This window comes from Novosphingobium sp. BW1 (assembly GCF_008107685.1).
Lineage (GTDB): Bacteria > Pseudomonadota > Alphaproteobacteria > Sphingomonadales > Sphingomonadaceae > Novosphingobium.
Genome location: NZ_VIRF01000074.1, coordinates 1 through 56,410, shown reverse-complemented (window position 1 = coordinate 56,410; position 56,410 = coordinate 1). Strand labels below are relative to the sequence as shown.

The window sequence follows — 56,410 nt, the reverse complement described above, 5'->3', positions numbered from 1 at the left end:
GCGGGCGAGATGCGCCTGGAAATCGCGGCGGACTATCTCGTGATGGCGGCCTGGCTCGCCTATCTCAAGTCCTCGCTGCTGCTGCCCAAGGAGGAGCAACCCGATCCCAGCCCCGAGGAGCTGGCGATGCGCCTGCAACTGCGCCTCCAGCGCCTGGGCGCCATGCGCGAGGCAGCGGCCCGGCTGATGGGGCGGGACCGGCTGGGGCGCGATGTTTTCCGGCGCGGTGCGCCCGAGGGACTGCGGGTGGAGAAGCGTAACGCCTGGCAGTGTTCCTGGCTCGACCTCGTGCGCGCCTATGGCGATGTGAAGCTGCGTGCCCAGCCCGCCGTCCACCACGTGCGCGAGCGTAGGGTGATGAGCCTCGACAGTGCGATTGCGCGGGTCTCGGCGATGGTGGGCGTCGCCCTGGACTGGATGGAATTGCGCGAATTCGTGCCTCCTTCCAAGGAGGACTGGGCCGATCCGCAGTTGCGCAAGTCCGCGCTCGCCTCCAGTTTCGTCGCGGCGCTGGAGCTTGCGAAGGCGGGCAAGGTCGAATTGGTGCAAGAGAGCGTCTTTGGGCCCCTCCAGGTGCGAGCGCTGCCGACATGAGCGAGCCGGATATTCCTGCGCCCGGCGAGATGGAGCGCGCGGTCGAGGCGACGCTCTTCGCGGCCGAGGCGCCGATGACGGCCGAGCAGATCTCGCGGCACCTGGGCGATGGCGAGGTGCGTCCGGCGCTCCAGGCGCTTCAGGCGCACTACCAAGGGCGCGGCATCCGGCTTGTTGAGCGGGGACGCCACTGGCACTTCGAAACCGCACCCGATCTGGCCCACCTCCTGCGCCGTGAGAAGGAGGAGGTGCGCCGCCTCTCGCGCGCGGCAACCGAGGTCCTGGCCATGGTTGCCTACCACGAGCCCGTCAGCCGCGCCGAGATCGAGGCTATCCGCGGCGTGCAGACCGCTAAGGGGACGCTCGACGTGCTGATCGAGGCGGGCTGGGTGCGCACGGCAGGGCGCCGGGAGGTGCCCGGACGGCCCGTGATCTATGCCACGACGGACGCGTTTCTCGCCCATTTCGGGCTGTCTTCGCGCAAGGAATTGCCTGGATTTGACGAATTGCGGGCCGCGGGGCTGCTCGAAGCGGTCGATGATGCTATGGTAGAGGACGCATTGCGACCCGGAATTTCAGCGGAAACCCAAGAAGGTGACCTTCCTGCGACCGAACCGGGTCTAAACGATGACAGGCTTTCAACTTAGTTGGAAAACGCCTAGATGACCCGTGAAGGGCCGGAATCGGTCGCACGTATTTTTGGAGTTGGGATAATGGGTAGCTTCTCGATCTGGCACTGGCTGATTGTCCTTGTGATCGTGCTCGTGCTGTTCGGTCGCGGCAAGGTCTCCGAAATCATGGGTGACTTCGGCAAAGGCATCAAGAGCTTCAAGCAGGGCATGAACGAGGACGAGGAGGAGGCCAAGCCCACCAAGTCGGATGCCAAGCCCGCGCAGATCACCTCGGCCGACCCCGCGCCCAGCGCGAGCGAAACCACCAAGAGCGACCAGGCCTGAGCCTGACGGCCGGATACGGCTATGCTGGATATCGGAGCCACGGAACTCCTGATGGTCGTCATCGTGGCGGTCGTCGTCATCGGGCCCAAGGACATGCCCCTGGCGATGCGCACGGCTGGCCGCTGGATCGGCAAGTTGCGCAAGGTCACGGGGCATTTTCGCGCCGGGATCGACGCGATGGTGCGCGAAGCCGAACTCGAGGAGATGGAGCAGAAGTGGCGCGAACAGAACGAGGCGATCATGAAGGCGGCCCCCAAGCTGCCGACCGCCGAGGACATGGAAGCGCCGCGCAAGGCCAAGACCGACGCCGAAAAGGCGAACAACGTCGAGGGTGACGCCCCGGCAGAGCCCGAGGCGCTGCCCGCGCCTGAACCGGCGTCCACGCCCTCCGGCGTAGGTCCTGTGCCGCCTGCAGCGACGCCGGAACCCGCGTCCGAGCCCCAACCCGTGCCGGCCTCCGACCCGGCCCGCCCCGCGTCCTGATCGAGCATTCGCGCCATGGCCTTCAAGATTTCCGACATCGACGATTCGCAGGCTCCCCTGCTCGATCACCTCGTCGAACTGCGCTCGCGCCTCGTGCGCGCGTTTCTGGCCTTTGGCGTTGCCTTCGGCATCTGCTTCTATTTTGCCGACGACATCTTCGGCTTCCTGGTTCGCCCGCTGACCGCCGCCTTCCCCGCGGGTGAAGGCAAGCTGATCTACACCAAGCTCTACGAAGCCTTCTTCGTGGAAGTGAAGATCGCGGTCTTCGCCGCCTTCTTCTTCAGCTTCCCGGTGATCGCCAACCAGATCTGGGCCTTTATCGCACCCGGCCTCTACGCCAAGGAAAAGAAGGCCTTCCTGCCGTTCCTGATTGCAACCCCGATCCTCTTCACCATGGGCGCGGCGCTGGCCTACTACGTGGTCATGCCGACCGCCTTCCACTTCTTCCTGGGCTTCCAGGGGAGCGCCGGCGGCCTCCAGCTCGAGGCGCTGCCGGGGACGGGCGATTACCTTTCGCTGGTCATGCAGTTCATCCTCGCCTTCGGCGTCAGCTTCCTGCTGCCGGTGTTGCTGATGCTGCTCAACCGCGCCGGGATCGTCACCCGCACGCAGGCCGTGGCCGCACGCCGCTACGTGATCGTCGGGATCTTCGTGGTGGCCGCGATCGCGACCCCGCCCGACGTGATCTCGCAGGTCCTCCTTGCGGTGCCGCTGCTGCTGCTGTTTGAGGGCACGCTGCTGCTTATGTGGTTCACCGAACGGCGCGATGCGAAAGTCGCGGAAGGTGACCCGGCCGAGGCTCCGGCGGAGTAAGAGAATGATTCAAGGGGCCTTCGCCCCCTGACCCCGAAATCGGCGACCGCACCCTTCTCGGCTACGACAGCCTGAGAGCCTTGAGGTCGATAGTTCGGGGAGACTGAGGGCGATGGCCCTCGGATTTCCCTTTACCGTTCTTCATCGTCTTCCTCGGGCCGCAGCGCTTCCTCGCTCTTGGCGCTTGCTTCTGCGGCCCACGCCTGCTGGCCGCCGATCCAGGTCTCCTTGACCGTGAGCGTGCGCAGGGCCTCGGGGCTGACCGTCATCGGGTCCTTGTCCACGAACAGGAAGTCCGCGCGGTAGCCCTTGGCGATGCGCCCTAGGCGATCCTCGGCAAACATCGCGTAGGCCGCGCCCGTGGTGTAGGCCGCGAGGGCCGCTTCGCGTGAGATCGTCTCCTGCGGTTGCCAGCCGCCGAAGGGCTGACCGTCCGCGCTCTGCCGGGTCACGGCAACGGCCATGCCGGTAAAGGGGCGTGCGGGTTCGACCGGCGTGTCCGAGCCAAAGGCGAGCGTGGCTCCGGCGTTCGTAAGCGATTTCCAGGCGTAGGCGCCGGACAGGCGCCCCGGGCCCAGCCGCGCTTCGGCCATGGTGCGGTCGCTCGCCTCGTGCTGGGGCTGCATCGAAGCGATGGCACCGTGCTCGGCAAAGCGCGCGATGTCGGCGGGGTCAAGGATCTGCGCGTGTTCGATGCGCCAGCGCCGGTCTCCGGTGTAGGTGTGCGACAGCTCGTCGAGCGCGTCGAGCACGACCGAATTGGCCTTGTCGCCGATGGCGTGGACCGCGACCTGGAAGTGGTCGAGTGCGGCGCGGCTCATCATGTTGGAAAGCTGGGTCTGCGACAGGAGCGGCAGGCCGCGCGTTTCGGGAGCGTCCGTGTAAGGTTCCTTGAGCCAGGCCCCGCGTGAGCCGAGCGCGCCGTCGAGGAAGAGCTTTACGCCGCTGAGGCGCAGGCGGTCATCGTAGACCCAGGCCGAGGGGCCGGGCCCGCCGATGAGCTCCATGTTGGCAATCGAATCAGCGTAGGAGACGATGCGCACGCGCAGCCGTCCGGTATCGCCGGCACGGCGGAACGCCTGCCAGTCCTCGATGCTGGTGCCCATGTCGGCAACCGCGGTGACCCCGTTCCTGAGGAAGTCAAGCTGGGCTTCGGCGAGCGCGGCGTCGCGGTCCTCGGGGCGCGGGGCGGGGAGCTTGGCTTCGACCAGTTTGGCCGCCGCATCGACAAGGACGCCCTCGGGCGCGCCCCCAGCGGTTCGCGCGATGCGCCCGCCCTTGGGGTCCTTGGTATTGGCAGTGATCCCGGCCGCTTCAAGCGCGGCGGTGTTGGCCCAGCCACCGTGCGCATCGACGCGGCTCAGCCAGGCGGGCTTGCCGCCGGTAACGCTATCGAGTTCGGCTGCGGTGGGCAGGCGGTCCAATCCCCACTCGACCTCGTTCCAGCCCGTGCCCAGAATCCAGGGCGCCTCGGGATGGGCCGCGGTCCAGGCCGCGATGCGCGCGAGCGCCTCATCGAGCGAGTGGGCCTGCGACAGGTCAAGCGTCAGCTTGGAAAAGCCCAGCATCATGACGTGCGTGTGCGCGTCGATCATGCCGGGGACCACCACCTGCCCCTCGCCATCGAGCCGGTAGTCGGCGTACTTCGGGCGCTTTTCGCCCTCGTGATAGACCTCGGCAACGTGGCCGTCAGGGGCGATCAGGAAGCCGTCGAAGTGCTCGACCCCCCCCTTGCCGTCGGGCGAGAGTCCCTCGATGTTGTCGATGAGCGTGCCGGGGACGGGCTTTTCGACCTCCTCGGCCTTCTTTTTCTTGCGGGCTTCGGCGGGCACGGCAATCAGCGCCGTTCCCAGCATCGCGGTCAGAACCGCACGGCGAACGAATGTCACGGACGGCTTTTCCTCGGCAGCCGCTTGACGATGGCGCTCGTGTCGAGACGTCCGCCGCCCATGGCCTGGATCTCGGCGAAGAACTGGTCGACGAGGCCCGCAACGGGGAGCGAGACACCCAGTCCCCGGCCTTCCTCGAGGCTGAGCCCCAGGTCCTTGCGCATCCAGTCGATGGCGAAGCCGAAGTCGAATTCGTCGGCGTCCATCGAGGACCAGCGGTTGTCCATCTGCCAGGACTGCGCCGCACCCCCCGAAATCGCTTCGTAGACCTTGTCCATGTCAAGGTGGGAGGCCTGCGCGAAGCGAACCGCCTCGGCGAGGGCCGCGATGTTGCCTGCGATGCAGATCTGGCAGGCCATCTTCGCGGTCTGCCCCGCACCGGCCTTGCCGACGTGGACGATGCGGCTGGAGTAGGCCTCCATGACGGGGCGGGCGGCCTCGATGGCCGCGTCGCGCCCGCCGCACATGAGTGTGAGCGTGCCTTGCTCGGCGCCGATCTGCGAGCCGGTCATCGGCGCGTCGACGCACTGGATCTGGAGGTCACGGGCCTCGACCGAGATCTGGCGGGCGATGCGCGCCGAGACGGTGGTGTGGTCGATGAAGGTCGAGCCCTTGCGCATCGTGCGAAAGGCCCCGTTGGGACCAAGCACCACGTCGGCAAGATCATCATCGTTGCCCACGCACGTGATGACGACATCGGCGTCAAGCGCGGCGTGCGCGGGATTGGCCGCCACGCGCGAGGCGAGGCCCGGGTTCTCTTCTTGCCAGCGCTTCAGCCGGTCGGGGGAGCGGTTGTAGATCGTCAGTTCGTGGCCCGCCTCGGCAATGTGCCGCGCGATTTCGCCGCCCATCACGCCAAGGCCGATGAAGGAGACCTTGCGCGGCTCCACCTGAGGCCGCTCCGGCGCGGTTTCCTCGCCGGTCTGCGGCTCTTCGGCGTGTGCATCACTTATCTGTTCGGTCATGGCCTTGTCCTTAACGTGTTTTGGCCAAATGCAAACCGTCGTGCGACGGCGCTGCGCCCAGTCGAGAGGATAGGCGGCCCTTTGCCGCCTTTCAATTCCCCGGTAATTCCTTTAGGCGCCCCCGGATGGAACAGCCTGTATCGAAGCCTGCCGAAACGGCCGCAGACGCGGTCCTGACCCTCGATGATGTCCGCGCGGCATCGGGGCGTATTTCTGGCAATATTGTCCGTACGCCGACGATGCGCAGCCAGACGCTCAGCGAAATTACCGGCGCCGATATTTGGCTCAAGTTCGAAAATCACCAGTTTACGGCATCTTACAAGGAACGCGGGGCGCTCAACGCGCTCATGCAGCTGAGCGAGGAGCGCAAGAGCCGCGGCGTGATCGCAGCCTCGGCGGGCAACCACGCGCAGGGGCTGAGCTACCATGGCACGCGCCTGGGCATCCCGGTCACCATCGTCATGCCGCGCACGACTCCGCTCGTGAAGGTCATGCAGACCGAGAGCGTGGGTGGCAAGGTCGTCCTTGAGGGCGAGAGCTTCGACGATGCCTATGCCCACGCGCGCAAGCTGGAGGCCGAGCACGGCTACACCTTCGTCCACCCCTTCGATGATCCGCACGTCGCGGCCGGGCAGGGCACGGTGGCGCTCGAAATGCTCGAGGACGTGCCCGATCTCGATACACTGGTCGTGCCGATCGGCGGGGGTGGCCTAAGTTCAGGGATGGGGACGGCTGCGCGTGCGCTCAAGCCCGAGATGAAGATCTACGGCGTCGAGGCGCAGCTCTACCCCTCGATGTACAACGCCCTCAAAGGGATGAACCTGCCGATCGGCGGAGACACGCTGGCCGAGGGCATCGCGGTATTCTCGCCCGGCGCGTTCACCTCGCGCACCCTGAAAGGCCTGCTCGACGACATCCTGCTGGTCAGCGAGCCCAAGATCGAGGGCGCGCTGGCGCTGCTTCTCCAGATCGAGAAGACGCTGGTCGAGGGCGCGGGCGCCTGCGGTCTGGCCGCGCTGATGGACAACCGCGACCTGTTCAAGGGCCGCAAGGTTGGCATCGTGCTGTCGGGCGGCAACATCGACACGCGCCTGCTCGCCAACGTGCTGCTGCGCGACCTCGCCCGTTCGGGCCGCCTCGCACGCCTGCGCATAGGCCTGCAGGATCGCGCGGGCGCGCTGTTCAAGGTGGCCAAGGTGTTTCACGAGCAGAATGTGAACATAATCGAGGTCTTCCACCAGCGCATCTTCACGCACCTGCCCGCCAAGGGGCTGGTGACCGAGATCGAGTGCGAAGCGCGCGATTCGGCGCAGCTCGACGCGCTGATCGCCGCACTTCACCGCGAGGGCTACGAAGTGCGCCGGGTCGAGACCGACTGAACCTCGGGTCCGGGACCGCGATCTGGTGACCGTGCGGCTCCGCACAGCGACCTGGGTGTGAATACTTGGGGTGAAACCCGGCCTGATCCGGGACAAGGCTCCGGGATGGCGTAAATTTCACGCGATCCCGGAAGCGCTTGCGCCACTTTTGTGGTTAAAACGCTTTCAACGGCGGATATGCTCCTGCATATTTGCCGGAACAAGGAGCCTTCGTGGTGCCTTGATCGACCACGCAGGTAAGAAACAAGAGGACGCAGCGCCCCCGTGACGGCACCGGTTCGATTTCCGCGCTTCTTCGTGACCAGCCCCGCGCCGTGCCCCTATCTGCCGGGCCGGAGCGAGCGCAAGGTGTTCACAGAGCTCAAGGGGCCACATGCGGATTCCCTGAACGATGCGCTCAGCCGTATTGGCTTTCGCCGCAGCCAGACCGTCGCCTACCGCCCCTCCTGCATCGACTGCAGCGCCTGCATTTCGGTGCGCGTGGTCGCCAGCGAGTTTGCCGCCTCCTCTTCGCAGAAGCGCGCGCTCAGGGCGAATGACGATCTGGTCGTCACCGTCTGCCGCCCCTGGTCCACCAGCGAGCAGTTTGAGCTGCTTCAGGCCTATCTTGCCGAACGCCATCCCGAAGGCGGGATGACCGCGATGGACGAGATCGACTACGCCGACATGGTTGAGCATACGCCCGTCACCAGCTACGTCGTTGAATACCGCGAACCGTCCGAGGACGGGGTGACGCCGGGCCGCCTTATCGGGGCCTGCCTGACCGACCGGCAGTGCGACGGGCTCTCGATGATCTACAGCTTTTATGACCCGGCCAGCGCGCGCAAGGGCCTCGGTAACTACATTATTCTCGACCACATCCGACGCTCGACCGAGATGGGGCTGGGCTTCGTGTACCTGGGCTACTGGGTCGAGGGTTCGGCGCGCATGCAGTACAAGGTCCGCTACCGCCCGCTGGAAAAGCTGGGCCGCGCCGGGTGGGAGCGCATGGCCCCCGAAGAGCAGGACCGCCTCATCTCCGAGGCCGTCGCCAGACACCGCGAAGATGCCAGCCCGGGTACGACCACGGGCAAGGACGGGATGACCGCGATCGCGCGCGATTGATCCTGAGCCGCGCCGGAAGGGCAGGGTCGGGGCGCACGGGGAATGATCCGGGGATCATCACCCTCGCGTTCTGCGCGGCACATTCCCCGATTCGCATGAATTCAGATGCGCTGGTTCACGCCCGTGCGTGCCGCGCCTGTGTTCGCCACCCCGTGTTCGGGTTTCGGCACTCTGGCCGCGTTCGAGCGCCTTGTGGTGATCTTTGGCAGCGGACAGGGTGCTTTGCCCTCCTTACAAAATTAAAAATGGACGCTATCAAGGCCCTCGTCTGCGCATCCTTCGTGTGAACGTCCCACCGCGCATGCCCGTCTGGAGAAGAGCTATTTCCCCTGAATTCCTGTCCTGGCTCGAAGTGATCGTGCTTGGCATCGTCCAAGGACTGACCGAGTTCCTGCCCATTTCCTCCAGCGCGCATTTGCGCATCGTCGGGGCGCTTCTGCCCTCAGGCGAGGATCCGGGCGCGGCTTTTTCCGCGATCACCCAGATCGGCACCGAAGCGGCCGTGCTGCTCTATTTTCGTAAGGATATCTGGCGCATCGCGTTCGCCTGGCTGCGTTCGCCCACCGGCAAGCGTGCAGCAGAAGCGCAAGATGTCCGCATGGCCTGGCTGGTGATTCTGGGAACCCTGCCGATCGCCATCCTGGGCCTCGCTTTCAAGGACGCGATTGAGGGGACCTTGCGCAATCTCTACATCACGGCCTCGATGCTCATCGTGTTCGGCATCGTCCTTGGCGTCGCCGATCGCATCGGCCGCCGGGGCCGGGACCTTGATGACCTTGGCTTGCGCAGCGGTATTTTGCTCGGCTTTGCTCAGGCGATGGCGCTTATTCCGGGAGTCTCGCGTTCGGGGGGGACGATCAGTGTCGGCCTGTTTCTGGGCTTCACGCGAGAGGCGGCCGCGCGCTATTCGTTTCTCTTGGCCATCCCCGCCGTGCTGGCGTCCGGCTTCTACGAGCTGATCCGGCATTGGGGTGACTTCGGGCCGTTCGACTTTGCCCAGACCGCGGCGGCCACGCTGGTCGCCTTCGTCATCGGCTACTTCGTGATCGTGGGCTTCCTGCGGCTCATTTCGACCCGCAGTTTCATGCCCTTCGTATGGTATCGGATCGTTGCGGGCGGTGCGATCCTTATCGCAGTGAGCCTGGGCCTCCTGCCCGCGGTCTGACGGCAGGTCGTGGTCTGGGCGCGCATGTCCCTTGAGGAGCGGGCCTGACCGCAAGGCCCGCCCGTGTTGACAAGCTCGCGTGCATTACCTCTTGGGGCGCCATGACGATGAACGCCCGACTTTCCTATTCCGAGGTGCGCTGATGCCCCATGGCTGGATTATTCTCGACAAGCCGGTGGAGCTGGGCTCCACGCAGGCCGTCGCCGCGGTCAAGCGCAACCTGCGCGAAGCGGGCTTCAACGTAAAACTCAAGGGCGGGGTCAAGGTGGGCCATGGCGGCACGCTCGATCCACTGGCCTCCGGGGTTCTTCCCATCGCTTTGGGCGAGGCGACCAAGCTGACGGGCCGGATGCTCGATGCCGACAAGACCTATCTCTTCACGCTGCGTTTTGGCGAAGAGTCAGACACGCTCGATGCCGAGGGCAAGGTGATTGCGACGAGCGACGTCTTCCCCAGTGCGGAGGAGCTGGCGGCGGTCCTCCCGCAGTTCACAGGCCCCATCACCCAGGTCCCGCCCGCCTATTCCGCGCTCAAAATCGAGGGCAAGCGGGCTTATGATCTGGCGCGTGCGGGCGAGGAGGTCACTCTCAAGTCCCGCGAGGTCACGATCCATGCCCTTGAGATCCATGGCTTCGATGCCCGGGACGGGGTGACGTTGCAGGCCAATGTCTCCAAGGGAACCTACATCCGCAGTCTGGCGCGCGACATCGCGCACGCGCTGGGAAGCTGCGGCACGGTGACGATGCTGCGCCGGATCAAGGCCGGGCCCTTCGACCTCTCGGGGGCGATTTCGCTGGACAAATTGAACCAAGTCGGTAAGGGCGCGCCTCTTGAACAGATACTCTTGCCGCTGGAGGCGGGGCTGGACGACATCCCGGCCATCGACCTCGACCCGGAGCAGGCAAGGGCGGTCCGACAGGGCCGCGTTCTGACCGGGATGCCCCAGGATGACGGGCTTTACTGGGCACGGCAGGATTCGCTTCCGGTCGCGCTGGTGGAGCTTTCACACGGCGATGTCCGCGTGGTCCGGGGGTTCAACCTCACAGATGTCGCGGAGTGAATGACATGACGGTTACTGCCGAAAAGAAGACGGAAATCATCACCGACAACGCCCGCGTTTCGGGCGACACCGGTTCTCCGGAAGTTCAGGTCGCGATCCTCACCGAGCGTATCCGCAACCTGACCGAGCACTTCAAGGCGCACCACAAGGACAACCACTCGCGTCGCGGTCTTCTCGCCATGGTCAACAAGCGTCGTTCGCTGCTGGCCTACCTCAAGAAGAAGGACGTGCAGCGTTACAACAACCTGATCCAGAAGCTGGGTCTGCGTAAGTAACAGCCAAATGTTTCGGCCCGCCTCTGGCGGGCCGTTTCATATTTCCGGCATGCGTACGGGACCTATCCACCTGCGTTCCTCGTTGTGCTAGGGAAGACCCCGCCGGGGCCGCATGGCCGGCCCGGGCACCGAAATAGACAGGTATCCTCGCAATCCGGCGAGGGGCCTTCGGGGCATGACAGGCCCCGTACCGGACCGGGACGGCATCCCCGGCAGTAAATCCCGCAGGCAATAGGGCCGGCGGGCTGAGGAATATTCTATGTTCGACGTCAAGACCGTATCGATGGAGTGGGGCGGCAAGACCCTCACTCTCGAAACCGGCCGCATCGCCCGCCAGGCGGACGGTGCCGTTCTCGCCACCTATGGCGAAACCGTGGTGCTCTGCGCGGTAACCGCCGCCAAGTCGGTGAAGGAAGGCCAGGACTTCTTCCCGCTGACCGTGCACTACCAGGAGAAGTTCTCGTCGGCGGGCCGTATCCCCGGCGGCTTCTTCAAGCGTGAGCGCGGCGCGACCGAAAAGGAAACGCTTACCAGCCGCTTGATCGACCGTCCGGTGCGCCCGCTGTTCCCCGAAGGTTTCTACAACGAAATCAACGTCATCTGCCAGGTCCTGAGCTATGACGGCGAAACCGAGGCCGACATCGTTGCGATGATCGCGGCTTCGGCTGCCCTCACCATCTCGGGCGTGCCCTTCATGGGCCCGATCGGCGCGTGCCGCGTCGGCTTCGAGGATGGCGAGTACACGCTCAACCCCAAGCAGACCGCCGCCCTTGAAAACGGCCGTCTCGACCTCGTCGTCGCCGCCACCGGCAACGCGGTGATGATGGTCGAATCGGAAGCCAAGGAGCTGACCGAGGATGAGATGCTGGGCGCTGTCATGTTCGCGCATGACGAGTGCAAGAAGGTCGTCGACCTGGTCATCGACCTTGCCGAGCAGGCCGCCAAGGAGCCTTGGGAAATCGACCTGTCGGACAACACGGCCGACATCAAGGCGAAGCTGAAGAAGGCTGTCGGCAAGGACGTTGCCGCGGCCTACAAGCTGACCGACAAGTCGGCCCGTTCCAAGGCCCTCAACGAGGCGCGCGCCAAGGCCAAGGAAGCTTTCGGCGAGGAATCGGCGCAGACCCAGATGGTCGCCATCAAGACCATGAAGAAGCTCGAAGCGGAAATCGTTCGCGGCGCCATCCTCAAGGACGGCACCCGTATCGACGGGCGCAAGCTCGACCAGGTCCGCCCGATCGAATCGATGGTCGGCTTCCTGCCGCGCACTCACGGTTCGGCGCTGTTCACCCGCGGTGAAACGCAGGCGATCTGCACCACCACGCTGGGCACCAAGGACGCCGAGCAGATGATCGACGGCCTCGAAGGCCTGTCGTACTCCTCGTTCATGCTGCACTACAACTTCCCGCCCTACTCGGTCGGTGAAGTGGGCCGCTTCGGTGCGCCTGGCCGCCGCGAAATCGGCCACGGCAAGCTGGCTTGGCGCGCGCTGCACCCGGTGCTGCCCGCCAAGGAAGACTTCCCCTACACCATCCGCATCCTCTCGGACATCACCGAGTCGAACGGCTCGTCCTCGATGGCGACGATCTGCGGCGGCTGCCTCTCGATGATGGACGCGGGCGTTCCGCTGGCACGTCCGGTTTCGGGCATCGCCATGGGCCTGATCCTCGAAGGCGATGACTTCGCGGTTCTCTCGGACATCCTGGGCGACGAGGATCACCTCGGCGACATGGACTTCAAGGTCGCAGGCACCGAGAACGGCATCACCACGATGCAGATGGACATCAAGATCGCCGGCATCACCAAGGAAATCATGGGCAAGGCGCTTGAGCAGGCCAAGGCCGGCCGCGCGCACATCCTGGGTGAAATGACCAAGGCTCTGGGTTCGGCCCGCACCGAGCTTTCGGCCCACGCGCCGCGCATCGAGACGATCCAGATCGACAAGTCGAAGATCCGTGACGTCATCGGCACCGGCGGCAAGGTCATCCGCGAGATCGTCGCCGAGACCGGCGCCAAGGTCGATATCGACGATGAAGGCGTGATCAAGATCTCCTCCTCGGACATCAACCAGATCGAGGCCGCCAAGGCCTGGATCCAGGGGATTGTCGAGGAAGCCGAAGTCGGCAAGATCTACAACGGCAAGGTCGTCAACATCGTCGACTTCGGTGCTTTCGTGAACTTCATGGGTGGCAAGGACGGCCTCGTCCACGTCTCCGAAATGAAGAACGAGCGCGTCGAAAAGCCGACCGACGTCGTCAAGGAAGGCCAGGAGGTCAAGGTCAAGGTTCTCGAGATCGACAACCGTGGCAAGGTCCGCCTCTCGATGCGCGTCGTCGACCAGGAAACCGGTGAGGAACTGGAAGACACCCGTCCGCCCAAGGCGCCGCGCGGCGACCGTGACGGCGGTGGCCGTGGCGGTGATCGCCGTGGTCCGCGCCGCGGTGGCCGTGATGGGGGTCGCGACCGCGGTCCGCGCGGTGGCAACGAAGGTGGCGATCCGGGCCACATGCCTGCGTTCCTCAAGGAAGACTGATCGTCAGGGGCGATCAGCGGCCTCAAGGAAGACTGATCGCCACTTCGGACCTGTCCGAATGAACTTGGAAAGGCCCCGCGAAAGCGGGGCCTTTTCTTTTGTCCTATGGACTTGTGGGGGGCGTTCCCGGCAGAGTATTCGCAGGAGCGGGAACACTGCGCTGGCAGGTAGGGGCACGACGACGATGCGGGGATCGAGTGGGCGCAGGGCTCTGGCAATGGCCACCGCGATGGCCTTGGCCCTGGGGGTGGCGAGCGGGGCGGGCGCGAGCGGGGACTTCGGCTGTGCGCCAAGCTGGCGTCTGGGCCTCTCCGATTACGAATGTGCTGGCGTTCCCTTCCTGTCGGCTCGCAACGACACCCGCACCAACCTCTCCTGGCTGATGATGGAAGCGGGGGGCGGTATCCCGAAGGAGGCCGGCTATCCCGCGAGTTCCTGGGAAACGGCGCCGCTCGGCCATGTATTTCTTACCTGGGACGCCATGCGCGCCGGTTTCTGGCCCGGCGCGCAGGCCGAGGAACAGACCTGGCCGCTGCCAGCCTATAGCGGCACCTTGTGCCAGACGCTTGCCAGCGGGGGCGAGGCCTTCGCGGCAGCTCTGGCAAACACGCCATCCGTTTCCGAGGCCGAACGCGGGGCGCTTGTCGGCGCACGCAGAAATCTGAAGGCGGCGTGCGACGGGACGCAGGAGCCGTTCTCCTGGCCTGTCTCTGTTACCAGCCCGGCAGGGCGCGATTATCTCGCCTACCTCAAGGGCGCGCGGGCCTTCTACGCCGAGGACTTCGCCGCCGCGCGCGCCACGTTCAGGGGGCTGGAAGACAGCGGGCAGGGCTGGGTGGCCGAGACCGCGCTCTACATGCAGGCGCGCACCGCGCTCGCCGCCGCGCAGGTGCCCGCCATTGATGAATGGGGCTGGTACGACAACACGAAGACCGATGCCGCACTGGCCGCGCAGGGACAGGCTGCACTTGAGAAGTATCTGCGCACCTATCCCGAAGGGCGCTATGCGTCCTCCGCGCGAGGGCTGACGCGCCGCGCCTTCTGGCTTCGCGGCCAGCGGCCTCAACTGTCCCGAGCCTATGCCGCACTGCTGGAGCGGGAGAGCACCTCCGACCCCGCAGCCGCCCACCTGATCGAGGAAATCGACACCAAGCTCTTCTTCGAGGCGGCCGGGGACGGTGAAATCGACAGCGCGCTGAGCCTCGCGACCTGGGACCTGCTGCGTCTACGCGCAAGCGAGCCGGTGATGTCCGAGCGGCGTATCGCACGGCTGGACGCGGCGGAACTCGACGCGCAGGCGCCGCACTTTGCCGGGCACCGCGCGCTCTACACGTACCTCCAGGCCGCGCAGGCCTTCCATGTTCGCCGTGACTATGCCGCCGTCCTGAAGCTCCTGCCCGACGAGGCGCGCAAGACGCACTACACGCCGCTGGCCTTCAGCGCGCAGATGCTGCGCGGCCTTGCCCTGGAGGCCTTGGGCGATTCCAACGCGGTGGGTTTCTGGGAGCAACTGGCGAAAGGCGCGGACCCGCGTTTTCAGCGCCCGGCCATCGAACTTGCGCTGGCCCACCACTGGGAGCGCAGCGGCGAACTGGCGAAGGTCTTTGCCGACCGGAGTCCCGTACAGGTGCCCGAGATTCGCGCCATTGTCCTGGAGCATGTCGCCGGTGCCGCGACACTGCGCGCACAGGCGAAGGGCGCCACGAGTGCGCTGGAACGCGAGGTCGCGGTCATGACGCTCCTCTACAAGGACCTGACGCGCGGGCACTTTGCTGATTTTGGGCGCGACCGGGCGCTGGTGCCGCAGAGCGCAGGGCGCGAGGGCTGGATCGGGGGATGGCTGCGCGATGCGGCACGTGCGGTGCCGCTCGGCAACTTCACGAAGGGCCGCTGGCAACAGGATTTCGCCTGCCCCGCGTTGGCCGAAACGGCCCAGGACCTGGCGCGCGATGCGTCCGATCCGGGCGCACTCCTGTGCCTGGCCGACTTCTACCGGCTCAACAATTTCGATAGCTACATGGCTGGGGAGCGTTGGCGCGGGCGCGAGGAACTTGGCGGTACGCCCTCGCACTTTGCGGGCGAATTGACGGACCGCGCGGCGATCTATGCGCAGGTGCTGGCGGGGGCGCGCGCGAATGCCGACCAGCGCGCCTATGCGCTCTACCGCTCGGTCATGTGTTACGCGCCCTCGGGCAACAATTCGTGCAGCGCGACCGATGTTCAGGAGAGCCAGCGCAAGATCTGGTTCCAGCGCCTCAAGCGTGACTACCCCAAGAGCCGATGGACGACCAGGCTCAGGTACTACTGGTAAGCCGCCGCGCGCTGCTGGGCGCAGGTGTTGCGGCGCTCGCGCTCCTGCTCGCGGCCTGTGGCGGGCGCGGAGTGCGCGCGCCGGGCCGTGTCCGCGCGCGCGATCACGAGGCGTTTTTCCTGTGGGCGGGTGTCGCGCCGCCGTCCTGGCTGGGAGAAGCCTCCCTTGTCTATCTGCTTGGAGGCGAAGTGCGCGTGGCACAGGCCAGCGTTTATGTCCCCTTGCGCGCCGTACCGCGAACCTTGAAGCCGCGCGTGTGGATGAGCTTGCGCGTTGAGCGGCTCGACTGGGAGGAAGGGCTCTACACAGCGGTGCTGGGCCAGCTCGTCCGCTGGGCCGCAGCGGGCAATGCGGTGGAGGGCCTCCAGATCGATTTCGATGCTGCGACGCACGGGCTCGCCGGATACGCGCAGTTTCTCGTAGGCCTGCGCGCGCGTCTGCCCGCGCGCTTCAAGCTGGGCATCACCGGGATGATGGACTGGAGTGCAGGAGGTTCAGCGGATGCGCTCGCAAGCCTTGCCGACTGTGTGGATGAAATCGTGGTCCAGACCTACCAGGGCCGCGCGACGATCCCCGGCTACGAACGCTACCTGGCCTCGCTCGAGCGCCTGGGCCTGCCCTACCGCGTCGGGCTGGTCGAGGGCGGCGAGTGGCGTGCCCCGCCCGGCTTGGAAGCCGGGGCGGGGTTTCGCGGCTACGTGGTGTTCCTGGTCGGAAGCGGGGACGCCGGCGAAGGCGCGCCTCAGGCGTAAGGCGGCTTGTGACGCGCGCCAGGGCTCAGCGTGAAGATCTCGCAGCCGTCCTCGGTAATGCCGATCGAGTGCTCGAACTGCGCCGAGAGCGACTTGTCGCGGGTGACTGCGGTCCAGCCGTCGTTGAGAAGCTTCACCGCCGGCTTGCCCAGGTTGATCATCGGCTCGATGGTGAAGAGCATGCCCGGGCGGATTTCTGCGCCGGTGCCCGCGCGCGCGGCGTGGACGACTTCGGGGGCATCGTGGAACAGGCGGCCCAGGCCATGGCCGCAGAATTCGCGCACAACGCCGTAGCGGTGCGATTCCGCGTACTGCTGAATTGCCGCGCCGATGTCGCCGATGTGGTTGCCGGGCTTTGCCTGTTCGATGCCGATCATCAGGCACTCGTAGGTCACCTCGACCAGGCGGCGGGCCTTGAGCGAGGGCTCGCCCGAAAAGTACATGCGGCTGCTATCGCCGTGCCAGCCGCCGAGCAGCGGGGTCACGTCGATGTTGAGGATGTCCCCGTCCTTGAGTGTCTTGTCCGACGGGATGCCGTGGCATACCACGTGGTTGATCGAGATGCAGCATGAATGCTGGTAGCCGCGGTAGCCCAGCGTGGCGGGAACCGCGCCCGCATCGAGGGTCATCTCGCGCACCTTGTCGTCGATCGCGGCGGTGGTCACGCCCGGCTGCACCATGTCGGCGATCTCGTCGAGGATCTCGGCGGCGAGCCGCCCGGCCTTGCGCATGCCTTCGAACGCCTCTGCGCCATGCAGCTTGATGGTGCCGTCGCGCAGGACGGCCTGGTCGTCAGGTTCCACAGTCTGGTATTCGGTCATGCCCCTCCCATAGCGGGAGGGCGCACGAAATGCGAGAAGATCTCAGTCCGGTATCGAAAAACTGGCGCGGTACTGCGGTTTGAGCGCGCGCATCACGGCGCCGTCGACGGGCAGGGTGATCTCGTAGCTGCCCTCTGCATAGGGGCCTGCCTCGTAAGGCGCGATCTGGAAGCCGATGCGGTCGAAGGTGGCGCCGTTTGAGGAGCCCAGCAGCACCGTCTGGCGTACCGGATCGATGCACTCGCTGAAGGTACCCCCGGGATCGAGCGGGCTACCGCGCCGGGCGATGCGCTTGTCGTCGAGCACCTTGCAGAACCGCTTGCGCAGGGCACCCGAAAGCGCCTCGAGGCTGGTGAAGAGGTCGGTCGCGCGCTGGAGCGTTCCGGTCTTGCGGTTCCAGACACGGGCGTCGAAGCCACTCATGCCGTGGGCGCCGCCGCTGAAGGTGTAAAATTCCGAAGACAGCGAAAGCCAGTCGGGAAGGTCGGTCACGACCTGCCAGTTCGCCCCGAAGCTGTGGGCGCGGAAGGGGTAGCCGGTCTTTTCCGCCTCCTCGCGGTCGCGCTTGGATGAGCTTGCCAGCTCGGCCCGTGCGGCGCTGCGGTGCTCCTCGAACCAGGACTTGAGTTCGGGAATAGCGGCGGCCTTGGCTGGGTAGGAGAACTGGAACTCGTACAAGTCGGTGTCTTCCTCGAGGTTGAGGTCGGCCACATCGACGGCGGGACCGTCCACCTCGGGTGCGGGTGCGCTGGCCTCGTCCTGCGGGGGGAGCGCGGTGTCCGAGGCTGTAGGCGGGCTTGCCGTTCCGCTGGCGTCCGGCGCCGCAGTGCCGCTGCACCCGCCAGCCATCAGTGCCAGTGTTCCGGCGCATCCCAGTGCCAGCTTCGCGCGCATCGTCCCTAATCCCTGTCCGGTGTTCGTGGTGCCCCGTAAGGCCTTGAAGAGGGAGCATGAAGCACGCAGCGGCCTGAATCCAGCCTGAGCGCACGCCCGCTGGGGATAGAGGGCGCCTGCGACGGGGCTGCGATGGCGCATCGCCCCACGCCCGCGGGCGCAATGGGCAATTGCCCTTTGCGCGAAGGCGGGTCTAGATATGCGCCATGAGCGACAAGAACGCATTGATTCAGCCTGATCGCGGCCAGAGCGCGGTTTCCATCCACCTCGTCGACAAGGATGGGTTCGACGCCGTCCGCAAGGGGTTGAATGCAGCCCAGCGCACCGCGCTCGAGGCGCAGCGCTTCGAGGGCGATGCGGGTGCCCAGGCAATCCTTCCTGATGGCGAGGGCTGGATGGCCGTTGCCGGTGTCGCCGATACCGACAGGCTTTCCTGCTGGTGCATGGCCAAGCTGGCCGAGACGCTGCCTGCAGGCACCTATCGCCGCATCGGCGGCGAGCCGGGCGCGGCGATGTTCGGCTGGGTCACGGGCCAGTACCGTTTCGACCGTTACGTCTCCGAACCCAAGGAGGAGGGGCCACGCGTGCTCCTCACAAGCGAGGTCAAGGCGATCGAGCCGACCCTCGCCGAAGCCGAGGCGGTCATGCTGGTGCGCGACCTTGTCAACACGCCCGCCGAGGACATGGGCCCCGCCCAGCTCGAGGCCGAGGCGGAGAACCTGCACAAGGCCTACCGGGCCGAGATCCGTGTGACCCGGGGCGACATGCTCGAACATGATTTCCCGATGGTCCACGCCGTAGGGCGTGCCGCTGCGCGCAGCCATGCGCCGCGCATGATCGAGCTGGAATGGGGCAACCCCAAGCACCCGCGCATCGCCATCGTGGGCAAGGGTGTGTGTTTCGATTCGGGCGGTCTCGACGTGAAGCCCAGCGCAGGGATGCTGCTGATGAAGAAGGACATGGGCGGCGCGGCGCACGCCCTCGCGCTGGCGCGCCTCATCATGCAGGCGCAGCTGCCGGTGCGCCTGCACCTGCTGGTCCCGGCGGTCGAGAACGCGATTGCGGGCAACAGCTTCCGACCGGGCGACATCCTGAAGTCGCGCGCGGGGATCTCGGTCGAGATCGGCAATACCGACGCGGAAGGGCGCCTCGTCTTGGGCGATGCGCTGGCGCGCGCAGGCGAGAACGAGCCCGAGCTGGTGATCGATTTTGCGACGCTTACAGGCGCTGCGCGCGTGGCGCTGGGGCCGGACCTGCCCGCGCTTTTCGCGCGCGAGGATGACACCGCCAATGCCCTGCTCGAAGCCGGAATCGCCACCGACGATGCCTGCTGGCGCCTGCCGCTCCACGAAGGGTACCGCGAGTACATGAAGTCGGACATCGCCGACATCAACAATGCAGGTTCGGGCGGGGGCTTTGCAGGCTCCACCACGGCCGCACTGTTCCTCGACCGGTTCGTGCCCAAGGGCGTGGACTGGGTCCACTTCGACACTTTCGCCTGGCGCCCTTCGGTCAAGCCCGGCCGCAGCAAGGGTGGCGCGGCGCTGGGCCTGCGCGCAGCCTGGCAGATGCTCCGCAATCGCTATGAGAAGGCCGATTAACGGCATGTAAATATCTGTTTATCAGATGTTTCCAGGCGTAGTTACCGCATCGTTAGTTATGTGAGATCAAAGCCAGGGGATGGCGATTCGGATTAGTCCCTGCGTGTCCAGGACGCAGGGACAAGGAGCCATCCATGACATTCGAACCGACAGGAGCATTCCACGAGGTCGCCCTCGATGACCTGTTCTTCTCGACGACCGATTCCAAGGGGGTCATCGAGCAGGCGAACCAGGTGTTCGTCGAAATGGCGCGTCTAGATCGCGACGGTCTTATTGGTGCGCCGCACAACCTCATCCGTCATCCCGACATGCCGGGCGGCGTCTTCCGCCTCATGTGGGAGGCGATCGGGGCCCGCCGCGCGTTCAGCGGCTATGTCTTCAACCTGGCGGGTGACGGCAGCAGCTACTGGGCACTGGCCACCGTCTCGCCGCTGGGCAAAGGCTATATTTCGGTGCGCGCGCGCCCGATTGATCTGGGCATTCGCGACACGGTCCACACGGTCTATGAAGCCGCCCGCGAGGCCGAGATCCAGGCGATAGCGCAGGGCGAGAGCGCAGGCCGTGCGGCGCGCATCGGTGAAGAGGTGATCCTCGCCGAACTCGCCAAGCTGGGCTACGCCAGCTAGGAGGCCTTCCAGAACGCCTTCCTCCCGCGCGAGCTGGAGCTGCGCTTCCAGGCCGGTGCCACCATTCCGACCCGCCCGTCGGCGACCGGTGGCGCCCGCGCGCTGCTCGACGCGGGTGCGGTTATCGAGGGACAGGTGCGCACGCTGGCAGATGGACTTGCCAACGCCGACCATCTGGCCGAAGCGCTCGACATACGGGTCGCAAAGGCGGTGAACTGCCTGGGACGGCTGGAAGAGGCGCTTGCCAATGCGCGCTTCGTCGTCACCGGGAATGCCAAGGTCGAGCCGCACGTCGCCAAGGCCGCCCCAGCGTTGGAGGAGCAGTGCCACAAGGTCGCTGCCACCATGCAGGGCGTGCTCGATGCGGTCGACCAGACCTGCGTCCAGCGTCATGGCCTGCGCGCGTCGGTCAGCATCGCGCAACTCCAGGCCGAATCGGTCTGCCGCTTCGCTGCCGACACAATCGATGGTCGCGAGGACCCGGAAACCTCCAGCGCGGCCACACAGGCGCTTGTCCAGACGCTCGAGAACGGGATCGATTCGATGCACACTTGCCTCGACGATGATCGCGACCAGGCCCGGCACATGAGCGCGCAGATCAAGGCGACCGAGAGCACGCTCAAGGTCACCACCCTCTTGCTGCGCAAGTGGCGCAGCCTGATCGAGAAGTCGGACATTCGCCATGAAATGGAAGCCCTTCTCCCGGTCCTCGACGACGCGCTGGCGGGTCTGGTCGACGAACTGGCGGGGCTTCACGATACTGCCGAAGCCTTCGCAGGCGGCGTCGTGGCCTTCGAGAGCGCCGAGCTCCAGCGCAGCCTCGATACGATTCTCTCGCTCAACACGGTTGCCGCCTGAGACGCTCGGGCCTGACCATTCCCATAATGACACCGCTCGGGTGCCGACGCCTGCCCATGACTATGCGCGCAGCCGGACCGAGACACAGCTTTCAAGGATTACACCATGGATTTCGAAGCCAAGCTCGCCGAACTCATGACCATCAACGGCGCCATCGCGGCCGCTCTCGTTGACAGCGCGAGCGGCATGACCATCGCGACCGTCGGCGAAATGCGCGACGGCGGGGACCTTGACTTGGCCGCGGCGGGCAGCAGCGAGGTGATGCGCGCACAGATGAACGTGCAGGAGCTCCTCAAGCTCAACGATCCGGTTGAGGACATGCTCATCACGCTGGGCGAACACTACCAGCTGATCCGTCCGCTGACCGACGATTCGGGCGCTGGCCTGTTCGCCTACCTGCTGCTCGACCGCAAGCAGGCCAATCTCGCCCTTGCCCGCATCAAGCTGCGCTCGGTCGAAGCCGAACTCGCAATCTGAACCTAATCGAACCGCCCGGCGTGCCTTCAGGGGGCGCCGGGCCACGCGTCCCTGCGTGAGGGAGGGGGCCGCATGACTGGACATGCGGCCCCCGACTTGCGTCCGGTTCCAAGAGGGCTTGGAAAAGGATGGTACGCAGAAAAAAGATGTATCCGAGGGCCATTTCCCTCGGGCTCCCCATCCCAGTGATCTCAAGGCGCTCGCGCTGCCGTGGCTGAGAGGGGTGAGGTCGCCAATCCGGGGGCAAGGGGCGATGGCCCCTTGGAGTGATCTCCTTTGTCCGTTCCTGCCCTTTTCGGGTTTGCTCCTTCGGCCCAATGGTCGCACCATCACCGCCCCATCAGGCGTGTGAACACGCGAACGAAGGAGATCAGATGCCCATGTCGGATCGTGTGCTTGGCAAGGCCGGGCAGGGGGCGATCTGCCCTGCGGGCCCTGTGAAACTTGCGTATTTGCGATGAGCGGGATAAGCGCCCCAATCTTCCGTTTCACCGATGGCCTCAACGTGACCGAACACGACACTTATACACGCACCCTCCCGCTTGACGGCATGCTGGCGATGACCGGACCTTCGGTAACTGCCGAACCGGGCTGTCTGCCGGTGCGCGGCGATCTTGCGCATATCAAGCTCGCGGGGCTGTGCTTCGTACCGCACTACGCGGTGCCTGTGGCCTATACCGCAAAGGCGGGGGCACAGCTGGTCTCGGCACCCACCACGACGGGCGAAGTCCTGGCTGAGCTGGACGAAGGCGCGGTCTTTAACGTGCTCGACATTGCGGGTGCCTGGAGCTGGGGCCAGATTGGTGAGGACGGGCTCGTCGGTTACGTGGCGCTCGAGCAGATCGAAGCGCCGCAGGCAGGAGAATAAACTCAGATGGCACAGACGGTCTTCATTGACGGTGCGGCCGGAACCACGGGTCTGGAGATCGCCGATCGTCTGGGCGCCCGCCCGGAGTTCGAGCTGGTCATTCTCGACGACGCGCGCCGCAAGAACGATGCCGCGCGCGCCGAGGCGCTCAACGATGCCGACTTCGTGATCCTGTGCCTGCCCGACGAGGCGGCGAAGGCCGCCGTTGCGATGATCCGCAACGACACCACGCGCGTGATCGATGCCTCTTCGGCGCACCGTACCGCGCCCGGCTGGGCTTACGGCTTTCCTGAACTCATCGGGCACCAGAAGATTGCGGGCGCGCGTTTCGTCAGCAATCCGGGCTGCTATCCCACCGGCTTCCTCAGTCTGGTCGCGCCGCTCGTGCGCGTGGGCCTGCTGCCCGCCGACTGGCCTTATGTCTGCCACGCCGTTTCGGGCTATTCGGGCGGTGGCAAGGCGCTCATCGCGCGCTTCGAGGAAGAGGGCGACATTGCCTTTCGCGCTTATGGCCTTGCCATGGGTCACAAGCACCTGCCCGAGATGAAGGCGCACTCGGGAATCGCGCACGATCCGGTCTTCGCGCCGGCTGTAGTGCCTGCGCACCGGGGCATGCTGGTTGAAGTGCCGCTGCACCTTGCCATGATGGACAAGGCGGGCAGCGCCGATACCCTGCGCGCCGCACTGGCCGAGTTCTACGCCGGTAGCCCGGTCGTCTCGGTGCTCGACGAAGAGCCGGGCGAACTGCTCCTGCGCAGCGCGATGGAGCCGAGCGACGCGCTCACCCTGCGTGTATTCGGCGCGGCGGACGGCAGCCAGGCGCGGATGGCGGCCATGCTCGACAATCTGGGCAAGGGGGCGAGCGGGGCTGCGGTGCAGAACCTGAACATCATGGCCGGTCTCGACGAGACCGCCGCCTTGCGTCTCTGACATCGGCGCTGGGCCCCTTGGGGGGCTTCCGGAAATAGAGCGTCCCGTGCGGCCCACAGGGCTCTGCGCGTTAACCTTTATGTGCGAAGGCGCCGGGGCGCTTGTGCGCGCCGAGCGGCCCTCTCATTGCGATGATGTGCAGTTGCACAATTTTAAGGCAGCAATTGCCTGAAACTTGCACACACTCTTGCGGGCCTTGCTGTTAAAACTTTGCGAAAAAGCCACCCTTACCGGGCAAATCATGCAAATCCGGTCTTTTCGCGCCTGCGCAGTTGTCCTACGACTGTAGAATATCCAATGGCACGATTCTTGTTAGGATCGGCAGCGAGGAATCTGGGTCCCGGACGGGATCCTCGTGAATGCAGTCCGGGCGCAAAGGCAAGAAGGTCCAGTCAGGCGTGAAGAAGATCGAAGCTATCATCAAGCCCTTCAAGCTCGACGAGGTCAAGGAGGCGCTGCACGAAGTGGGCGTATCCGGGATCACGGTGACCGAGGCCAAGGGCTTTGGCCGTCAGAAGGGACACACCGAACTCTACCGCGGCGCGGAATACGTCGTCGATTTCCTGCCCAAAGTGAAGCTGGAAGTCGTCGTTTCGGATACGCTGGCCGAGCGGGTGGTCGAAGCCATTGCCGATGCGGCACAGACCGGACGCATCGGCGACGGCAAGATCTTCGTCGTGCCCGTCGAGACCGCGATCCGCATCCGCACCGGAGAGCGTGACGACGAGGCTCTGTGAGCGCCACGAACCACATCGTCCGGACCAGCAGGCTCCGGGCATAACCATTCTGGGCCGGTTCGCCGGTCGGATACTCGGGAAAGCTACCGGCCGGGGGCCCGGCCATTCCCGGACAGCGCATCCACCCCTATGCCTTTTCCCGAGGCGGAAAAGTAAGATTGGAGAACCACACATATGGCTACTGCAAAGGACGTCCTTGCCAAGATCAAGGACGAGGAGATCGAATGGGTTGATCTGCGCTTCACCGATCCCAAGGGCAAGTGGCAGCACCTGACGATGTGTGCGGGCGTCCTGGGCGAAGACGAGCTCGAAGACGGCCTGATGTTCGACGGTTCCTCGATCGAGGGCTGGAAGACGATCAACGAGTCGGACATGATCCTCAAGCCCGACCTTGAAGCCGTCTACACTGACCCGTTCTCGGCCACCCCGATGCTGATTGTGTTCTGCGACATCGTTGAGCCTTCGAACGGCGAACTCTACGCTCGTGACCCGCGTTCGACCGCCAAGCGCGCGGAAGCCTTCGTCAAGTCGGCCGGTTTCGGTGACACCGTTTTCGTTGGCCCCGAGGCCGAGTTCTTCATGTTCGACGACGTGAAGTTCTACGACGGCTACGATGGCAACGGCTTCAAGATTGACGACGTCGAGCTGCCGACCAACACCGGCCGTGACTACGACACCGGCAATCTGGGTCACCGTCCGCGCGCCAAGGGTGGCTACTTCCCTGTCGCGCCGGTCGACAGCTGCTCGGACATCCGCGCCGAGATGGTCACCACCATGCTCGAAATGGGCCTGCCCTGTGACAAGCACCACCACGAAGTGGCGGCTGCCCAGCACGAGCTCGGCCTGACCTTCGGCACGCTGACCACCACCGCTGACCGCATGCAGATCTACAAGTATGTCGTGCAGATGGTTGCGCAGGCCTATGGCAAGTCGGCCACCTTCATGCCCAAGCCGATCCAGACCGATAACGGTTCGGGCATGCACACGCACATCTCGATCTGGAACGATGGCGACAACACCTTCGCGGGCAACGGCTATGCCGGCCTCTCGGAGACCTGCCTGTACTTCATCGGCGGTGTCGTGAAGCACGCCAAGGCGCTCAACGCCTTCACCAACCCGACCACCAACAGCTACAAGCGTCTGGTCCCGGGTTACGAAGCTCCGGTTCTGCTCGCCTACTCGGCGCGCAACCGTTCGGCCTCGTGCCGCATCCCCTACGGTGCTGGTACCAAGTCGAAGCGCGTGGAATTCCGTTTCCCCGACGCGATGGCGAACCCCTACCTGTGCTACTCGGCGCTGCTGATGGCTGGTCTCGACGGCATCAAGAACAAGATCCACCCCGGCGAAGCGATGGACAAGAACCTCTACGACCTGCCGCCCGCAGAGCTCGCCGAAGTTCCGACCGTGTGCGGTAGCTTGCGTGAGGCTCTCGAAGCCCTCCAGGCCGACCACGCGTTCCTGCTCGAAGGCGACGTGTTCACCGCCGACCAGGTCGAAGCCTACCTTGAACTCAAGTGGCCCGAAGTGCTGCGTTGGGAAACCACGCCCTCGGCGGTCGAGTTCGACATGTACTACAGCGCCTGATCGCGCATTTCCCTTCCCTTCGGGGCAGGGGCAAAATCGGTTCACCGAGTGGGCGCCTGGAGCAATCCGGGCGCCCTTTTTGCGTGCCGTTTCGTGGCATGTAGAGGCGCGATCTCCACCCGCCATCCGGACATCGCGGGGAACAGCGGCGAGGATTGCCGCGTTGAAAGTCCCCGAAAGGAGATTTTCGATGCGGAAGGCGCACACGATTTTGGCCGGAACGGTTGCGGGGTTCGCCCTTGTGGCTGGCGCGGCTCTCGCCCAGCCCGGGAATGGCAATGGCAATGGCAACGGGAAGGGCAATAACGGCGGCGGTCCTTCCGCAGCGCAGCAGCGCGGCAATGGTGGTGGAGGGCCAGGCAACAACGGCGGCAACAACGGCGGTGGTCCGGCCAAGGCCCAGAACCGTGGTGGCGGACCCGAGCGGGGCGCAGGTAACGGGCAGGGCAAGGGCCCTGGCAATGGCGGCGGAAAGGGACCGGGCGGGGGCGCCGAGCAAGCCCGCGCCGACAAGGGGGCGCAAGGCAATGGTCGGTGCGCTCCGGGCAAAGGCAACGGCAACGCTCTCACCAAGGGACCGGGCAACGGCCCTGAACGCGGCAATGGGAATGCCAATGGCAATGGCAATGGCGGGGGCAACGGGAAGGCCCCGCCCATGGCTGGCGCACCGGGGAACGGCAACAGCGACGCACGGCTGCGCGGCAATGCCCACCCCTCCAACGTGGTCCATCGGCCCGAACGCGGTGACATCCGCCGTGTCAGCTACAGCGGTCCGGGCGGGCGCGATTTCATCGTGCCGACAAACGACCGCGTGCGCGTATTGACACGGGATCGCACCATTGACTGGGGTCGGATCGACCGGCGCCGGGTCTATGATGGCTGTCCGCCTGGCCTCGCCAAGAAGTACAACGGCTGCACCCCGCCCGGCCTCGACCGGGGGCCGCGTTATTCGTGGTCGCGCCCTGACTGGTACTGGAGCGGCTTTGACCGGGGCGGCAACTACCGCTACGTTGATGGCTACATGGTGCGCATGGGATCGGGCTCCTCGATCCTCGACTACATCCCGCTTTTCGCGGGTGCGCTGGCGATCGGCAACGTCTGGCCCGGATCGTACGACAGCGTGGCGATGCCCGACTACTACAACAGCTATTATGGCTTGGGTGGTGGCAACTCGTACCGCTACTACGACGACACGCTTTACCGCATGGACCCGGGCTCCTCGCGGATCGATTCGATCGCGGGGCTGCTGATGGGCAGCGACATCGCCGTCGGCCAGCCGATGCCGCGCGGTTATGATGTCTATAACGTCCCCTATGGCTATCGCGACCAGTACTACGATACCCCCGACGCGCTCTACCGCTACAGCGACGGCTACATCTACCAGCTCGATCCGACCTCGCGCTTGGTTCAGGCCGCCATCGAACTGCTCGTTTGAGCACCCGAGGAGAAACCCCAAGATGACATCACTTTCGCACCGCGCTTCCGGCCTTCGGGCCGGGACGCTGGCGCTGATCGGTGCCTGCGGGCTGGCCCTGGCTGGCTGCTCGGGCGAGACCCCGGCCACCGATGCGACCGGCGCGGCCGTGCTGGCCGAGCCGGCCTCGGACCCCGTGCCCGAACTTCTGGACGATACAGACGGCATGGAAACCGTGAGCGATGCACTGAAAGATACCGGCCTTGCGGGTATCTTCGAAGGCAATGCCAGCTACACCCTGCTGGCGCCAGACGATGCCAGCTTCGCCGCGCTGGGCGAAGGGGGCGAGGCCCTCACGGATGGCGAAGACGAAGCCGCGATGGCCGCGCTCCTCAAGCAGCACCTGCTGCCCGGCTACCTCATGCCGCGTGACATCGAAGGCGCAATCGAACGCAGCGACGAGGGCTCCGTTACGATCACCAGTCTTGCAGGTGAGGACCTGACCTTCCGCCGCAACGGCGATGCGATCACTGTGACCTCGCCGGACGGCGCGCAGGCGACCTTCAAGGGCGAGGCCTTGGCGGGCGGCGCGAGCGTTGCGATCCCGCTTTCCGGGCTGCTGCGCAAGGTTCAAGGGGCCAGCGCCCCTTGAACCCAAAATCGGTGACCTCCCCTTTTTCAGCCAAGGCCGCGCGAAAGGTGAAGCAGCCATAATGGGGAGCCGGAGGGCGATGGCCCACGGCGTTCTCCTCCTGACTGTACCGCTTCGGCGCGCGTCCCGAGGGCCATTATCCAGGCCTCAGAAGCTGAGCACAGCCTCACCGATGGCATCCCAGACGGTGGCAAGCTCTTCGTCGGTGATGCCATACGGGGGCATCACGTAGACCGTGTTACCCAGCGGGCGTAGCAGCACGCCGCGTTCGCGGAAGAAGGCCATGAGCCGGGGCGCCAGATCGTTCATGTAGCCGGTTGCCCCGTCGCTCTTGAGGTCGAGCGCGGCAATCGTGCCGAGGCTTCGCGCGTTGTTGAAGTGGTAGACCTGGCCCAGCTTGTCGAGCCAGTCGGCCTGCTTGGCGCTCAACTGTGCGATACGTTCGCGTACTGGTTCCTCGCGCCAGATTGCGAGGTTCGCGGCGGCCGCGGCGCAGGCGAGTGGATTGGCCGTGTAGCTGGAGGAGTGGAAGAACATGCGCGCGCGGTCGGTGGAAAGGTGCGCCTTGTATATCTCTTCGCTTGCCATTGTCACCGCGAGCGGCACCGCGCCCCCTGTCAGGCCCTTGGACAGGCACAGGATGTCCGGCTCGATACCGGCCTGCTCGCAGGCGAGCAGCGTGCCGGTGCGGCCCCAGCCGGTCATGACCTCGTCGGCGATGAAAAGTACGTCGTGCTCTTTGCAGATCGCGCGCATTCGGCCCAGCACTTCGGCGCTGTAGAACAGCATGCCGCCAGCCCCCAGCACGAGTGGCTCAACGATCAGCGCTGCGGTGTCGCCTAACGCACAGAAACGTTCGAGCGCTTCGAGCGTGGCCTCCTCGCGGTCCGCTGTGGGTAAGGGAATGCGCCCGACATCAAAGAGCAGCGGATCGTAGGGCTGGTTGAACACGCCGCGTTCGCCCACCGACATCGCGCCGATGGTGTCACCGTGGTAGGAATTTTCCATGACGAGGATGCGCGAGCGCGCTTCGCCCTGCCAGTGCCAGTAGCCAAGCGCCATTTTCAGGGCCACCTCGACGCTGGTCGATCCGGAATCGGAGAAGAATACGCGCGTCAGGCTTTCGGGCATGATTTCGCGCAGGCCTTTCGCCACCTCTTCGGCGGGGCCATGGGTCCAGCCTGCAAAGATCATCTGGTCGAGCTTGCCAGCTTGCTCGGCGATTGCCGCCATGATCCTCGGATTGCAGTGCCCGTGCGTCGTCACCCACCAGGACGAGATCGCATCGATCATGGAGCGCCCGTCGGAGAGGTGCAGGATCGCACCCTTTGCATGTGCGACTTCGGGGATCGGCTCGCCAAGACCGTGCTGGGTGAAGGGGTGCCAGATCGACGATGCGGGGGGCGTGCTCATGGGGCGAAGTCCTCCAGGTTGAAGTTCGCGGCGAAGGCGGCTGCAAGCTTCTCGGGGCTGAGCGGATTGAGACGTGGCAGGCGGCCCAGCCGCTTCGCGCCGCCCATGGCGCAGATGATGTCCTCGCTGTCCTTCATCGCCTCGCCCACGAAGGCAACCCCGAGCACGGGAATCGCGCGGGCGCGAAGGGCTTCGAGCGAAAGCAGCGTGTGGTTGATCGTGCCCAGCTGCGTGCGGGCCACCAGGATCACCGGTGCGCCCCAGCGCACGAACTGGTCGGCGTAGGTTTCGTGCCGCGAGATGGGGACGTGGACGCCGCCTGCGCCTTCGACCACCAGCGGGCCGGGCACCGAGGGGAGCAACAGGCGCGTCGGGGCGATCTCCACCCCGTCGATCTCGGCCGCCAGGTGGGGAGAGCAGGGGGTTACGAGGCGATAGGCCTCGGGAAGGATCTTCTCGCGGGCCAGACCGGAGAGTCCCGCGACGCGCAGCGCGTCGGTTTCGCCAAATGCGTCCTCAGGCTCGACGCCGGCCTGCACGGGCTTCCAGTAGTGCGCGTCAAGGGCGCCTGCCAGCGCGGCGGCGAAGACGGTCTTGCCGATCTCGGTGTCGGTGCCGGTGACGATCAGGGTGTGGCGGGGCGAAGGCAGGTCGGTCATCGGTACAATCACCTTGTCCGGATCGGGGGGCGGTTCAGGTGGATCGTCACGACTTCGTAGGTGGCCGTGGATCCGTTAAGGTCGAATTGCGCCATGACTGCGCGAAGTTGCGCAGGGGTGAGCGGCGTGTGGGCGCCATGCGCGGTGCCCGCGCCGATGGCCTTGACGCTGCGCAGGAAGGCGTGCGCGTCCGCGCTGCGCTGGACGTGGCGCGTGACGCAGACCTCTGCTTCGGGAAGCTGCGCGTAGTTTTCTGCCGGGAGAAAGGCCGGGGTTCCGGGCGTGAGGCCCAGCGCTGCGTGCGCGGCGCGCCACTCGGCAAATGTCTCGAGCCCCAGCGTAGTGACGACAAGATGGCCGCCTGGCGCCAGCCATCCGGCCATGCGGGCGAGCGCTGCGGGCGCGTCGGCAAACCACTGCAGGGCCAGGCTGGAGCAGATGAGGTCAAAGGGGCCGCCCTCGGGGGTTCCGGTCTCACCGTCAAGCGGGGCGAAGCGGTGGCGGGGGCTTGCGCCCAGCGCCGCGTGGCAACGTGCGACCATGTCGGGCGAAAGGTCGGTGACAAGCCAGTCCCCGGTGACGTGGGCGGCCTGCAGTTCGCGGGTCAGGAAGCCGGTGCCACAGCCGATTTCCAGGCCGCGAAGGTTACAGGGCAGATCCAGCGCAGCGATGCGGGCGGCCAATGCGCGGGCGACCTCGCGCTGGACCGGCGCGTGAGCTTCGTAGCCGTGGGCACCCGAAAAGGCGCGGGCGATCTGGTCGCGGGGGACGCGCAAGGCCGGCCTCACGCGACCTGTGCGCCGACCATGGCGCGCACCGTTTCGGCGCAGAAAGCCGGGTCCTCGACAGGGAGGAGATGGCCGCCTGTATGGCTCACCCGGCGCACCTCGCCGCGCGGAAAGACGCTCTCTCGTATCTCGCGCACAAGGAGCGGATCGGCGCCGCCCTGGACCGAGGTGAGCGGCACAGCAGGGGGCGGGCATTCGCCGTCGCGCAGGCGCAGCAGGTCTTCGCGCAAGGGATCGGGGACGGGTGTGGGCACTTGGGTTTCGTCGCCGCAGGTTGCGCGAAATTCCGCAAGCACGGTCTCGGGGCTCTGGGTAAAACGGCGCAGCATGCGGTCTATCACGCGTACCGGAATCCCGGCGCGTCCGCTGCGCGCGCTGAAACGGTCGAAGCCGTTGAAGGCGACGATGCCGACAAGACCCGGAGGCGGATTGGTAAGTACGCGCATGGTGCCGAAGCTGTGCGTTATGGCAAGGCAGGGACCTGCGATTTCGGTCGGGGCGGGTCTGCCGAAGTAGCCTCGGTCGTCGAACACGTGCGCGTGCTCGGGCAGGAGGGCGGCGAGAGGCTCCCAGAAGGAGGCGTCAAAGCCCCAGCCATGGGCGAAGAGAAGGTTCACAGGGCGTCCTTGAGCGCTGTCAGCAGTGCGTCGATGTCGTCGGGAGAATGGGCCGCACGCAGCGCGATGCGCAGGCGGCTGGACCCGGGAGGAACAGTGGGAGGGCGGATTGCCGAGACGAGCAACCCGGCCTCGTCGAGCCGGGCCGAGAGCGTGAGGGTCTCGGCCTCCGGGCCGATCACGGCGGGCACAATCTGGGTGCTGGATGCGCCGTGATCGAGGCCAAGCGCGCCGAGCCCTTCGCGCAGCCGGTTGCCGAGATCGGCCAGATGCGCGCGCTCGGCGTCCATGGAGGGCACGAGGTCGAGCGCGGCATCGATCGCGCCCAGCACCGCAGGTGGTGGCGCGGTGGTGAAGATGAAGCCGCTCGCTGCGTTGACGAGGTAGTCGATGAGCACGCGTGAGCCCGCGACATAGGCGCCAAAGCTGCCGAGCGCCTTGCTGAAGGTGCCCATGACAAGATCGATACGCCCGGGCACTTCGCCGGTGAGACCCGTCCCGCCCGGGCCCAGGACGCCGGTCGCGTGGGCCTCGTCGACATAGAGCGCGGCCTCGTGGTGATGCGCGATGTCAGCCAGGCGGGCGAGGTCCGCGCGGTCGCCGTCCATCGAGAACACGCTCTCGGTCAGGATCAGGCGTGCGGGCGCCTCGCGGCCCTTGCTCTCCAGAAGCATTTCGAGGTGGTCGAGGTCGTTGTGGCGAAAGCGCACCTGGCGCACGCCCGCATTGGCCAGCCCGGCGTGCATCGAGGCGTGTATCAGTCGGTCGGTGAAGACTATGCAGCCCGGCACCGCAGCCAGCAGGGCGGGGATGACGGTGGCGTTGGCCTGCCAGCCGCTCGCAAAGACCAGCGCGGCCTCGGTGTGCTTGAAGCGGGCGATGCGCGCTTCAAGGGCCAGCTGCTCGGCACTGGTGCCGGTGACGAGACGCGAGGCACCCGATCCGGTGCCAAGGCGCTCAGTCCAGGCGATGGCGCGCGCGCTCAACACGGGGTGGCGGGCAAGGCCGAGGTAGTCGTTGCTGGAGAAGTCGATGAGGGTACGTCCCTCGCGGACGATCCGCCCGGTGGCCGCGAGGTGGGCGGGGCGCAAGGTACGGCGCTGCCCGGCCGTTTCGATCCGCGCCAGCGCCTCTGTCAGAAAGGGGTCGAGCCGTGTCATTCTTGCTGCCGGTTATGGCAACTGCGCGCATGTGACAATGGCGTGGGCGGAACTTCCTGTTGCGTTGTCAGGGGTGGCCGGGCGCAGGGTCGGGGGAAATCGCGTCTTCCCAGGCGGTTGTCATGGGAATACGTCGTTCCGACATGGGCTGGCAAAGAAACGAAAGAAGGCAAGCGCCTTGCGCCTGCCTTTCGTACCAGAACAGGAACCAATAGCATGAACGTCTTCATCATCGGTGCCGCCGGCAAGGTAGGCTCGCGTCTGGTCTCCCTGCTGGCCGAGGCGGGCCATGTGCCGCTGGCCATGCACCGCAAGAGCGAGCAGGCTCAGATCCTTGCCGACAAGGGCGCAACCCCGGTGGCCGGCGACATTACCGCGCTCAGCGTCGATGAACTGGCCGAGCGGATGGACGGTGCCGATGCGGTCGTGTTCTCGGCCGGTGCGGGCGGGGCGGGCTACGACCTCACCCAGGCGGTCGACGGCGATGGGCTGGTCAAAGCGGTGGCGGCCGCGCGCAAGGCGGGCGCGACGCGCTTCCTGCTGGTCTCAGCCTTCCCCGAGGCGGGGCGCGATGCCGAGCCCAAGGAGGGGTTCGAGAACTACATGCGCATCAAGAAGCTGACCGACGCGCACCTCTCGCAAAGCGATCTCGACTGGGTGATCGCGCGTCCGGGCACGCTCAGTTCCGAGGGCGGCGACGGCACGATCGCGCTGGGCCTCGCGCTTCCCTATGGCAACGTCTCGCGCGACCACGTGGCGCAGGTGCTGGCCGGAATCCTGGAGCGTCCGCAGCTCTCGCGCGTGATCCTGGAACTGACCGATGGGGATACGCCGGTGGCCGACGCGCTCGACGCCATGGTCTGACCTGGGTTTCGCGGTGGCCTAAACCGACGGCCCGGCGCGTTTTTTGTACCGGATAGCGGTGAGGTGACAGGCGGGCGGGACGGGCTGCGTGCGCGCTGCTTGTCGCTGCGGGCTGCTATGCGCAACAGGGCCACCAGCATGCGCGGGGGAGGCCGTGTGTGCCCCTTTGTGCATACCCGAGAAGGATACGAACCATGTCGCACCGCCACGTTCTTGCCCTTGCCGCCGCAGCCCTGGGCGGATCGCTGCTGGCCGCCTCGCCCGCCGCGGCGCAGGTCACCGCCGAGGCGAATGTCGCCAAGTGGAAGGGCCAGTGGGGCGGAGAACTGGGCGTGGGCTACCCGATCCTGCGCGACGGCGGCTTCGCCGTGACCCCCTCGGTCGGCGCCTTCATCTACGATAAGGACCACCCGCGCTATACCTCGGACGATGGCGTGTGCTACCGCCGCATCGACGAAGTCGCGGTGAACGACGACCACTGCGACGGCACCGGCCTCAAGGCCTATGGCCGCGTGGAAGCCAGCTACAGCCTGCCGATGCTCACGCTGGGCGTGGGCGCGCGCTACATGGGCGATTCGGTGCGGGCCTACGGCACGGCCTCGATGCCGGTCATGCCGATGCTCGATGCCAAGGTGAACGTGGGCGATGGCTATGTCGCAGGCGGCCTGCAGGCCCGCTTCTAAGAACCCGATAGGGACCGGAAATCACCGGTTCTGCCGAACTGCCTGTCCCACCGCGCGCGGCCACCGAGGCACCTGCGGGGTGGGGCAGGTAGAAGAAGTTGGAAGAGATTTTCCGAGAGCCATCGCCTGCGGGCTCCCCAACCTGTCACCCTCACCTTTCGCGCGCGGCGTCGGTTGAGAATGGTGAGGTCGCTGTTTCCGGGTTCAAGGGGTGATGACCCCTTGAACTATCTCTTTCCTCTTTCAGCCCTCAAGCAGGTCGAGATAGGCGACGACATCGTTGTCGGTGGCGATGAAAAGGCCTTCCTGCGTCGCCTCGTCCTGCTGCGCGGCGATTTGCATGGCCTCGGTCAGGCTCCCGTAGAACAGCGTTTCGGCCGCGCCGCCCTCCATCGCATCGCTCAGGTGGTAGAGGCGCACGGTCGCCTCGAGGTAAGTCGTGCGCATCAGTCGCTGTCCTTTTCGCGGCGGGCGCCCTCGACGGTGCGCTCCCGCCGGGCAATCTCCGAGGAGGTTTTCTCGCGGGTGGCCTTGCTGGCGCCGTGGCGGGCGCGTGCTTCTTCGGCCTGCGCGCGGGCATCGGCGCGGGCCTTCGCCTTGCGGGCCATGCGAAGGTTGACGATCTCGGCCATGTGGGGGGGCTTTTACGCCTCGACGGCGGCGGTTGTCACGCCCAGATCGGGCACGCCGACCGACCGCTTGCCGGCAAAGTCGGTGCGCACCACGATCAGCCCGTCCTTTTCGAGGTAGTCGAGCAGGCGCTGGATGCGGCGCGGTGAGCTGGTGCCGTAGATCTTGGCAAGCCGGTCATCGTCGGGGCACGGCTCGTTGTCCATCGCCGCGCGGGCAATGACGTAAAACGGGGCAAGCGCGTCGTCGGGGACGTGCTTGGCCAGGTTCACAAGGTCGAACCAGCGTTCGTCCTCGGGGTCTTCGATTCCGGCGACCGCAGCGGCAAAGCCCCGGCGGAACATCGTGGCATCGAGGCTGCGCACCGAGATGCCCTTCATCCGGCAGCGGATGGTGAAGTCCTGGAACAGCGTGGTCGAGGACTGGAACAGGCTGTCCTCGTCACGGGCCATCTCGTTCAGGATTTCGAGCATGGCGGCGCGATTTTCTTCCGGTTCGGCCTCGGGGCGTTCGGCGCGCGCGGGCAGGGCCTCGGCGGCGGGGCCCGACGCGATGCTCTCGTCGAGTTCCTCCATTTCCATGCGGCGGCGCGCAGGCCGCACGAAGTCGGGCTTCTCGGGTTCGACGTGGAGGTTGTCGTGGAGCAGCTCGCGCATGTCCTCGCTCGAGGCTTCGGGCAGCGGCATGAGGCCGGGCGTCACCGACTTGGCGCCGGTCTTCACCGAACCGATCTGCGTCTTGACAGGGCGGCGGGAGATGGCCGGGCCCAGACCCAGGAACTGGCCGCGTCCCAGATCGCGGATTTCCTCGGCCTGGCGACGCTCCATGCCGAGCAGATCGGCGGCGCGGGCCATGTCGATGTCGAGGAAGGTGCGGCCCATCAGGAAGTTGGACGCCTCGGCGGCCACGTTTTTGGCGAGCTTGGCAAGGCGCTGCGTGGCGATGACGCCCGCAAGGCCGCGTTTGCGCCCACGGCACATGAGGTTGGTCATGGCGCCCAGCGAAATGCGGCGCGCCTCTTCGGAGACTTCGCCTGCGGCAGCCGGTGCGAACATCTGCGCTTCGTCGACGACGACGAGCGCGGGGTACCACTGGTCGCGCGGGGCATCGAACAGGGCGTTGAGGAACTGGGCTGCGCACTTCATCTGGCTGTCGATTTCCAGCTCGTCGAGCGCGAGCACGACCGAGGCGCGGTGCTGGCGGATGCGCGCGCCGAGCTTGACGATCTCGGCCTCGCCATAGGCCGCGCCGTCGATCACGACGTGGCCGAATTCCTCGGCCAGGCTGACGAAGTCACCTTCGGGATCGATCACGATCTGCTGGACGAGGCTGGCGCTCTCTTCGAGCAGGCGGCGCAGCAGATGCGACTTGCCGGACCCGGAATTGCCCTGCACCAGCAGGCGGGTCGCCAGAAGTTCCTTGATGTCGATCTCTGTCGGCTGGCCGTGTGGCCCGTCGCCGATGACGATATTCGCGCTCACAGGGGCCCTATTGGCAAATACGGGTGGGGGGAGGCAAGGGGCGCGTGCCCGGTTTTCCAGAAGGGAGGCGGATTCTTGCGGGCGAGGATTTTTTTGACATAAACATGGATCAATTAACCGACCCACGGAGGATCGCCATGCGCCTTGCCCTGATCGGAACCCTGCGCAACCTGGGGCCGGTGCGCCCCGAATTGGGCGCCATGTTGCCGGGCAGTGTTGAACGGCTTGCCTTTCCTTCGCGGCTGGGGGTGTTCCCGTCCGATCCTGCCGCCCGCGACATGCAGGCGATAGGGCATCTGGAAGCCGGGCTCTCGGCGGTAGAGGCGGGCGCCGATGCGCTCGTGCTCGATACGCTGGGCGACTATGGTCTGGCGGCTCTCCGGGCAAGCGCCGGGGTACCCGTCGTCGGCGCGGGCGAGGCCGGAATGGCGCGTGCGGCAATGCAGGGGAGCTTTGCCATTGTCACTGTCTGGCCTGCCTCGATGAATTTTATTCCCCATGACCTGCTGCGGCTCTACGGCCATGCCGGTGCCTGCACCGGCATCTACAACGCGGGCGAGGAAGCGGACCTGGCCGCTCTTTCAGGCCCCGATGGCTATCTTGGCCGGATCGGGGAGGGGGGGGGCGATATCCTTGCGCGTGTCCGCGCCAGCATGGCGCGCGCGGCGGCGGACGGGGCTGAGGCGATCCTCCTGGGCTGTACCTGCATGTCGCCGATCGCCGCAAGGCTGGCCGAAAGGGCGCTGGTTCCGGTGATCAATCCGCTCGCCGAGGCGGCGCTGCAGGCGGTAGAGGCCGCGCGGGAAGGGACACCTTGTCCGGCGAAGGCGGCGCGGCTGGCCGCCGTGCGCGCGATGGTCGATGCGCTCGCCGACCTGCCCGAGGAAGCCTGTCCGGTCTGCGTCCTCTCCGAGGGGCTTTGAGGTTCGGGACCGTTTGCCCTGACCACGCTCTATCGTCCCATGGTACAATTGGCTCTGGCTGCCCTGCGGCCCAATGTGGCCTTCGAAAAAATCGCGCAAGAGCGATGAGGTCATGTTTGGAGATATGGGGATGCTGGAGCAGGCCATGAGCAAGTTCTCGGGCGCAACGCTTATCCGGGACAAGTTCGACAATTTCATCGGCGGCAAATGGGTCGCGCCCGTGAAGGGGCAGTACTTCGACAATGTCTCGCCCGTCACCGGGCAGGTGGTGTGCCAGGTGGCGCGCGGTACGGCCGAGGACATCGAGCTCGCGCTCGATGCCGCACACGCGGCGAAGGACGCTTGGGGCAAGGCCTCTTCGACCGAGCGTTCGAACACGCTCCTCAAGATCGCCGACCGGCTGGAAGCCAATCTCGACAAGCTCGCGCTGGTCGAGACCGTCGACAACGGCAAGCCGATCCGCGAGACGACCGCTGCCGACGTGCCGCTGGCAATCGACCACTTCCGTTACTTCGCGGCCTGCGTACGCGCGCAGGAAGGTTCCATCGGCGAGATCGACCACGACACCGTGGCTTATCATTTCCACGAGCCGCTGGGCGTCGTGGGCCAGATCATCCCGTGGAATTTTCCGCTGCTGATGGCGGCCTGGAAACTCGCCCCGGCGCTGGCGGCCGGCAACTGCGTGGTGCTCAAGCCCGCCGAGCAGACCCCGATGTCGATCCTGGTGCTGGCCGAGATGATCGCCGACATACTGCCCGCAGGCGTGCTCAACATCGTCAACGGCTTTGGCGTCGAGGCGGGCAAGCCGCTTGCCACCAACAAGCGTATCGCCAAGATCGCGTTTACCGGGGAGACGACCACCGGCCGCCTCATCATGCAGTACGCGAGCGAGAACCTCATTCCCTGCACGCTCGAACTGGGCGGCAAGAGCCCCAACATCTTTTTCGAGGATGTGATGGCGCGGGACGATGACTTCCTCGACAAGGCGCTCGAAGGCTTTGCCATGTTCGCGCTCAACCAGGGTGAGGTCTGTACTTGCCCGAGCCGCGCGCTGGTGCACGAATCGATTTACGATGCCTTCATCGAAAAGGCGATCAAGCGTGTCGAGGCAATCAAGCTGGGCAGCCCGCTCGATCCCGCCACGATGATCGGCGCGCAGGCCTCGAACGACCAGATGGAGAAGATCCTCTCCTATATCCAGATCGGCAAGGACGAGGGCGCCAAGGTCCTCACCGGCGGTGCGCGCGCGCTTCACGAGGGCGACATGGCGCAGGGCTACTACGTGCAGCCCACCGTGCTCGAAGGCCACAACAAGATGCGCATCTTCCAGGAGGAAATCTTTGGGCCGGTGCTTTCGGTGACCAAGTTCTCGACCGAGGAAGAGGCGCTGAGCATCGCCAACGACACGCTCTATGGCTTGGGCGCCGGTGTCTGGACCCGCGATGGCACGCGCGCCTACCGCTTTGGCCGGGGAATCCAGGCCGGGCGCGTGTGGACCAACTGCTACCACATGTACCCCGCCCATGCGGCCTTCGGCGGCTTCAAGCAGTCGGGCATCGGGCGTGAGAATCACAAGATGATGCTGGACCACTACCAGCAGACCAAAAATTTGCTTGTCAGCTACAGCCCCAAGGCGCTCGGCTTCTTCTGATCCGAACGTCCTGGACAAGCCCCCAAGGAGCCCTGCAGAGCTCCGCTCCCGGCGCCCATCTCTCACTCCGCCAGTCCAGTGGCGCCAGGTCTCTCGGGTCGGTGGGTGGCCCTCGGGTCATCCACCGTCTTTTTGGGAGGGAAGAAGGATTTCTCAAGGGGCCATCGCCCCTTGACCCCAAACCGAGCATCCTCACCCCTCTCCACGCCCGGTGCGGACGTGAGGTGAGGGTGACAATTTCTGGGAGCCAGAGGGCGATGGTCCTCGGAATCGCTTCTTTGAAATCTAGGGAGCGCAGCGATGAGCGACACGACACCTGCCCCGCGGATTTGCGCGACGCCCGCGGCGCAGGACTGGATCCTGCGGCTGCGCGCGCAGCACGGGCCGCTCATGTTCCACCAGTCAGGCGGATGCTGCGACGGTTCCGCGCCGAAGTGTTTTGTCGCGGGCGAGTTTCGCGTGGGCGGGCAGGACGTGCTGCTGGGCACTCTGGTGGGCGATACGCCGGTCTGGATCGGGGCGGCGCAGTTCGAATACTGGCGCCATACGCAGGTCACTATCGATATCGTGCCCGGGCGCGGTTCGGGCATGAGCCTGGAGGCACCCGAGGGAGTGCGTTTCGTGATCCGCAGCCGCGTTTTTACCGATGCGGAAAACGCCAGGTTGTCGGCGGCCGGAGAGCCACCGCGCGGCGATGCTGCGGCGCCATGATACATGGCCATGCGGGCCTCTGCGCCATGTCGCAAATCCCTTGGCCTGCGGGCTGTCGCGGCGTAAGACTGAGGTCTGAAAAACGATTGCACGTTGCCTTCCGGGCCGCGCAGGGTTGCTAGGGCCTTCCACCGAACGAGGAGGTCCGATGGGAGAGATAGTCAAGGCATGCAGATCCAGCTGGAGCATGGCGATACGCCCCTTCTGACCTGTTCCTCGCGCGCGGCCGATGTCGCACAGGTCGTGGCCGACCTTGCCGCCGCGGTCGGCACGATGGAGCTGGCGGGGGCGCTCCTGTTCTGCTCCAACCGTTTCCCGCGCGATGAACTGGCGCAGGCCCTGCGCGAAGGGCTGCCCGGCGTGCCGCTGATCGGCTGTACCAGCGCGGGCGAGCTGACCGATCGGGGCTATGACACCGAGACGGTGGTGCTCGTCGGCTTTCCGGCGGAGAGTTTCTCGATGGTCTCGCTGCGCTTCGATTCGCTCGACCATTTCGACCCGCAGGAAGCCCAGGGCGCGATCCGCCAGCTGGTTGCGGCCGCGCGGCTCGATCACGCGGCGGTCCAGGACGTGCACCAGGTCGCGCTGTTCTTCGTCGATGGGCTCTCGCACCGTGAGGAACTGCTGACTATGACCGCGCAGCACGCGCTGGGCGACATCCAGCTGATCGGCGGCTCGAGCGGGGATGGCCTGTCCTTCAGCGAGACCGGCGTACTGCATGAAGGGCGTTTCCATGGGGACTGCGCGGTGATCGCGGTGCTCACCAGCCGCCGCCCGATGCACGTCTTTTGCGAGAGCCCTTATCGGCCCGGCCCTGCGCGCATGGTCATTACCGAGGCTGATCCCCAGAGCCGCACGGTCTACGAGATCAATGCCGCGCCCGCCGCCGAGGAATACGTACGCCTCACCGGGCAGGCGCCCGATGCGCTCGATGCGCACTTCTTCGCCGCGCACCCGCCCATGGTGCGCACCGGCGGGCAGCATCACGTGCGTTCGATCCAGTCGGCCAACCCGGACGGTTCACTCACTTTCTACTGCGCCATCGACACCGGCGTCGTTCTCACCATCGGCGAGCCGCTCGAGCGTATCGCGTGGATGAACGAGCTGATCGGAAAGGTTTCCCGGCGCATCGGCACGATTGATCACGTGATCGGCTTCGACTGCGTGCTCAATCGTCTGGATGCCGAGGACCGGCAGATCGTGCGCGAACTCTCCCGGCTCTACGTCGACAACAAGATCATCGGCTTCAACACCTATGGTGAGCAATTCCTCGCAGCGCACATGAACCAGACCTTCAGTGGTCTGGCGATAGGGCGCTGAACCGGGACGGGAGACACAGGAGCGGGAGAGAGACCGGCCATGCTGCGCGAAAAGTCGGGGGAAAGACTGGCGAAGGGGGCAAGTTCCCTGGAGGAAACGACCGAAGACCGGGATGCCGAACTGGTGCGGCTGCGCACGCGCGTGAAGCAACTGGAGAAGATTAACGCCGCGCTGATCGATCGGGTGGAACGCTCGACTGACCTGCAGGGCGGGGCCTTCTCGATGTTCGAGACGGCGATCTCGCTCGAAGCCATGGTGCGCGACCGTACCGGGGCGCTGGAAATTGCGTTGGAGCGTTTGAACACGGTCAACGCCGAACTCGCTCAGGCCCATGCCGACGCGACGGCTGCGCGTGTTCTCCTGCGCGACGCCATCGAATCGCTCTCGGACGGCTTTGCCTTGTTCGACGATGAAGACCGGATGATCCTGTGCAACCGGGCCTTCCTGAAGATATTTCCCTATTTCGAGGCGATCTCCGACCGCGCGCCGGAGTTTTCCGAACTGGCCTCGCGCCTCGCGCGCTCAGGCGCGACGGTGGCCTCGCGCGTGGCGCCCGAGCGCTGGCTGAAGGACCGTGTTGCGCAGCATCGCCGCGCGAAGGGCGCACATGTCCAGGCGCTCTCGGACGGGCGCTGGATCCAGATCAACGAGCTGCGCACCACCCAGGGCGGCACCGTCGGGATCTACACTGATATCACCTCGGTGAAGGCCGAGGACGCGCGCCAGCGCGCGCGCGAACTGGCCGAACGCAATCTCGCGCTTCAGGCCACGCTCGACACGCTGTCCGAAGGCGTGTGCCTGTTCGATGCGACCGGCCACCTCCAGGCCTGGAACGAAGGCGTCCTCGCGATGCTGGGCTTCGAAGGCGAAGCCGGCGAAGGGGCACCCGAGATCGAGAACCACGAGATGCTGCGCACCTGGTGCCTCGAACGCCAGGGGCTTGATCGGGCCGAGGCGCTCGACTGGCGCGAGGAGGGCGAGGCACGCTCGCTCGGCCAGCTGGAAATGATGTGCATGATGGGCGAACGCCATGTCGTGATCCGCTCGGTCCCGCTCAAGAACGGGGGCATGGTCTTCACCTTCGACGATGTCACCGACCATGTCCGCTTCCAGCGCTCGCTGACCGAGACCGCCGAAACGCTGGAGCGGCGTGTGGAGGAACGCACCGCCGAACTTGTTGAGGTCAACCGCCAGCTGGTCGATGCCAAGAACGAGGCAGAGACCGCCAACCGCTCCAAGACGAGCTTCATTGCCTCGGCCAGCCATGACCTGCTCCAGCCGCTGAACGCGGCGCGCCTGTTCGTCTCGGCGATGGATGGCATGGCCATGCCCGAACGCGCGGCGAGCCTTGTCCAGCAGGCCTCAACCGCGCTCGATTCGGTCGAGGAACTGCTGGAGGCCCTTTTCGAAATCTCGCGCCTTGATGCCGGGGCCGTCCAGCCCGAGATACAGCCACTGGCGCTCGCCCCGATTCTGGCGGCGCTGCGCATCGAGTTCGCCCCACTCGCTCAGGCCGGAGGGCTCGAGTTCGACATTCCCGAGACGGACCTGTGGGTTCGTTCCGACCCGCGCCTGCTGCGCCGCGTGCTGCAGAACTTCGTCTCTAACGCAATCCGCTACACCGAGGAGGGGCGGGTCTGCGTGGTGGTGACACACACCACGGACGAGGTCAGCGTGCGCGTGCGCGATACCGGGCCCGGCATTGCCGAAGAGGACTGCGCACAGATCTTCGAGGAATTCCGCCGGGTTGGCAAGACGCAGAAGATCCCCGGGAAGGGGCTGGGCCTGGCCATCGTGCGCCGCGTGACGGCGGTGCTGGGCCACGCCATCGAACTGGAGACCGCGCCTGGGCAAGGGGCCTGCTTCACGATCCGCGCGCCGCGTTGTGCGCCCGAAGCGCGTGCGCCCGCATTGCCCGCCAGCTCGCAAGGGGTGCGTGCGGAAGAAGGCGGGCTGGTGCTTGTCGTCGACAACGACCCTGCGATCCTGCGCGGCATGGAGGCGCTGCTGGAGAACTGGGGGCTCGATGTCGTGGCGGTCTCGGACGCCTGCGATCCGGCGGCTGCGGCCGCGTTGGAGCAGGGGCCGGTCCTGATGATCGTCGATTTCCACCTCGACGATGGCCGCACGGGCGACGAGGCAGTGGCAATCCTGCGCGGCCAGACCGAACGCGAGATCCCGGCCATCCTGATCACCGCTGATCGGGGCGATGAAGTGGCCGAACTGGCCGCAGCGCAGGGTCTTCCCGTGCTCAACAAGCCGGTGAAACCGGCACGCCTGCGCGCACTGCTGCGCCAGCTCGACGTGCTCTGAACGCTCAGGTCAGCGCGGCAAAGGCAGTGCGCCAGTCCTCGGCCATAGGGGTCGGGCGGCGGCTGTCCCGGTCGACATAGACGTGGGTGTAGTGGGCCTCAGCCGCAGCGGCTTCTTCGCCTGCGACGAAGAGACCGAGGTGATAGGTGACGCTGGAGGAGCCGAGCCGGGCGATGCGGAGGCCCACTTCCAGCTTCTGCGGGAATTGCACCGAGGCCGCATAGCGGCACCCCGTTTCGACGACGAGACCGATGGGCCCTGTCGGCGCTTCGCTTTCAAGGTCGAGCAGGCCCGCCTCGATCAGCCAGGTGTTCACCACCGTGTCGAACCACGAATAGTAGACCACGTTGTTGGCGTGGCCGTAGATGTCGTTGTCGCGCCAACGCGTGGCGACGAGGACAAAGGCGCGGTAGTAGGCGCGTTCGCGCAAGGGTTCACGGCTCATCGGAGGGGGCTACCAGCCAATCTGTCCAACGCAAAGAGACGCAAGGCCGTTTGTCGCCCTGCGGAAGGCTGCGGCTTTCCCGCGAAGCGGGTACTTAAAAAAAGGAACAGAAGGAGTTTTCCGGGGGCCATCGCCCTCGGGCTCCCCGAACTGTCGACCTCACCTTGCGCCCCCCACCGTGGCTGAGAAAGGTGAGGTCGCCCGTTTCGGGGTCAAGGGACGATGGCTCCTTGAATCAATCATCTTCTTACTACCCGCGAAAGCCGATCTTGCCTGCCATGATGACGGCCTGCGTGCGCGAAAAGACGTTCATTTTCTGAAGGATCGCCGAGACGTGCGCCTTCACCGTCGTCATCGAGACGTCAAGCTCGTAGGCGATCTGCTTGTTGAGGCGGCCGGCGACGAGGTGGCCCAGGACTACGCGTTGCTGGGGGGTGAGGGTCTCGATCCGGGCGCGGATCATGTCTTCCTCGGCGGCCTGGGTCTCGTCGCATTCGAGTTCGGGCATATAGATCTCGCCCGAGAGGACGAGTTGCAGCGCCTCGACGATGGCCGTGCGCTTGAGCGACTTGGGCACGAATCCGGCGGCCCCAGCGGCCAGCGCGTCCCGCACTACGTTGCGGTCGGTCACGCCCGAGACCATGACCACGGGGGTGGCTGGAAAACGGTCGCGCAGCGCCTCGAGGCCGGAGAGGTGCGAGACATCGGGAATGTTGAGATCGAGGAGGACGAGATCGAAATCGTCGGCTGTGTCGAGCGCCTGGAGCGCGCCCTGCAGGCTGTCGGCTTCCAGGATTTCGCAGGAGGGAAAGGCATCGTCGAAGATCGAACGAAGGCCATCGCGCACCAGCGAGTGATCGTCGACGATCAGCACCTTGTCGGGGCTTGTCAGTTCGCCCATCACGCGTTCCATTCCTGCCAGTGCGTTCATGTTCCTATCCCGGGGAGGGAGGGAGCGCCAGCCTCGGGATGATCCCTTGTGCCAGCACTCCGGTTACTGTTTTCTTGCGTCTTACTTGGGCAGCTTGAACACCCAGAGCATGCCGCCCTGGCTGATGTCCTTGAAGGTCTTGGCAACTTCGCCGCCCCACAGCGGAACCGCGCCGCCCCAGCCCGACATCACCGCGACGTACTGCTCGCCGTCCTGTTCCCAGGTGACGGGCGAGCCGACCACGCCCGAACCGGTCTGGAACTTCCACAGCTCGGTGCCGGTCTTGGCGTCGAACGCCTTGAGGTAGCCTTCGGGCGTGCCGGTAAAGACGAGGTTGCCCTTAGTGGTGAGCACGCCGCCCCACAGCGGAGCGGGGTTCTTGTATTCCCACACGATCTTGCCGGTCTTGGGGTCCATCGCGCGCAAGGCTCCGATGTGGTCATCGGCGATCGGCTTGATGGTGAAGCCCGCCCCCAGATAGGCCGCGCCCTTCTTGTAGGCGATAGGCTCGTTCCAGATGTCCATGCCCCAGTCGTTGCTGGGAATGTAGAACAGGCCGGTGTCCTGCGAATAGGCCATCGGCATCCAGTTATTGCCACCCAGGAACGAGGGCGAAGAGAACACGACCTTGCCTTTTTCCGTGCCGCTCGGCGCACCGGGGCGGCCCTCACCGATGTAGTTGGGGCGGCCAGTTTTGAGGTCGATGCCGTCGGCCCAGGTCGTCTGCATGACGAACTTGTGCGCACCCAGGAGCTTGCCGTCGGTCCGGTCGAGCACGTAGAAATGGCCGTTGCGGTCGGCCTTGGCGACCAGCTTCATCGGCTTGCCGTTCATCGTGGCGTTAAACGGGATGAACTCGTTCACGCCATCGAAGTCCCAGCCATCGTGCGGGGTGGTCTGGTAGTGCCACTTGATGACGCCGGTGTCGGCGTCGATGGCGAGCGTCGAGGAGGTGTAGAGGTTGTCGCCCGGACGCAGGTGGCTGTTCCAGGGGGCCGGGTTGCCGGTGCCGAAGTAGAGCAGGTTTGTGCCCGGGTCGTAGGTGCCGCCCAGCCAGGTGGCGCCGCCGCCGGTCTTCCACAGATCCCCTTTCCAGGTCGCGTTGAGCTTGCCGGTCATGCCGTTGGGCGCACCATTCAAGGTACCCATGTGGCCCTCGATCACGGGGCGTTCCCAGATCAGTTCGCCGGTGTCGACGTTGCGGGCCTGGACCGCGCCGACCACGCCGAATTCACCCCCCGAGTTGCCAGTGATGACCATGTCCTTGACGATCAGCGGAGCGGCGGTGGCCGAATAGCCTTCCTGGTAGTCGGCGGTCTTCTTATTCCAGATGACCTTGCCGGTCTCGCGGTTGAGCGCGATCAGGCGCGCATCGAGCGTGGCGAAGATGATCTTCTCGCCGTGGATCGCGGCGCCTCGGTTGACGACGTCGCAGCAGGGCATGATGCCATCGGGCAGGCGAGCGGTGTATTCCCACTTCTTCTCGCCGGTCCGCGCGTCGAAGGCAAAGAGGCGCGAATAGGAGCCGGTGACTTAGATAGTGCCGTCGTAGACCAGCGGCTGGGCTTCCTGCCCGCGCTGCTTCTCCCCGCCGAGTGAGGCGGCGAAGACGGGGACGAGCTTGCTGACGTTATCCGAGTTGAGGGCGTCGAGGCCGGAAAAGCGCTGCTGCCAGGGCCCCATGCCATAGCTCAGAACGTCGCCCGGCGTTGCCGCGTCGTTCATCAGGTCGCTGGTGGTCGGCCCGTGGTGGTCGGCCAGTGCCGGGGCTGCGACCAGCGCGGTGGCAGCTGCCAGGCCAGCCAGAAAATGTGAAAAACGCCGCTTCATCCTATCCCTCCGTTATTGGGGTGACCTCGCCAAGGATTCGTTGCTCGGGATGTGCCCCCCATGATCTTCGGTCGTCGGCGATCAGCCTAGACCTCGCAGGGGCGCAAACAATTGCACCTTGGGATGAGGGGTATGGCGATAGGGTGTGTGCCAAGTCCCGGGAAAGTCCCGATTCCGACGCTGCCGGATGGCTCGTGGGAGGGGCTGGGAACGGTTCGGGGGGCGCCGGTCGCAGTCGGCACCCCCGTCCCCCCGTTCACGCTGCGCTTTGGCTCGCCAATGCGGGCTGCCAGTTCACACCGTGCCTGGAAAACAGTGCGGCCATGCGGCCATCGGCGATCATAACGTTCATCTCGTCCTCGAGCGCGAAGCCAAGCGAGCGGGAGTTCTGCTTGACTGCGATGCCGATGTCCCAGCCGGGTGAAAGCATCATTGGCAGGGGGCCATGGCGCGCACGGATGCCCGCTTGGGGTGCATCGGCCATGGCGGCCTCGATCTGCGCGCGGCTGGCCACCGCGAAGTCCGCCTCGCCCGTGCCCAGCGCGGAAATCGCCTCGTAGCCGGTGCGTTTGTGGACGAGGTCGCGTGCCAAGATCCCTCCTGCGTGGCCGAGGAGGTAGAAGTCGGGGATCGAATCGAGTTCGGCCGCGATCGGGTGGCCCTTGAACTGCGCGGGCACGACCTCGCAGTTGCCCGCGTCCGGGCTGCAGGCTGCGCTGAAACTCTCACGGTAGTAGGGCGCCATGAAGACGACGTTGTTCTCCTGCTGCATCAAGGTGCGGTCGAAGGGGACGTGCAGCATGACGTCGCAGGGCTGAAAGCCGAGGAGGCCCCCGCGCCAGACCACGTTGCGCAAGTCGTCGGAGACTTCCTCGTCGGCGATGAACAGGGCGATGTCGGCGCGCAGGCCCAGGCTCTCGGCGAGCGTACGGGCAAGGTCGGCATCGATTCCGGCAGGTTTGCCGCCGTCATCCCAGGACCACGGCCGGTTGTCGGTGTAGAGCCCGACGCGCAGTACGCCAGCCTCGCGCACCTTGGCAAGCGGGGCGGCCCAAAGCGACGAAGGCCGCAGGGCTGCTGGCATGGCCAGCGCCCCTGCGGCGGCGAAAAGGCTCTTCAGGAGAGTCCTGCGACCACTCTCCATCGCGCTTACTCGTCGGTGTACTTGGTTTCGAGCCAGGCGCGGATCGCCCAGCCTGCCTTCTGGCCCAGCACCTCGCCGAAGGGCGGCATGTAGACCTTGCCGTCGTGGCTGGAGCCGTTGCGGTAGCGCTCGACGAACCATTCATCGCCCGAGGGGCCAAGTTCGAGGTAGCGCAGGTCGGGCGCAATGCCGCCTGAAATGGCTTCGAGGCCATGGCAGCGCGCGCAGTTCTGGCCATAGGCGCTCTCGCCGATGGCGATGGCCTTGGCGTTGCCCGAATAGGGGTTCTCGGCGATCCAGTTTTCGTTGCCGCCCTCGTCGATGTCGGGCAGGGCTGACGTGTCGACCGCCTGGGGGGTTACGTTGCCGTGGGCCAGCAGGCTGGTGCCCGCGGTGAGCGAAGCAATGGCCGCCGCCGCGACCAGGGCCGCGCGGCCTGTACGTATCGTCATGGTGTCAGTCATCCTCTGCGACCTCAGGGCCTGGCCACGCGTCCCCGAATGCTGTCCATGATCTAGCCCAAGCCTTTAACTTTCCCCAATTGGACCATGGTACAAGACCAAGGTGCAATGGGCCCAGGGCGCGCAAATGCCTAGGTTTGCAAGGCAAATGGAGAGGATCATGGAGATGTCAGCCCGCCGCGCGTTCACAGCGTTTCTAACCCTGGGTAGCGCGCTTGCCGCGAGCGCCCCTGCCAGCGCGGGCACGCGCGCCTACATCAGCAACGAGCGCAGCTCAACGGTCTCGGTCGTCGACCTCGAGAGCCGGGCGATCGTGGCCGAGTGGCCGGTCGGCCAGCGCCCGCGCGGGATCGCGCTGTCGCGCGATGGCACGTACCTCCTCATCTGCGCCAGCCTAGACAACGCCGTCGAGGTACGCGACCCGGCAACGGGCGCGCTTGTGCGCACACTTCCCTCGGGCGCGGACCCCGAGCAGTTCTTTCCGGCTTTCGACGGGCGCTACCTGTTCGTGGCCAACGAGGACAATGCGGCGGCAACTGCGGTCGATCTGGTGGAAGGCAAGGTCGCCTGGCAGGTCGCGGTGGGCGAGGAGCCCGAAGGCATCGCGCAGAGCCCTGACGGCACGTGGCTGCTGGTGGCGAGCGAGGAGGACAACACCGTTGCGTGGGTCGATGTCGCCAGCCACGAGGTGCGCCAGGAAATGGAAACCGACGCGCGCCCGCGTCATGTGGAGTTCACGCCCGACGGCGCGCAGGTCTGGATCGGCGCGGAAATGGCAGGCACCGTCCACATCGCCGATGTCGCGACGCGCGCGATTGTGCGCACCATCGCCTTCGCGCCGCCCGGCGTCCCTGCTTACAAGGTCATGCCCTGCGGCATCCGCTTTACGCCCGATGGCAAGACGGCGCTGGTCGCGCTGGGGCGCGCGAACGCGGTGGCCGTGGTCGATGTCGCGAGCGCAGAGGTGCGCGGCTATGTCCCTGTGGGTGAGCGGCCCTGGCACCTGGCGATCTTGCCCGATGGCGCGCGTGCCCTTGTGGCCAACGGGGCCAGCGACACGCTCTCGCTGCTCGACATTGCCGCGCTGGAGGTCATCGCCACGATCCCGGCAGGCAAAGGGCCCTGGGGCGTCGCGCTGGGTCACTGAGGGCGCGGTTTGCACCGACGCGGGGCAGTTCGTCCCAAAGTCCAATTTCGCACATTCCCATCCGCTCTCATGCTGAAAACAGTCGCAGGAAAAGACGATACATAAACCTCAGGAGGGGATGAACGATGATCGGCAAGATCATGCTGCGCAGCATCGCTGCGCTGGGGGCTATCGCCATGTCCACGGCGCCGGTCTTTGCCGGTACGGGCGAGACCCTGCTTAAGCGTCTGCACGAAAAAGGTATCCTGACCGACGAAGAGTACAACGAACTCCTCGCCGAAGAGGCCGCCGAGGCCGACGCCACGCCTGCCCCGGCAGTGGCCGTGCAGGGCGGCGAGGTCGACACCGGCCTTCTCGTCAAGCGGACCCAAAGCGGTATCGGCCTGGAGGTCGGCCCGGCCACGATCCAGTTCGCAGGCTCGGTCAACGGCTTCTACGTCCACGACAATCCGGACACGCCTTCGGCGACCACGTCGGTCGTGGGCGGCATTGCCAGCGTGGGCACAAAGAATTCGAGCGCGGTGCGCAACGGCCTTCTTCCCGGCTTCCTGACGGTCTCGGTGTCCACCCAGCAGGCGGGCTGGGATATCAACGCCTTCTTTGGCCTCTACCCCGGCATCAACTCGGCTGCCTGGGGGACGCTGGGCGCCAACAACGGCGGTCAGCCCACTGCTCTTGCCACTTCGGGCATCGATGCGCGCCAGACCTACATGAGCTTTGGCCGCGCCAACTTCGGCACGATCAAGCTGGGCCGCGACATCGGCCTGTTCGGCTCGGACGCGATCCTCAACGACATCACGCTGCTTTCCTCAGGCTCGCCCGGCGGCAACGTGGCGCCCGCCAACACGACGCTGGGCCGCATCGGTTCGGGCTACATCTACACCGACTTCCAGCCGCAGATCACTTATACCAGCCCCAAGCTGGGCGGCTTCCAGGCCGCAGTCGGCGTGTTCCAGCCGCTCTCCTCGCTGACCGGCCCGGCGCAGGCGAATTCCGAGCCCGGCTTCCAGGGCAAGCTCACTTACGCTGGCCAGTTCGGCGGCGTGGCTGCGCACCTGTGGGCGTCCGGCATCACCCAAAAGCACGACATGCTGACCGGCGGCAATTACACCGGGCGCGGGCTCGACATGGGCGCCAAGGTCACGGCGGGCCCCATTACCGTGACCGGTTACTACTACTGGGCCAGGGGGCTGGGCACGACCGTGCTCGGCCTGTTCGACACCGACGCGCAAGGCAATCCGCGTTCGAGCCACGGCTTCTACGTCCAGGGCCTCGCCACCTTCGGCAAGTTCGCGGTGGGCGGCAGCTATGGCGAAAGCTCGCTCGACTTTGCCAACCCGGCCGACGCACTCACCAACCCGGACCTCGTCAAGACCAACTCCAGCTATGTCGCTCAGGTGCGCTACAGCCTGACCAGCTGGGTGACGCTGATCGGCGAGTACATCCACTCCAAAGCGGAGGCCCATTCGGGCAATGAGGCCGAGAGCGATGCCCTCGCCATGGGCGGCATCCTCTTCTTCTAGGCGTTTTTTCCGGAGCACCACCGAACCGTGCGGGCGCCTGTGTGTCCGCACGGTATCTTCCCGGATAGCCGGTTGTCGGCATGACGGGCCGTCCGCCTCCTCGGTCGCGGGTTTCCAGCAGTTTCGCCGCTTGGACAGCCGCTCGTCCAACCCCTCCGCGCAAGGGGTGACCTTGCGCGCGCTGGGCGGCAACGCCACCGGCCGCGCGCTCGTGCTCGGTGATGGCGTGCCGATGGCCGACCGCTTCTTCGGGTATATTCCGCTCACCGCGCTTTCGCCCGACACCCTGGGCGCGCTTCGGATCCTGGTCGCTGGGCTTGCGTGCCGTAGCTCCGATCAGCGAGAACGTGGAGCTTCAGGCGCGTGGCCTGATCTTTCGCGACGATCGCACCTTGCGCTTTGTGGGCGCCGACAGCGCGAGCGAGGGGCAGGACGCGAGCCTGCGCCTCGTCGGGCGCGGCACCTGACAGTTCGACGCGCTGGCTTATGTCCAGGCACGCAATTTCTCCAATACGGTCATTTCCTCGAGCCGCTTCACCCCCGTGCTCGACCAGTACAAGACCCCCGCGACGGGAATCGGCGGCAAGTTCGAGCTGCGGCTGTCCGTGGACGATGCGCACACGCTGCGTTTGGGGACCGACTGGCGGCGCTCTTCGGGCGCGATGAACGAGATCGCGATCAGCGCCTTTTCAGGCAAGGTGACCGAGCGGCGGCAGGCGGGCAGAGTAAACAGCGATCTGGGCCTCTTTGCCGAGGACGACCGGCGCCTCGGCGCGCTCACCCTCACCGGGGGGATGCGCACCGACCGCACGGTCATTTCGGGCGGCTACTATGCGACGCGCGATGCGCAAGGGACGCCGACCGGGCGCAGCGACTATGCCAAACACGCCGACTGGACGGTGACCTGGCGCGGCGGCGCGTGGCGGGCGCTGAGCGAGGCGCTGGCCGTGCGCGGTGCGGCCTATTCGGGTCTGCGCATGCCCACGCTCAACGAACTCTACCGGCCCTTCGTGGTCTTTCCCGTCATCACCCAAGCTAATGCGCAACTGCGCAGCGAGAGGCTGGAGGGCTACGAGGCCGGGCTTGATCTCACACCTATGTCAGGGGTGAAATTCACTCTGGCCGCCTTCGAAAACCGGGTGAAGCACGCCATCGCCAACGTCACGCTGGAGCCCAACTTGCGCCAGCGTCAGACGCGGATTTCGTCCCTCGCAGACCCCGAAGTACGCCGCTTCGGCCACACTCGGACTGGTGCCGGGCGAGGGGTGGCGCCTCGCGGCGACGCTGCGCCATGTCGGCGCGCAGTACGAGGACGACCGGGAAAGCGATGTGCTGCCTGCCGCCACCACGCTCGACCTCTTCGCGCAAGTTCCACTTGGAGCGAAGGCCAGCCTGGTGCTGCGCGCCAAGAACGTGACCGACGAAACCATCGTGACGCGCTACCAGGGAGGGTCTATGGATCAGGGTGTGCCCCGCACGCTGTGGGCGGGGCTGCGATGGGTATGTGAGGCCATGGGGACAGTACGCTACAACGTAGGTGCGCGCACGCTGCACTGGCTGATCGCGCTGCTGATTATCGCCAATATTGCTGGCGGCCTGCTGCACGAACCGCTGGACGGGGTCATCGCGATCATGCCGCTGCACAAGGCCGTGGGGATGACCGTTCTGGTCCTCTCGCTGGTGCGGCTGGGCTGGCGCATGGCCTGGACCGCGCCCGCCTATCCTGCAACGATGGCACGGGTTGAAGTCGGCCTCGCGCATCTGGTCCACGTCGTGCTCTACCTCTTTATGATCGCGATGCCGCTGACCGGCTGGATCATGTCCTCGGCGAGCCCTTATCCGTTGACCTGGTTCGGCCTGTTCGACATCCCCCGCCTGCCGGTGCTGAAGGACAGCCTGCTTGCAGGTCTTGGCCACGAGGCGCACGAGATCGGCGGCTACCTCCTGATCGCGCTTGTCGCCGGCCATGCGCTCGCGGCCCTGCGCCACCATTTCCTGCTCAAGGACGATATCCTGAAGCGGATGCTCTGAATACCTGCTCCGCCGTCCGCGAAGGATATGCAAAACGTCCTGGTTCAGGTCGGAACGAAAAGGTCGATGCGAAGGCCATCATCCTCGCGCTCCCGGAATTGGAAGGCGCAGTGCTTGGCGCCCTGACAGCCCTCCCCTCGCGGACGTCTGTCGGATCTGCTCAATGCTCTTGCCCCGGTGCAATGGCCGTTACGCGCCCAAACAAGTCGCTCGAGTGGAAAAATGGTGCGCCAACGAGCGGTCGGTCCGCTTATGAACCGCGGCTGGGACAAAGGCACCATTCAGGAGGACGGTTTTGAACGGCAGGTACGAAAAAGCTACCGTTGGCACGGCGACGGCGGCAACATCATGTCAAGCAAACCTCGGATGCGGCGAGCCCGAAAATAATTATGAGATAACGGAGAATTTGGAAGCTGAGCAGTACAAGGACGTTGCATACCTGCGTCGCCGTGCGCGCCGTAAAGCCCTTGGATGGAACGCACTGTCCACCCACATGGCTTTGTTGCGCAAATCACCGAGGGATTCCGTTTGTGAATCCAGGTGGTTAAGGGGCGGCGATCAGCAAACCGCCCAAGGCCCGCTACCACACGACAAACTGGAAGTCCTATAACGCAGCGCTGGCGCAGAGAGGTTCGCTTCAGGTCTGGTTTGATCCGGGGATGCAGTGGCTGTCCGCGCCAACAGGCAAGCGCGGGCGTCAGCCTATGTTCTCGGATGCCGCGATCCAGGCCTGCCTGACGCTGAAGGGAGTGTTCAAGCTTCCCTTGCGCCAGACCACCGGCATGGTCTCCAGCCTTCTCAAGATGGCAGGGCTCGATTGGCCGGTGCCGGATTTCAGCACCTTGAGCCGGAGGCAGAAGACCCTGCTTGTCGAGATCCCCTGCCAACCCCGGGCAGAGCCGCTGCATCTGTTGATCGACAGCACGGGCATCAAGGCGGTTGGAGACGGGGAATGGTGCAGGCGCAAGCATGGCCCGTCCAAACGCCGCCAGTGGCGCAAGGTCCACCTGGACGTGGACGCCGGATCATTTGAAATCCGTGCCATCGAAGTGACCGGAAGCCGGGTTGGCGATGCGCCCATGCTGCCTGAACTACTAGAGCAGATCCCACACGATCAAGTCATCGAGACCGTCAGCGCTGATGGCGCGTTTGACACCAGAGCCTGTCACGAAGCCATTGCCGCGCGCGATGCCTGTGCCATCATCCCCGCCCGTAGCAATGCAAAAGCCTGGCCCGGGAGCACACCGGGCGTTGCCGCCCGCAATGAAATCGTTCGCTCACACCGGCGGTTCGGCAGGCCAATCTGGAAACGATGGAGCGGCCATCCTCAACCGTTTCACCGCACTCGGAAGGCCCAAAACTCAGCGTGTCGCGTGATTGATGCCTTCAAAGGCCAACTGCTGCCATGCGATCTATTTATGCAACAAAGCCCGTCCGAATAGCCAAAGCTGCCCTGGCCCATCGTGTGGCCAAAGGTACCGAAGAGGTTGGGACCCAGTTTGTCGGGCGCGCCTTTTTCCGCGGTGTGGCACACCGCGCAGCGCCCGAAGGCCGCGGGAGGGCCTGCTGCCGAGACCGGTTCCGGGGTGGGCGTCGGCGCAGGTGCGGGTTTGGGAACCGGGGTGGCCTTGGTCTCGGTGGGCGTGGGAGTCGGGCTCGGCTCCGGGCTGGCCTCGGCTTGCGGGGAAGGACTTTCGCTCGGCACGCTGGCGGGCGGGCTGTCCGGTTCGGCCGGGCTCTCTGGCAAGGTTGCGCTTGCGCTGGGTTCGGGCTGTGTCGGAGCCTCGCCCCGCTCGCCGCCCGAACAGGCGCAAAGGGCCAGCGCAAGACCAAGGCCAAGGGCGATGGACGAGGTCCCAGGGCCTCGCGAAAGGGCGCGTGGATGGCGCATGGTGAAAAAATCTCCCCGTTCATGATCTTTGCGCAGGGTTTTGCATGGAAGGCGCGGCGCCCGATATTGCACTTTGGTCCGCACCGCGGCGCCCGCCTTAAACTTTTTTTGTGAGGCGATTCTGACCTGAAATGGCGGAAATTCAGGTGTTTTTGCCGTTCTGGTGAGGCGGGGGCGCAGGCGTTGCAAAAATAATCGAAACGAATCACTTGCCCGGTCCGGAAAGCCTTGCTAGGGGCGCGCTCCTGCCGAGGGACGCTTTGAAAAGCTCCTCTGATTTAGCGGTCGTGGCGGAATTGGTAGACGCGCAACGTTGAGGTCGTTGTGGGCGAAAGCCCGTGGAAGTTCGAGTCTTCTCGACCGCACCAGGCAGATTTCTGAAAAGAAACAGATAAAAGCCTTCGGGCACCCCTTCCGGGAAACCGGAAGGTCGGTGCCTTTCGGCGTTTCTGCGTGGCGCGCGCGGAGGCGTCAGGAGGCGCTGAGGGCGATGGCCTCGACCGTTGCCGCCTCGCGCGCGCGCGCTTCAAGCTGATGGCGCACGATGGCGTAGCTCTGCTCGTTCCCGACATCGATGGCCTGCGTGCCGTCCGGCGTGATGACCGCCTCCACGCGGGCCCGCAGGCGACGCGAGGCGCGTGCACGAGCGCCGCTGCGCGTTTCGAGGCCCAATGCCAGCAGGAGCAGGCCCATAAGGCCCATGGCGCGTGCAATGCGCAAGGCTATTCGAACCGAGGCGCGACGTCCCCGAAAGATGGCCGCAGCCCCCAGGAACTCGGTGCTGCGCACGCCGCAGAGGTCGCAGGGGGCCAGATGTCCGTCGCGCAAGCTTAGGTAATGTGGCGATCCGCTGGGATGCACCGCCTCGACCGCCTCGCGCGGGGCGAGCGCGAGCGCGATGTCGGCGCTCTCCAGGGCCGTAACGAGCTGGCCGATGGTCTCGCCGCTCAGGAGCGCATGGTCGGCGGTAGTGACCAGAAGCGGGCCATCCCAGCCCTGCGCGGCCGCACGAATGCTTTGCGCGACATCCTCGCGCGCTTCGATGAGGGTGACCGCACCCCGGCCAGGCAAGCGGGTGAGCACGTCCCAGACCGGATCGAAGGCCTCCTGCTCGATGCAGATGGCGAGGCTCCCGATCTTGGGGTGCTGCGCGCCGGTCTGCAGGACATGCGCGATCAGCGGGCGTCCGGCGAGCGGCACGAGGCTGCGGTGGCTGACGCCGAAACGCTCGGACAGCGGGTCGGAAGACGGGCCGCGCTGCCCGGCCAGCACGATCAGGCGGACAGGGCCGGTCTCGGCCACGGTCGTCGGGTGTGGGGTATGGGAAGGCATGCCCCGCCCCTATGGCGCGGGCGTATGACAGCGGCGTGACCTGCCGACCTGGCGGATCCGAGCGCCGGTGGGCGCTCAGTCGGGCTTCCAGCCGATCTCAGCGGTGGTCGCGGCCTTTGGGATGTCGGTCAGGGCCTCGTTGATGGTGATGACTTCACCTGCCGCCAGTTTGCGGGTGGGAGGCACGATTTCCTTTTCGTAGATGATCCGCTCGCGCGCGTCGCGCAGGACGACCAGCAGCGAGGGCACGTAGCGGGTCTCGCTGCCGATGTTGCCGATCGTGCCGCTGACGCTGAAAAAGTCGCTGCCATCGGCGAGACGCTGGCGGTCCTGGCGTTTGCGCGGAAAATCGAGCTGAAGGTCGGGCGCGCCCTGCCGGAAGGTCTCGTGCGGGGTGGGAATCCAGTCGGGCAGGCCGCCCCAGGCGATGGCGCCGGTCAGGCCCAGTGTCACCACCGCAAAGATCGAAGCCGCGTAGGTGCCGATCTTTGCCCAGTTGCGGCGGGGCTGGAAGGGCGGCGCGAAATCGAAGCTGGAGCTGCGCTCGTCGGCGTAGTGGACTGTGTTCTCGGTATCGTCGTAGACCGCCGCCGGAGGCTTTCGCAGCGAGGCGGGCGTCGCCATCTCGGCGCGTTCCGCATCGGTATGGGCCTTAGGCTTCGCGGTTGGCCTTGGTGCTGTGCGCGGTGCCGGGGCGGGCGCCGCGGCCGGGGCGCCCGCC

53 protein-coding genes, 1 tRNA gene and 2 pseudogenes (1 of these 56 cut by a window edge) are annotated in these 56,410 nt (G+C 65.8%); 37 read left to right on the top strand and 19 right to left on the bottom strand.

The window, feature by feature from the left end; translation table 11 throughout:
• The 5 genes from FMM79_RS11940 to tatC all read left to right on the top strand — a co-directional run.
• Nucleotides 1-594, top strand: partial view of a ScpA family protein gene (locus FMM79_RS11940; protein ID WP_240339137.1) — the 3' portion only. The gene continues 192 nt to the left of window position 1, outside the view; the window shows 594 of its 786 coding nt (coding positions 193-786); the start codon falls outside the window, past its left edge; it ends in the stop codon at nt 592-594.
• Nucleotides 591-1,241 (top strand): SMC-Scp complex subunit ScpB, encoded by a 651-nt coding sequence (scpB, locus tag FMM79_RS11935; RefSeq protein WP_148627699.1) that lies wholly within the window; start codon nt 591-593, stop codon nt 1,239-1,241. The genes FMM79_RS11940 and scpB overlap by 4 nt, the downstream gene beginning before the upstream one ends.
• Nucleotides 1,242-1,307: 66 nt before the next feature.
• Nucleotides 1,308-1,550: a twin-arginine translocase TatA/TatE family subunit gene (locus FMM79_RS11930; RefSeq protein WP_148627698.1), complete on the top strand. Its 243-nt coding sequence runs from the start codon at nt 1,308-1,310 to the stop codon at nt 1,548-1,550.
• Nucleotides 1,551-1,571: 21 nt separating this feature from the next.
• On the top strand, nt 1,572-2,033 hold the full coding sequence (tatB, locus tag FMM79_RS11925) for a Sec-independent protein translocase protein TatB (protein WP_148627697.1): 462 nt from the start codon (nt 1,572-1,574) through the stop codon (nt 2,031-2,033).
• 15 nt (nt 2,034-2,048) lie between these two features.
• Nucleotides 2,049-2,846 (top strand): twin-arginine translocase subunit TatC, encoded by a 798-nt coding sequence (gene tatC / locus FMM79_RS11920; protein ID WP_148627696.1) that lies wholly within the window; start codon nt 2,049-2,051, stop codon nt 2,844-2,846.
• 131 nt (nt 2,847-2,977) lie between these two features.
• Here tatC and FMM79_RS11915 read toward each other — a convergent pair whose 3' ends face one another.
• Together FMM79_RS11915 and FMM79_RS11910 are read right to left on the bottom strand one after the other, a co-directional pair.
• Nucleotides 2,978-4,702, bottom strand: a complete 1,725-nt coding sequence (locus FMM79_RS11915) for an amidohydrolase (protein ID WP_148627735.1) — start codon at nt 4,700-4,702, stop codon at nt 2,978-2,980.
• Nucleotides 4,703-4,731: 29 nt separating this feature from the next.
• Entirely contained in the window at nt 4,732-5,700 is a 969-nt protein-coding gene (locus FMM79_RS11910; protein ID WP_148627695.1) for an NAD(P)-dependent oxidoreductase, read from the bottom strand.
• Between the two features lie 125 nt (nt 5,701-5,825).
• Here FMM79_RS11910 and FMM79_RS11905 point away from each other — a divergent pair, with 125 nt between their 5' ends.
• From FMM79_RS11905 to FMM79_RS11870, 8 genes are all read left to right on the top strand, one after another.
• Complete coding sequence (locus tag FMM79_RS11905; protein WP_148627694.1) at nt 5,826-7,079, top strand: threonine ammonia-lyase; 1,254 nt, start codon at nt 5,826-5,828, stop codon at nt 7,077-7,079.
• 264 nt (nt 7,080-7,343) lie between these two features.
• Nucleotides 7,344-8,183, top strand: coding sequence for an arginyltransferase (locus FMM79_RS11900; RefSeq protein ID WP_148627693.1), 840 nt, complete (start codon nt 7,344-7,346; stop codon nt 8,181-8,183).
• Nucleotides 8,184-8,484: 301 nt separating this feature from the next.
• Nucleotides 8,485-9,348, top strand: a complete 864-nt coding sequence (locus FMM79_RS11895) for an undecaprenyl-diphosphate phosphatase (RefSeq protein ID WP_148627734.1) — start codon at nt 8,485-8,487, stop codon at nt 9,346-9,348.
• Between the two features lie 142 nt (nt 9,349-9,490).
• The gene (truB, locus tag FMM79_RS11890; protein WP_148627733.1) at nt 9,491-10,408 is read left to right on the top strand and encodes a tRNA pseudouridine(55) synthase TruB; all 918 of its coding nucleotides are present in this window, start codon (nt 9,491-9,493) and stop codon (nt 10,406-10,408) included.
• 5 nt (nt 10,409-10,413) lie between these two features.
• Nucleotides 10,414-10,683, top strand: a complete 270-nt coding sequence (gene rpsO, locus FMM79_RS11885; RefSeq protein ID WP_148627692.1) for a 30S ribosomal protein S15 — start codon at nt 10,414-10,416, stop codon at nt 10,681-10,683.
• Nucleotides 10,684-10,942: 259 nt separating this feature from the next.
• Entirely contained in the window at nt 10,943-13,216 is a 2,274-nt protein-coding gene (pnp, locus tag FMM79_RS11880) for a polyribonucleotide nucleotidyltransferase (RefSeq protein ID WP_148627691.1), read from the top strand.
• 217 nt (nt 13,217-13,433) lie between these two features.
• Nucleotides 13,434-15,527 carry a hypothetical protein gene (locus FMM79_RS11875; RefSeq protein ID WP_162528496.1) on the top strand — a complete coding sequence of 698 codons (2,094 nt, stop codon included), beginning with the start codon at nt 13,434-13,436 and terminating at the stop codon, nt 15,525-15,527.
• Nucleotides 15,497-16,279, top strand: coding sequence for a DUF3142 domain-containing protein (locus FMM79_RS11870; RefSeq protein ID WP_148627689.1), 783 nt, complete (start codon nt 15,497-15,499; stop codon nt 16,277-16,279). The genes FMM79_RS11875 and FMM79_RS11870 overlap by 31 nt, the downstream gene beginning before the upstream one ends.
• Here FMM79_RS11870 and map read toward each other — a convergent pair.
• A complete protein-coding gene (gene map, locus FMM79_RS11865; protein WP_148627688.1) occupies nt 16,270-17,100 on the bottom strand; it encodes a type I methionyl aminopeptidase in 831 nt (276 codons plus the stop codon). The genes FMM79_RS11870 and map overlap by 10 nt on opposite strands.
• Nucleotides 17,101-17,142: 42 nt before the next feature.
• Nucleotides 17,143-17,994 carry a DUF3298 and DUF4163 domain-containing protein gene (locus FMM79_RS11860; protein ID WP_240339131.1) on the bottom strand — a complete coding sequence of 284 codons (852 nt, stop codon included), beginning with the start codon at nt 17,992-17,994 and terminating at the stop codon, nt 17,143-17,145.
• A 206-nt stretch (nt 17,995-18,200) separates the two neighbouring features.
• On the opposite strand from FMM79_RS11860, the gene FMM79_RS11855 reads away from it, so the two are divergent.
• From FMM79_RS11855 to FMM79_RS11810, 10 genes are all read left to right on the top strand, one after another.
• Nucleotides 18,201-19,595 carry a M17 family metallopeptidase gene (locus FMM79_RS11855; protein ID WP_148627687.1) on the top strand — a complete coding sequence of 465 codons (1,395 nt, stop codon included), beginning with the start codon at nt 18,201-18,203 and terminating at the stop codon, nt 19,593-19,595.
• A gap of 134 nt (nt 19,596-19,729) precedes the next feature.
• Nucleotides 19,730-20,221: a hypothetical protein gene (locus FMM79_RS11850; protein ID WP_148627686.1), complete on the top strand. Its 492-nt coding sequence runs from the start codon at nt 19,730-19,732 to the stop codon at nt 20,219-20,221.
• Between the two features lie 135 nt (nt 20,222-20,356).
• Nucleotides 20,357-21,079 carry a hypothetical protein gene (locus FMM79_RS11845; RefSeq protein WP_148627685.1) on the top strand — a complete coding sequence of 241 codons (723 nt, stop codon included), beginning with the start codon at nt 20,357-20,359 and terminating at the stop codon, nt 21,077-21,079.
• A gap of 105 nt (nt 21,080-21,184) precedes the next feature.
• A complete protein-coding gene (locus tag FMM79_RS11840) occupies nt 21,185-21,556 on the top strand; it encodes a hypothetical protein (protein WP_148627684.1) in 372 nt (123 codons plus the stop codon).
• Between the two features lie 457 nt (nt 21,557-22,013).
• Entirely contained in the window at nt 22,014-22,424 is a 411-nt protein-coding gene (locus FMM79_RS11835; RefSeq protein WP_240339130.1) for an SH3 domain-containing protein, read from the top strand.
• A gap of 6 nt (nt 22,425-22,430) precedes the next feature.
• The gene (gene argC / locus FMM79_RS11830; RefSeq protein ID WP_148627683.1) at nt 22,431-23,354 is read left to right on the top strand and encodes an N-acetyl-gamma-glutamyl-phosphate reductase; all 924 of its coding nucleotides are present in this window, start codon (nt 22,431-22,433) and stop codon (nt 23,352-23,354) included.
• A gap of 398 nt (nt 23,355-23,752) precedes the next feature.
• Nucleotides 23,753-24,091, top strand: coding sequence for a P-II family nitrogen regulator (locus tag FMM79_RS11825; protein WP_039392137.1), 339 nt, complete (start codon nt 23,753-23,755; stop codon nt 24,089-24,091).
• Nucleotides 24,092-24,265: 174 nt separating this feature from the next.
• Entirely contained in the window at nt 24,266-25,675 is a 1,410-nt protein-coding gene (gene glnA, locus FMM79_RS11820) for a type I glutamate--ammonia ligase (protein WP_148627682.1), read from the top strand.
• A gap of 190 nt (nt 25,676-25,865) precedes the next feature.
• Nucleotides 25,866-27,110: a hypothetical protein gene (locus FMM79_RS11815; protein ID WP_148627681.1), complete on the top strand. Its 1,245-nt coding sequence runs from the start codon at nt 25,866-25,868 to the stop codon at nt 27,108-27,110.
• Between the two features lie 22 nt (nt 27,111-27,132).
• Entirely contained in the window at nt 27,133-27,741 is a 609-nt protein-coding gene (locus FMM79_RS11810; protein ID WP_148627680.1) for a fasciclin domain-containing protein, read from the top strand.
• Nucleotides 27,742-27,888: 147 nt separating this feature from the next.
• Here the strand turns inward: FMM79_RS11810 and FMM79_RS11805 are convergent, their stop codons facing one another.
• Genes FMM79_RS11805 through FMM79_RS11785 form a run of 5 tightly spaced genes read right to left on the bottom strand, consistent with a single transcriptional unit; the run spans nt 27,889 to nt 32,378 of the window.
• The gene (locus FMM79_RS11805) at nt 27,889-29,154 is read right to left on the bottom strand and encodes an adenosylmethionine--8-amino-7-oxononanoate transaminase (RefSeq protein WP_148627679.1); all 1,266 of its coding nucleotides are present in this window, start codon (nt 29,152-29,154) and stop codon (nt 27,889-27,891) included.
• Entirely contained in the window at nt 29,151-29,813 is a 663-nt protein-coding gene (gene bioD, locus FMM79_RS11800) for a dethiobiotin synthase (protein ID WP_148627678.1), read from the bottom strand. Before bioD ends, FMM79_RS11805 begins: the two co-directional genes overlap by 4 nt.
• An 8-nt stretch (nt 29,814-29,821) precedes the next feature.
• Nucleotides 29,822-30,589, bottom strand: coding sequence for a methyltransferase (locus FMM79_RS11795; protein ID WP_148627677.1), 768 nt, complete (start codon nt 30,587-30,589; stop codon nt 29,822-29,824).
• Between the two features lie 8 nt (nt 30,590-30,597).
• Nucleotides 30,598-31,218 carry an alpha/beta fold hydrolase gene (locus tag FMM79_RS11790; protein ID WP_148627676.1) on the bottom strand — a complete coding sequence of 207 codons (621 nt, stop codon included), beginning with the start codon at nt 31,216-31,218 and terminating at the stop codon, nt 30,598-30,600.
• Nucleotides 31,215-32,378, bottom strand: a complete 1,164-nt coding sequence (locus FMM79_RS11785) for an 8-amino-7-oxononanoate synthase (RefSeq protein WP_148627675.1) — start codon at nt 32,376-32,378, stop codon at nt 31,215-31,217. Before FMM79_RS11785 ends, FMM79_RS11790 begins: the two co-directional genes overlap by 4 nt.
• A gap of 216 nt (nt 32,379-32,594) precedes the next feature.
• On the opposite strand from FMM79_RS11785, the gene FMM79_RS11780 reads away from it, so the two are divergent.
• Nucleotides 32,595-33,242, top strand: a complete 648-nt coding sequence (locus tag FMM79_RS11780; protein ID WP_148627674.1) for an NAD(P)H-binding protein — start codon at nt 32,595-32,597, stop codon at nt 33,240-33,242.
• A gap of 194 nt (nt 33,243-33,436) precedes the next feature.
• The gene (locus FMM79_RS11775) at nt 33,437-33,925 is read left to right on the top strand and encodes a hypothetical protein (protein WP_148627673.1); all 489 of its coding nucleotides are present in this window, start codon (nt 33,437-33,439) and stop codon (nt 33,923-33,925) included.
• 243 nt (nt 33,926-34,168) lie between these two features.
• Here the strand turns inward: FMM79_RS11775 and FMM79_RS11770 are convergent, their stop codons facing one another.
• The 3 genes from FMM79_RS11770 to FMM79_RS11760 are packed head-to-tail and all read right to left on the bottom strand — an operon-like array spanning nt 34,169 to nt 36,036.
• Nucleotides 34,169-34,372, bottom strand: coding sequence for a hypothetical protein (locus tag FMM79_RS11770; RefSeq protein ID WP_148627672.1), 204 nt, complete (start codon nt 34,370-34,372; stop codon nt 34,169-34,171).
• The gene (locus FMM79_RS11765; RefSeq protein ID WP_148627671.1) at nt 34,372-34,557 is read right to left on the bottom strand and encodes a DUF4169 family protein; all 186 of its coding nucleotides are present in this window, start codon (nt 34,555-34,557) and stop codon (nt 34,372-34,374) included. Before FMM79_RS11765 ends, FMM79_RS11770 begins: the two co-directional genes overlap by 1 nt.
• Before the next feature lie 12 nt (nt 34,558-34,569).
• The gene (locus tag FMM79_RS11760) at nt 34,570-36,036 is read right to left on the bottom strand and encodes an ATP-binding protein (protein ID WP_148627670.1); all 1,467 of its coding nucleotides are present in this window, start codon (nt 36,034-36,036) and stop codon (nt 34,570-34,572) included.
• Nucleotides 36,037-36,173: 137 nt separating this feature from the next.
• Here FMM79_RS11760 and FMM79_RS11755 point away from each other — a divergent pair, with 137 nt between their 5' ends.
• From FMM79_RS11755 to FMM79_RS11735, 5 genes are all read left to right on the top strand, one after another.
• Nucleotides 36,174-36,959 carry an aspartate/glutamate racemase family protein gene (locus FMM79_RS11755; RefSeq protein WP_162528495.1) on the top strand — a complete coding sequence of 262 codons (786 nt, stop codon included), beginning with the start codon at nt 36,174-36,176 and terminating at the stop codon, nt 36,957-36,959.
• A gap of 130 nt (nt 36,960-37,089) precedes the next feature.
• Nucleotides 37,090-38,610, top strand: a complete 1,521-nt coding sequence (adh, locus tag FMM79_RS11750) for an aldehyde dehydrogenase (protein ID WP_148627730.1) — start codon at nt 37,090-37,092, stop codon at nt 38,608-38,610.
• Between the two features lie 300 nt (nt 38,611-38,910).
• Nucleotides 38,911-39,321 carry a DUF779 domain-containing protein gene (locus FMM79_RS11745; RefSeq protein ID WP_148627668.1) on the top strand — a complete coding sequence of 137 codons (411 nt, stop codon included), beginning with the start codon at nt 38,911-38,913 and terminating at the stop codon, nt 39,319-39,321.
• Nucleotides 39,322-39,489: 168 nt separating this feature from the next.
• Nucleotides 39,490-40,641 carry an FIST N-terminal domain-containing protein gene (locus FMM79_RS11740; protein WP_148627667.1) on the top strand — a complete coding sequence of 384 codons (1,152 nt, stop codon included), beginning with the start codon at nt 39,490-39,492 and terminating at the stop codon, nt 40,639-40,641.
• A gap of 39 nt (nt 40,642-40,680) precedes the next feature.
• Nucleotides 40,681-42,954 (top strand): PAS-domain containing protein, encoded by a 2,274-nt coding sequence (locus FMM79_RS11735; RefSeq protein ID WP_148627666.1) that lies wholly within the window; start codon nt 40,681-40,683, stop codon nt 42,952-42,954.
• A 4-nt stretch (nt 42,955-42,958) separates the two neighbouring features.
• On the opposite strand, the gene FMM79_RS11730 is transcribed toward FMM79_RS11735, so the two are convergent.
• The 5 genes and pseudogenes from FMM79_RS11730 to pedF all read right to left on the bottom strand — a co-directional run bounded on the left by FMM79_RS11730 (nt 42,959) and on the right by pedF (nt 47,756).
• Nucleotides 42,959-43,399 (bottom strand): thioesterase family protein, encoded by a 441-nt coding sequence (locus FMM79_RS11730; RefSeq protein WP_148627665.1) that lies wholly within the window; start codon nt 43,397-43,399, stop codon nt 42,959-42,961.
• Nucleotides 43,400-43,649: 250 nt separating this feature from the next.
• A complete protein-coding gene (locus FMM79_RS11725) occupies nt 43,650-44,330 on the bottom strand; it encodes a response regulator transcription factor (protein WP_148627664.1) in 681 nt (226 codons plus the stop codon).
• Nucleotides 44,331-44,411: 81 nt separating this feature from the next.
• Nucleotides 44,412-46,160, bottom strand: a pseudogene (locus FMM79_RS11720) (methanol/ethanol family PQQ-dependent dehydrogenase).
• 256 nt (nt 46,161-46,416) lie between these two features.
• Nucleotides 46,417-47,244 carry an ABC transporter substrate-binding protein gene (locus tag FMM79_RS11715; protein WP_240339129.1) on the bottom strand — a complete coding sequence of 276 codons (828 nt, stop codon included), beginning with the start codon at nt 47,242-47,244 and terminating at the stop codon, nt 46,417-46,419.
• A 65-nt stretch (nt 47,245-47,309) separates the two neighbouring features.
• Nucleotides 47,310-47,756 carry a cytochrome c-550 PedF gene (pedF, locus tag FMM79_RS11710; RefSeq protein WP_205466642.1) on the bottom strand — a complete coding sequence of 149 codons (447 nt, stop codon included), beginning with the start codon at nt 47,754-47,756 and terminating at the stop codon, nt 47,310-47,312.
• Nucleotides 47,757-47,931: 175 nt separating this feature from the next.
• On the opposite strand from pedF, the gene FMM79_RS11705 reads away from it, so the two are divergent.
• From FMM79_RS11705 to FMM79_RS11680, 7 genes and pseudogenes are all read left to right on the top strand, one after another.
• Complete coding sequence (locus tag FMM79_RS11705; protein ID WP_148627729.1) at nt 47,932-48,912, top strand: PQQ-dependent catabolism-associated beta-propeller protein; 981 nt, start codon at nt 47,932-47,934, stop codon at nt 48,910-48,912.
• Between the two features lie 125 nt (nt 48,913-49,037).
• Entirely contained in the window at nt 49,038-50,435 is a 1,398-nt protein-coding gene (locus FMM79_RS11700) for a porin (protein WP_148627661.1), read from the top strand.
• A gap of 317 nt (nt 50,436-50,752) precedes the next feature.
• Nucleotides 50,753-50,902: a hypothetical protein gene (locus FMM79_RS22275; protein WP_371710907.1), complete on the top strand. Its 150-nt coding sequence runs from the start codon at nt 50,753-50,755 to the stop codon at nt 50,900-50,902.
• A 75-nt stretch (nt 50,903-50,977) separates the two neighbouring features.
• On the top strand, nt 50,978-51,943 hold the full coding sequence (locus FMM79_RS11695; protein ID WP_371710906.1) for a TonB-dependent receptor plug domain-containing protein: 966 nt from the start codon (nt 50,978-50,980) through the stop codon (nt 51,941-51,943).
• 4 nt (nt 51,944-51,947) lie between these two features.
• Nucleotides 51,948-52,466 carry a cytochrome b gene (locus tag FMM79_RS11690; RefSeq protein ID WP_148627728.1) on the top strand — a complete coding sequence of 173 codons (519 nt, stop codon included), beginning with the start codon at nt 51,948-51,950 and terminating at the stop codon, nt 52,464-52,466.
• A gap of 557 nt (nt 52,467-53,023) precedes the next feature.
• Nucleotides 53,024-53,824 (top strand): annotated as a pseudogene (locus FMM79_RS11685) (IS5 family transposase); the annotation flags it as partial.
• An 814-nt stretch (nt 53,825-54,638) separates the two neighbouring features.
• Nucleotides 54,639-54,725, top strand: a tRNA-Leu gene (locus FMM79_RS11680).
• Between the two features lie 103 nt (nt 54,726-54,828).
• On the opposite strand, the gene FMM79_RS11675 is transcribed toward FMM79_RS11680, so the two are convergent.
• Nucleotides 54,829-55,689: an NTP transferase domain-containing protein gene (locus FMM79_RS11675; protein ID WP_148627660.1), complete on the bottom strand. Its 861-nt coding sequence runs from the start codon at nt 55,687-55,689 to the stop codon at nt 54,829-54,831.
• A 75-nt stretch (nt 55,690-55,764) separates the two neighbouring features.
• On the bottom strand, nt 55,765-56,410 hold a 646-nt coding region (locus tag FMM79_RS11670; protein WP_240339128.1), incomplete at its 5' end, for a DUF3426 domain-containing protein.

Bases quoted from the DNA above. Each gene is read 5' to 3' on its own strand.
- scpB (WP_148627699.1), top strand. From the start codon at position 591: ATGAGCGAGCCGGATATTCCTGCGCCCGGCGAGATGGAGCGCGCGGTC.
- FMM79_RS11930 (WP_148627698.1), top strand. From the start codon at position 1,308: ATGGGTAGCTTCTCGATCTGGCACTGGCTGATTGTCCTTGTGATCGTG.
- tatB (WP_148627697.1), top strand. From the start codon at position 1,572: ATGCTGGATATCGGAGCCACGGAACTCCTGATGGTCGTCATCGTGGCG.
- tatC (WP_148627696.1), top strand. From the start codon at position 2,049: ATGGCCTTCAAGATTTCCGACATCGACGATTCGCAGGCTCCCCTGCTC.
- FMM79_RS11915 (WP_148627735.1), bottom strand. From the start codon at position 4,702: ATGCTGGGAACGGCGCTGATTGCCGTGCCCGCCGAAGCCCGCAAGAAA.
- FMM79_RS11910 (WP_148627695.1), bottom strand. From the start codon at position 5,700: ATGACCGAACAGATAAGTGATGCACACGCCGAAGAGCCGCAGACCGGC.
- FMM79_RS11905 (WP_148627694.1), top strand. From the start codon at position 5,826: ATGGAACAGCCTGTATCGAAGCCTGCCGAAACGGCCGCAGACGCGGTC.
- FMM79_RS11895 (WP_148627734.1), top strand. From the start codon at position 8,485: ATGCCCGTCTGGAGAAGAGCTATTTCCCCTGAATTCCTGTCCTGGCTC.
- truB (WP_148627733.1), top strand. From the start codon at position 9,491: ATGCCCCATGGCTGGATTATTCTCGACAAGCCGGTGGAGCTGGGCTCC.
- rpsO (WP_148627692.1), top strand. From the start codon at position 10,414: ATGACGGTTACTGCCGAAAAGAAGACGGAAATCATCACCGACAACGCC.
- pnp (WP_148627691.1), top strand. From the start codon at position 10,943: ATGTTCGACGTCAAGACCGTATCGATGGAGTGGGGCGGCAAGACCCTC.
- FMM79_RS11875 (WP_162528496.1), top strand. From the start codon at position 13,434: ATGGCCACCGCGATGGCCTTGGCCCTGGGGGTGGCGAGCGGGGCGGGC.
- FMM79_RS11870 (WP_148627689.1), top strand. From the start codon at position 15,497: ATGGACGACCAGGCTCAGGTACTACTGGTAAGCCGCCGCGCGCTGCTG.
- map (WP_148627688.1), bottom strand. From the start codon at position 17,100: ATGACCGAATACCAGACTGTGGAACCTGACGACCAGGCCGTCCTGCGC.
- FMM79_RS11860 (WP_240339131.1), bottom strand. From the start codon at position 17,994: ATGCGCGCGAAGCTGGCACTGGGATGCGCCGGAACACTGGCACTGATG.
- FMM79_RS11855 (WP_148627687.1), top strand. From the start codon at position 18,201: ATGAGCGACAAGAACGCATTGATTCAGCCTGATCGCGGCCAGAGCGCG.
- FMM79_RS11850 (WP_148627686.1), top strand. From the start codon at position 19,730: ATGACATTCGAACCGACAGGAGCATTCCACGAGGTCGCCCTCGATGAC.
- FMM79_RS11840 (WP_148627684.1), top strand. From the start codon at position 21,185: ATGGATTTCGAAGCCAAGCTCGCCGAACTCATGACCATCAACGGCGCC.
- FMM79_RS11835 (WP_240339130.1), top strand. From the start codon at position 22,014: ATGAGCGGGATAAGCGCCCCAATCTTCCGTTTCACCGATGGCCTCAAC.
- argC (WP_148627683.1), top strand. From the start codon at position 22,431: ATGGCACAGACGGTCTTCATTGACGGTGCGGCCGGAACCACGGGTCTG.
- glnA (WP_148627682.1), top strand. From the start codon at position 24,266: ATGGCTACTGCAAAGGACGTCCTTGCCAAGATCAAGGACGAGGAGATC.
- FMM79_RS11815 (WP_148627681.1), top strand. From the start codon at position 25,866: ATGCGGAAGGCGCACACGATTTTGGCCGGAACGGTTGCGGGGTTCGCC.
- FMM79_RS11810 (WP_148627680.1), top strand. From the start codon at position 27,133: ATGACATCACTTTCGCACCGCGCTTCCGGCCTTCGGGCCGGGACGCTG.
- FMM79_RS11805 (WP_148627679.1), bottom strand. From the start codon at position 29,154: ATGAGCACGCCCCCCGCATCGTCGATCTGGCACCCCTTCACCCAGCAC.
- bioD (WP_148627678.1), bottom strand. From the start codon at position 29,813: ATGACCGACCTGCCTTCGCCCCGCCACACCCTGATCGTCACCGGCACC.
- FMM79_RS11785 (WP_148627675.1), bottom strand. From the start codon at position 32,378: ATGACACGGCTCGACCCCTTTCTGACAGAGGCGCTGGCGCGGATCGAA.
- FMM79_RS11780 (WP_148627674.1), top strand. From the start codon at position 32,595: ATGAACGTCTTCATCATCGGTGCCGCCGGCAAGGTAGGCTCGCGTCTG.
- FMM79_RS11775 (WP_148627673.1), top strand. From the start codon at position 33,437: ATGTCGCACCGCCACGTTCTTGCCCTTGCCGCCGCAGCCCTGGGCGGA.
- FMM79_RS11770 (WP_148627672.1), bottom strand. From the start codon at position 34,372: ATGCGCACGACTTACCTCGAGGCGACCGTGCGCCTCTACCACCTGAGC.
- FMM79_RS11765 (WP_148627671.1), bottom strand. From the start codon at position 34,557: ATGGCCGAGATCGTCAACCTTCGCATGGCCCGCAAGGCGAAGGCCCGC.
- FMM79_RS11755 (WP_162528495.1), top strand. From the start codon at position 36,174: ATGCGCCTTGCCCTGATCGGAACCCTGCGCAACCTGGGGCCGGTGCGC.
- adh (WP_148627730.1), top strand. From the start codon at position 37,090: ATGCTGGAGCAGGCCATGAGCAAGTTCTCGGGCGCAACGCTTATCCGG.
- FMM79_RS11745 (WP_148627668.1), top strand. From the start codon at position 38,911: ATGAGCGACACGACACCTGCCCCGCGGATTTGCGCGACGCCCGCGGCG.
- FMM79_RS11740 (WP_148627667.1), top strand. From the start codon at position 39,490: ATGCAGATCCAGCTGGAGCATGGCGATACGCCCCTTCTGACCTGTTCC.
- FMM79_RS11735 (WP_148627666.1), top strand. From the start codon at position 40,681: ATGCTGCGCGAAAAGTCGGGGGAAAGACTGGCGAAGGGGGCAAGTTCC.
- FMM79_RS11730 (WP_148627665.1), bottom strand. From the start codon at position 43,399: ATGAGCCGTGAACCCTTGCGCGAACGCGCCTACTACCGCGCCTTTGTC.
- FMM79_RS11725 (WP_148627664.1), bottom strand. From the start codon at position 44,330: ATGAACGCACTGGCAGGAATGGAACGCGTGATGGGCGAACTGACAAGC.
- FMM79_RS11715 (WP_240339129.1), bottom strand. From the start codon at position 47,244: ATGCCAGCAGCCCTGCGGCCTTCGTCGCTTTGGGCCGCCCCGCTTGCC.
- pedF (WP_205466642.1), bottom strand. From the start codon at position 47,756: ATGACGATACGTACAGGCCGCGCGGCCCTGGTCGCGGCGGCGGCCATT.
- FMM79_RS11705 (WP_148627729.1), top strand. From the start codon at position 47,932: ATGTCAGCCCGCCGCGCGTTCACAGCGTTTCTAACCCTGGGTAGCGCG.
- FMM79_RS11700 (WP_148627661.1), top strand. From the start codon at position 49,038: ATGATCGGCAAGATCATGCTGCGCAGCATCGCTGCGCTGGGGGCTATC.
- FMM79_RS11690 (WP_148627728.1), top strand. From the start codon at position 51,948: ATGGGGACAGTACGCTACAACGTAGGTGCGCGCACGCTGCACTGGCTG.
- FMM79_RS11675 (WP_148627660.1), bottom strand. From the start codon at position 55,689: ATGCCTTCCCATACCCCACACCCGACGACCGTGGCCGAGACCGGCCCT.